The organism is Leisingera aquimarina DSM 24565 (assembly GCF_000473165.1).
Classification (GTDB): Bacteria; Pseudomonadota; Alphaproteobacteria; order Rhodobacterales; family Rhodobacteraceae; genus Leisingera; species Leisingera aquimarina.
Window position 1 is genome coordinate 57,672 of record NZ_AXBE01000014.1, and the last position, 56,530, is coordinate 114,201.

The window sequence follows — 56,530 nt, forward strand, 5'->3', positions numbered from 1 at the left end:
CAGCTTTGCCTCGTCCAGATCAGCGCCGGGGCGCAGCTCCAGCGTCATGATGGCCGCCTTGAGACGGCTGTGCAGCGCTGCCTTGCGGGTCTTGGAGGCGTCTTTCATGGGTCTTTCTCCTGCCGCTGATGCGGGTGGGATTCTTCGGGTCGCGGTCTCTATGGCATAAAAATACATATTGTGTACACAGAAAAAATGTGATGTGTGCAGTTCGCGGGCGCTTTGCGCAGTACAGCAGCTTGCGGCGGACGGGGCAGGGGGCTTAGCCTGACCGGGCTGCAGGGCTGTGATCCACAAGGCGGTCCCGCGCGTTTCTTGTCAGGCGGTCCCACTATGTCCAAAACCCAGCATTTTGCCTTTCTTCTGGTCGAGGAATTCTCGCATCTCGCCTTTTCCTGCGCAGTGGAACCCCTGCGGATCGCCAATCTGGTCAGCGGTCAGGACTTGTTTGACTGGTCATTTGGCTCGGAGAACGGCGAGACCGCGACCTGTTCCAACGGATCGGTGACGCTGGTGCATTACGGGTTTGATGCGATCCCGAAATGCGATCAGCTGTTTGCCCTGTCCGGGATCCACATGCGCAGCCATGTGACCCGGCCGCTGCTGGCCGCCTTGCGTCGTGAACGGGCGCGGGGCACCCGGATCGGCGCCTTGTGTTCCGGCGCCTGGGTGCTGGCCGAGGCCGGGTTCCTCAATGGCATGCAGGCGGCGATCCACTGGGAATACCACGACAGTTTCATGGAAGGCTTTCCCGAGGTGAACCTGGTGCGCAGCGTTTTTGTGGCAGACGAAAAGCACATGACCGCCTCCGGCGGCACCGCCACGGCGGACCTGATGCTGCATCTGATCGAGCGCGATCACGGCTACGACCTGGCCGTCGCGGTGGCGGATCAGATGGTCTATAATGCGGTGCGCAACGCAACAGCCGAGCAGAAGGTTTCGCTGCAATCGCGCAATGGTATGCGCAACCGGCATTTGGCACGGGCAATCCAGATGATGCACGACCATATCAGCGATCCCATCTCGCCGGCGCTGATTGCCGAGGATATCGGCATTTCCACCCGCCAGCTGGAGCGGCTGTTCGGCAAATACCTGAACACCTCGCCCAAGAAATATTCGATGGAAATGCGGCTGGAGCGCGCCCGCAACCTGCTGATCCAGACCGAGGCCTCGGTGACCGAGGTGGCGCTGTCCTGCGGCTTTGACAGCCCGGGTCATTTCTCGCGGGTGTACAAGGCCGCCTTCAGCGTGACGCCGATGCTGCAACGCGGCCGGATCGACTAGGGGCGCCGGAAACCGGCGCGGTTTCCGGCTATGAAAAATCGATTTTTCATGGCCGTTTCCCTTGCAGGGAAACGGCAGGCGCAGGGCGAAATCTTTGCTGGTGTTCAAAGCAGTATTTCCCATATTGAAATGAAGCCCTTTCATCCGAGCCATATGCCAGGAGCCGCAGATGTCCCGCCGCCATTACAACCTGCCGCCGCTCACCACCCTGGCTGCATTTGAGGCCGCTGCCCGGCACCTCAGCTTCAAGAACGCCGCTCAGGAACTGTCCGTCACCCCCGGCGCCGTCAGCCATCAGGTGAAAGCACTGGAAGCGGAACTGCAGGTGCCGCTGTTCCAGCGCAAACACCGCGGCGTGGAGCTGACCCAGGAGGGCGAGGCACTGTTTGATACGCTGGCAACGTCCTTCTCGAAAATCTCGCTTAACCTGAAAACCATCCGCGACCGCCATACCGGCGACACCGTGACTATCGGCTCCACCTCTGCTGTGGCCTCGCTGTGGCTGTCGCCCTCAGTGGTGCGGTTCTGGCGCCGGCATCCGGATGTGAACGTCAATCAGATCGTCAACGACCGGCCGTTGCGCAGCATGCCCGATGTGGATTTCTATATCCGCTACGGGCGCGAACGTGACACAAGGCTGCAGCAGACCGAGCTGTACCGCGATCATCTGGTGCCGGTCGGCAATGCCGGGCTGGCGGAAAATCTGACCGGCTGCCCGCTGGAGGAGCTGGCGCAGCAGCGGCTGCTACATCTGGAATCCGACGACAAAAGCTGGACCACCTGGGCCGATTGGTTTCAGCAGCAGGGCTATGACGGCCCGATTGCACCGGGCGTGCGGGTCAACAACTACTCGGTTGCGCTGCAGGCAGCACAGGACGGGGCCGGGCTGGCGCTGGGGTGGCAGCGGCTGCTGAACCCCCTGCTGACCACGGGTCAGCTGGTGCCGATCGGGCCGCATGTTCTGGCCGCACCGCATGGGTTCCATGTGGTGGGCCGCCCGGATGCGGAAATGTCGGAATCTGCCCGAATGCTTCGCAATTGGGTGATTGACGAGGTCAGTCGAAGCTCAGGTGAATCCAGCTAAGGCCAGCGCGAAGTTTTCTGATATTGAGTGAAACCCCTCTCTGCCTTCAATGGCGCACAACGCGCACATCTTTACCCAGGTTTGGAGAGACCCAGATGAACAAGCATGACTCGCTTGCCCCGGTGATGGCTCCGGTCAACGTGGCCAACGGCCTGCCGAACGCCCATTACATCGACCCCGCCGTCTTTGCCGAAGAGAAACGCTCGGTGCTGTTTGCCAATTGGTCCGGCATCGGTTTTGGCAAGGATGTGCCGGAACCGGGGTATGCTAAGCCGGTGGATTTCCTCGGAATGCCGCTCTTGATCGTGCGCGATACCGACGGCGCCGTTGGCGTGTTCCAGAACACCTGCCGCCACCGCGGCATGATTCTGGTTGAAAAGCCCGGCAAGATCCGCGGTGCCATCCGCTGCCCCTATCACAGCTGGTGCTATGGCTTGAACGGCCGTCTGGTCTCGACCCCGCATGTTGGCGGCCCCGGCAACAACAAGCATGAAGACATCAAGCTGGACGAGCTGGGCCTGGTGCGCATCCGTTCTTACGTCTGGCGCGACGTGATCTTTGCCAATGTCGACGGCAACGCGCCCGAGTTTGAGGACGCTCACGCCGGCCTGCTTGAACGCTGGAAAGAATTCGAAACCCCGGTGCATCACGGCGGCGAAACCTCGGGCTTCCAGCTGGAAGTCAAAACCAACTGGAAGCTGGCGGTCGAAAACTACTGCGAAAGCTATCACCTGCCGTGGGTGCATCCGGGGCTGAACAGCTATTCGCGCCTGGAAGACCATTACAACATCGAGGTGCCAGGGCATTATTCCGGCCAGGGCACCCTGGTTTACCGCCAGATGAAGGGCGAAGATGGCAAGATGTTCCCGGATTTCGAGGGTCTCAGCAGCAAATGGGACGAGGGCGGCGAATATGTGGCCGTCTACCCGAACGTGCTGCTGGGTGTGCAGCGCGACCATGCCTTTGCCATCATCCTTGAGCCGGTCGACACCGAAAACACCGTTGAGCACATCGAGCTCTACTATTCCAAATCCGCCGACGACACGCCGGACCTGGAACAGCTGCGCGACGAGAACGCCAAACTGTGGAAGACCGTGTTCGAGGAAGACGTCTTTGTCGTCGAGGGCATGCAGAAGGGCCGCCACGGTGAGCTGTTCGACGGCGGGCGTTTTTCGCCGGCGATGGACGGGCCGACCCATAACTTCCACGCCTGGGTGGCCGATCAGGTGACCAAAGGTCGCGCGGCATGAGTTCTTTCCTGAACGACGGGCTGGCCAGGAACTTCCTGGCTGGCGAATGGGTCGGAGGCGACGGCGGCAAACGCATGGCCGTCGAAGATCCCGGCAACGGCAGCCATGTGGCGGATTGCGCGCTGGCGGGCGAGGAAACCCTGGCCCGCGCGCTGGAGGCCGCCCGCGCCAGCTTTGACCGCGGCGATCTGGCGGGTATGAAACCTGCCAAACGCGGCCAGCTGATGCAGCGCATCGCGGCTGAAATCCGCACCATCGCCGAAGAGGGCGCCGAGCTGTTGTGCCGCGAAAGCGGCAAGAGCCTCAGCGCCGCCCATGACGAGTTCGAAGAGGCCGCGCAGTATTTCGAATATTACGGCGGCATGGCCGACAAGATCGAAGGTAAGTCGATCCCGCTTGGCCCCGATTATGCTGACTTTACGGTCTATGAGCCGTATGGCGTCTCCGCCCAGATCGTGCCTTGGAACTTCCCTGTGTCGATTGCCGCACGCTCGCTGGCGCCTGCGATGGCGGCGGGCAACTCGGTGATCATCAAGTCGCCGGAACTGGACCCGATGGCGCTGGCGATGCTGGGCGTGGCGCTGGAACGCGCCGATGTCCCCGCGGGGACAGTGTCGATCCTGAACGGCATCGGTGCCGATCTGGGGGCGCGTCTGGTGGAAAGCAGCCAAATCGACCAGATCGTCTTTACCGGCTCGGTGCCGACCGGCCAGGCAATCCTGCGCGCGGCGGCCAGCCCGGTGACGCCTGCGCTGATGGAGCTGGGCGGCAAATCCGCGGCTGTGGCGTTTGAGGACACCAATCTCGACACGCTGATGTCCAGCCTGCAAAGCGGTATCTTCTATAACGCTGGTCAGGTCTGTTCTGCGATGTCGCGGGTGCTTGTGCACCGCTCGATCTATAAGGAAGCAGTGGAGCGCGCCGCCGCGCTGGCAAATGGCCTCAGCGTCGGCCACGGGCTGGAAAACCCGGGCCTGACCCCGGTGATATCGGCGCGCCAGCTGGACGGTATCGAAACCCTGGTGGCCACCGCCCGCCAAAGCGGCGCCCGTGCGGCTTCGGGGGGTGCCCGGCTGGAGCGTGACGGCTATTTCATGGCGCCGACCATCCTTGCAGACGTGGACCCCGCATCCCGCGTCGCGCAGGAAGAAATCTTTGGTCCCGTCACCTGCTTCACGCCCTTCGATACCGAGGCGGAAGCGATTGCCATGGCAAACGGCACCGAGTTCGGGCTGGTGGGTGGCGTCTTCACCCGTGACCTTGCTCGTGCGCACCGCGTCGCCAACCGTCTGCGCGCGGGGCAGGTGTTTGTGAACGAATGGTTCGCGGGCGGCATTTCCACCCCGTTCGGCGGGGTCGGTAAATCCGGTTTCGGCCGCGAGAAGGGGCTGGAGGCGCTTTACAATTACGTTCGCACCAAGAACATCGCGATCTCGCTGAAGGGCTGATGGATGGATCGCGCAGACCTCGACCGCGCCTTGCTGAAGGCGCATGAAGACAAGGACAGCGTGGCGCTGGTGCGACTTTACACGCTGGCCGGTGACAGAGCTGAGGAGGCAGGCAACATCGACGCTGCCTGTTTCTACCTGACCCACGCCTTTGTCTTTGCACTGGAGGGCGGGCTGCCGGAGGCCAAGGAGCTGAACCGGCGGCTGGCGGAGCGTGGCCGGGCGCATCCGCTGGAGCCGTGACACAAGTTTCAGGCGGTTGCCCCCGCGGGGACAGCGGCCTGTTTTGGCCGGCAGGGGAGGGCCGGCCAATCTAATTCCAAAGGGAGTAATAAGAATGATCCCCAGCAAAATGGCGGCGGTCCTGCTGACCGGCCACGGCGGCATCGGCAAACTGGACTACCGCACCGATGTGCCGGTGCCGCAGCCCAAGGCCGGCGAGGTGCTGATCCGCATCGCGGCCGCAGGCATCAACAACACCGACATCAATACCCGCATCGGCTGGTACTCCAAGGCGGTGGATGCGGATACCAATGCGGGCGGCGCCACCGGGTTTGACAGCGTCGATGACGGCGATGCCAGCTGGTCCGGCAAGCCGCTGGAGTTTCCCCGCATCCAGGGAGCGGATGCCTGCGGGCACATCGCGGCGGCGGGGGAGGGGGTTGACCCGTCCCGCATCGGCGAGCGGGTTCTGGTGCGCAACATGCTGCGCTCCTACGTCGACTACCGCCCCTATGAATGCTGGACCTTCGGCAGCGAATGCGACGGCGGCTTTGCCCAATTCGCGGTGGCGCCTGCGCGCGAAACCCATGCGGTGAAATGCGACTGGTCCGATGCGGAGCTGGCCTCGATCCCCTGCGCTTACTCGACGGCGGAGAACATGCTGCACCGGGTTGGTCTGGGTGCCGAAACCGTGCTGATCTCCGGCGCCTCCGGCGGCGTGGGTTCCGCTGCCGTTCAGCTGGCCAAGCGCCGCGGCGCCACCGTGATCGCGCTGTCCTCGTCTGCCAAGGCGGATGAAGTTCTGGCGCTTGGCGCGGACCGTGTCATCGACCGCAACGCCGATCTGTGCGGCGAATTGGGCGAAGGCTCGGTCGACGTGGTGGTCGATCTGGTGGCTGGCCCGCAGTGGCCGGCTTTTCTGGACGTTTTACGGCGCGGCGGGCGCTATGCCACCGCCGGCGCCATCGCCGGGCCGATCAGCGAGATCGACGTGCGCACGCTCTACCTCAAGGACCTGACCTTGATGGGCTGCACCTTTCAGGAGGATGAAGTGTTTGCCAATCTGATTTCCTACATCGAAGCCGGTGAAATCCGTCCGTTGGTCGCCAAGACCTATCCGCTGGCTGAGATCGCCGCCGCGCAGGCGGACTTTCTGAGCAAGAAGCACGCAGGAAAACTGGTGCTGATGATCCCGGAGGTTTCGGCGTGAAGATCAAGAAGATCGAGCTGTACCAGTTGGACCTGCCTTATTCCGGCGGCACCTACACGCTGTCAGGCGGGCGGGAATACCGCAGCTTTGATGCGTCTTTTGTGCGGATCACCACCGACACCGGGCTGGAGGGCTGGGGCGAGAGCACCCCGTTCGGGTCCACCTATATTGCATCGCACGCTTTGGGTGCGCGGGCCGGGATTGCCGAGATCGCGCCCTATCTTCTGGGCCGCGACCCGCGGCAGATGGACCGCATCAACGAAGCGATGGACGAGGCGCTGGTCGGCCACAACCACGCAAAATCCGCAATAGACCTCGCCTGCTGGGACCTGTTCGGCAAATCGGTGAACATGCCGGTGTGCGAACTGCTGGGCGGCTCAACCGGCAAACGCCTGCCGGTGATCTCCTCAATCTATGCAGGCACACCCGAGGATATGCGCGCCCGCGTCGCGCAGCATCGCGAGATGGGCTATCTGGGCCATTCGGTGAAGATCGGCGCCATGGACAGCGAAGGCGGCCCGGCGCTGGACGCCGAGCGCATCCGCGCGTCCTTGGCCGACGGGCAGCCGGGGGAGTTCTTTCTGGTCGATGCCAATGGCGGGCTGACGCCGGAAACCGCGCTCAGGATGCTGCGGATGCTGCCCGAGGGGCTGGATTTCGTGCTGGAGGCGCCCTGCAAGACCTGGCGCGAGACCCTGTCGCTGCGCAAGCGCTGCACGGTGCCGATCATCTTGGATGAGCTGGTGCAGCAGGATGAGGATATTGCGCTGATGCTGGCGGAGGACGTGGCCGACGGCATCGGCCTGAAGATCTCCAAGGCGGGCGGGCTGACCCATGGGCGGCGGCACCGGGACATGTGCCTGGCTGCCGGTGCTACGGTCAGTGTGCAGGATACGGTCGGTTCGGCCGTGGCGTTTTCCGCCATCGCCCATCTGGGTGCGACGGTGCCGGAGCGGTCCTTGCGCTGCATTCTGGACTGCCGCGATATGGTGACGCTGAGAACCGCGGAATTCGACGCGCCGGTCAAGGACGGCGGCGTGCTGGTGCCGGATGCGCCGGGGCTTGGGATCACCGTTGACCGCGATCTGATGGGCGCGCGGGAGGCGGTCTGGGAAGCGTGAGATCAGCGCAAAATCCGCAGGCCTGTCGCGAATCACATGCAGGCTGCCGCAGGCGTTAGCGCCATCACATTGAACTGCCCCGGCAAGCCCTGCTTTGCCGGGGTGTTTTGTCCACAGGCAGGGTGCGCGATTGCCGCTTCCGGGTGGCGCATCTGACGTATTGGCAGGCCAGGGATGCGGCATTCTGGCTTAGAAGCTGCGATCACGGAGGAATCTTCCCGGCAAGCAGGGGGCCGGCCTTGCCATTCGGCGGCAAATTTGATTCGAGTGCGCCCGATCAAACAGGGCCGGACCCGGCTGGTGAAGAGTCAAAAGCGACCGTAACTTGCGTTTTCTTTGTCTCCGCCGCCGGAAACAGATAAGTACCGCCACGGGAATCGGCCTCACAAGGACGTAGCGCAAATATGAAGACATTTAACTTGAGGAAGGGGCTGGATCTGCCGGTGACAGGCGCGCCGGAACAGACCATTCACCCCGGCCCGGGCATCACTTCGGTGGCGGTTCTGGGCCCCGATTATCTGGGCCTGAAACCCCGCATGCTGGTGCAGGAAGGCGAGGAGGTCCAGCGCGGAACTCCGCTGTTCTGCCACAAGGATGCCGAAGACGCGATGATGGTCGCGCCGATGACCGGCAAGGTCGTGGCGATCAACCGAGGTGCGCGCCGGGTTCTGGAAAGCGTGGTGATCGCGGTTTCCGATGCCGAAGACAAAGGTGTCGATTTCTCCGCGACTGGCAATGCTGATACCGCTGAGGGGCTGACAGAGAAGCTCTGCGCTGCGGGCCTCTGGACCGCGTTCCGCACCCGTCCCTATTCCAAAATGCCGGTGCCGGGCTCCAAACCTGCTGCGATCTTTGTGACTGCGATGGACAGCGAGCCGCTGGCCGGTGATGCCGCGTTGATCATTAATGACGCAGGCGAGGCATTTGCGGCAGGTCTGAAGGCGCTGACTCTGCTGACCGAAGGCACTACCTTCCTGTGCCAGAAGGCAGGCGACAGCATTCCGGGCACAGATGTTGCCGGTGTCGAGGCTGCCGCGTTCTCCGGCCCGCATCCCAGCGGTCTGGCCGGCACCCACATCCATTTCCTGCACCCGGTGAAGGGTGACGACGAGCTTTGGACGATTTCCTATCAGGACGTGATTGCGATTGGCCGCCTGCTGCAGACCGGTCATCTGGATCCCTCCACTGTTGTTGCGCTGGCCGGTCCTGCTGCGCGCCAGCCCCGTCTGGTCCGTACCGTTGCGGGCGCCTCCACCGATGAGCTGACCCGCGGCGAGATTGCTGCAGACGGTCCGGTGCGGGTGATTTCAGGCTCGATCTTGTCGGGCCGTCAGGCATCAGGTTCGTTTGCCTATCTGGGCCGCTTTGCCCGCCAGGTCGCCCTGATCGAGGAAGACCGCAAGCAGATCCCGCTGGGCTGGATCCGCCCCATGGGCGGCAAATACGCGGTGCAGCCGGTGCTGGGGTCCGCCCTGTCGCGCAAGCTGTTCGGCCTGACCAGCAACCTCAACGGCGGCCGCCGGGCGATGGTGCCCACCGGCACGTTCGAGCAGTTGATGCCGCAGGACTACCTGCCGACGCAATTGCTGCGCGCGCTGCTGGTGATGGACACCGATACTGCACAGGCGCTGGGTGCGCTGGAGCTGGACGAAGAGGACATGGGCCTCGTCGGCTTTGCCTGCCCGGCCAAGTATGAATACGGGCAAGCGCTGCGCGACTGCCTCGCCAAGATTGAAAAGGAGGGCTGAGCCGGATGGGATTGCGCAGCTTCTTTGACAGGATCGAGCCCCATTTCGAAAAGGGCGGCAAGTACGAAAAGTACTTCCCCGTCTACGAAATGGTAGAGAGCTTCCTTTATACCCCGAAAACCGTGACCACCGCGGCGCCGCATGCGCGTTCATACATCGATATGAAGCGGATCATGACCTATGTGGTGATCGCCACAATCCCCTGCATTCTGTGGGGCATGTGGAACACTGGCTATCAGGCGAACTCGGCGATTGCCGCGCTGGGGGCAGATGCGGCCACCGGCTGGCGGATTGCCATCCTGCAGATGTTCGGCATCTCGCTGGATGCGGCGAACCCGATGGCCAATGTGGCGCATGGGTTCCTGTATTTCCTGCCGATCTATCTGGTGACGCTGATTGCGGGCGGCATTTTCGAGGTGATCTTTGCCACCGTCCGCGGCCACGAGGTGAACGAGGGCTTCCTTGTGACCTCGATGCTGTACACACTGATCATGCCGGCCTCGGCGCCGCTGTGGCAGGTGGCACTGGGCATTATCTTTGGCGTGGTGATCGGCAAGGAAGTCTTTGGCGGCACCGGCAAGAACTTCCTGAACCCGGCACTGACCGGCCGGGCGTTCCTGTATTTCGCCTATCCGGCCAATATGTCGGGCGACAGTGTCTGGACCCCGGTTGACGGTTTTTCCGGCGCGACTGCGCTGGGGGTCTCGGCTGCCGAAGGCGTGCAGGCGCTGGCGGCCAAGGGCATTGAATGGTCGGACGCCTTTTATGGCACCATTCAGGGCAGCTTTGGCGAGACCTCGACGCTGGCCTGCGCCATTGGCCTGGCCTTCCTCTTGTTTACCAAAATTGCCAACTGGCGCCTGATCGCGGGCTGTCTGGGCGGGATGATTGCATTTTCGCTGCTGCTGAACGTGATCGGTTCCGACACCAACCCGATGTTTGCGATGCCCTGGTACTGGCATCTGGTGCTGGGCGGCTATGCCTTTGGTCTGGTGTTCATGGTGACCGAGCCGGTTTCGGCGTCCCACACCAACGCGGGCCGCTACATCTATGGTGCCCTCATCGGCGTGATGGTGGTGCTGATCCGGGTGCTGAACCCGGCCTTCCCCGAAGGCATGATGCTGGCCATCCTGTTCGGCAATGTCTTTGCACCGCTGATCGACTACTTCGTCGTGCAGGCCAACATCAAACGGAGGGCGCGCCGCCATGGCTGATACCCAAAGCAAGGGCCTGATCGGCCGCTTCCTCGCCGCGTCGCCGGATTCGGTTGGCAAGACCGTTTTCATCGCCGTCGCCGTCTGCCTGGTGGCCTCGATGATCGTGTCCACCGCCGCCGTGTCCCTGCGGCCGGTGCAGGAAGCCAACAAGAAGCGCGACAAGCAGCTGAACGTTCTGCAGGTGGCGGGGCTGTACGAGCCGGGCCAGAATGTGGCCGAAGCCTTTGCCGCCTTCGAACCGCAGGTGCTGGACCTGGAAACCGGTGAGTTCACCGACCAGTTCGACGCCGCCAGCTTTGACGATCTGGCGGCCGCGCAGGATCCGGAGCTGAGCCGCGAGCTGGACAATGACCCGGCCGGCATCGGCCGCCAGTCGCGCTACAAGACCGTCTATCTGCTGCGTGAGGAAAACGGCGATGTGGACAAGGTGATCCTGCCGATCCGCGGCTATGGCTTGTGGTCCACCCTCTATGGCTTCATCGCGGTGGAGGAAAACGGCAACGACATCTTTGGCCTGCAATTCTATCAGCACGGCGAAACCCCGGGCCTTGGCGCCGAGGTCGACAACCCGCGCTGGAAAGCCCAGTGGCAGGACAAGAAGCTGCATGATGACAGCGGCGAGCTGCAGATCACCGTTGCCAAAACTCAAGGTCCAGCCGGGCCGGAGCACCATATCGATGCGCTGGCCGGTGCGACGCTGACCTCTGTCGGGGTCGACAATCTGGTGAAGTTCTGGATGGGCGAAGAAGGCTACGGGCCTTTCCTCAAGTCCCTGCAAGCGGGAGAGTTCTGATGTCCCAGACCAAAAGAGAAATGCTGCTCGATCCGCTGGTCGACAACAACCCGATCACGCTGCAGGTGCTGGGCGTCTGTTCGGCGCTGGCGGTGACCTCGTCGCTCCAGGTGGCATTCGTAATGACCTTAGCGGTGACCTTTGTGACCGCGTTCGCGTCGATGTTCATCTCGATCCTGCGCAACCAGATTCCGGGTTCGATCCGGATCATCGTGCAGATGGTGATCATCGCCTCTCTGGTGATCCTGGTGGACCAGGTGCTGAAGGCTTATGCGTTCGAGATTTCGAAAACCCTGTCGGTCTTCGTTGGTCTGATTATCACCAACTGTATCGTGATGGGCCGCGCCGAAGCGTTTGCCATGAAGAACCCGCCGGTCGCGTCCTTTATCGACGGTATCGGCAACGGTCTGGGCTATGGCCTGATCCTGATGCTGGTGGGCGTGATCCGCGAGCTGTTCGGCTCCGGTTCGCTGTTCGGCATCACCATCCTGGAGACCGTGAACAACGGCGGCTGGTATGTGCCGAACGGCCTGCTGCTGCTGCCGCCCTCGGCGTTCTTTGTCATCGGCCTGCTGATCTGGGGTTTCCGCACCTGGAAGCCGAACCAGGTGGAAGAGCGTGAATATAAAATCCAATCCGTGGAGGCGCACTGATGGAAGGGCTGATTTCACTCGCCGTCAAGGCCATCTTTGTTGAGAACCTGGCGCTGTCCTTCTTTCTGGGCATGTGTACTTTCCTCGCGGTGTCGAAAAAGATCTCGACCGCGCTGGGGCTGGGGATTTCGGTGATGGTTGTGCAGGCTATCACCGTGCCGGCAAACAACCTGCTGCTGACCTACTTGTTGAAACCCGGCGCGCTGGCCTGGGCGGGTTTCCCGGATGTGGATCTGACATTCCTTGGTCTGATCTCCTACATCGGGGTGATCGCGGCGATGGTGCAGATCCTGGAGATGATCCTCGATAAGTATTTCCCGCCGCTGTACAACGCGCTGGGGATCTTCCTGCCGCTGATCACAGTGAACTGCGCGATTCTGGGCGGCTCGCTGTTCATGGTAGAACGCGACTACAACTTTGCGGAAGCAACCACCTATGGTCTGTCTTCCGGCTTTGGCTGGGCGCTGGCGATCACTGCAATGGCCGGCGTGCGCGAGAAGCTGAAGTATTCCGACGTGCCGGACGGTCTGCAGGGCCTTGGCATCACCTTTATCACCGCGGGACTGATGGCGATGGCCTTCATGTCCTTCAGCGGCGTCAAACTGTAAGGAGAGCGCGGAAACATGGAAACTTTCACGCTCGGCGTAGCCCTTTTCACGGTGATCGTGCTGGCGCTGGTGACCGTCATCCTGGTCGCCCGTTCCCGCCTGGTCTCGACCGGCAACGTCAACATCACCATCAACGGTGAAAAAACCATCTCGGTGCCTGCGGGCGGCAAGCTGCTGCAAACGCTGGCGGCAGAGAAACTGTTCGTCCCCTCCGCCTGCGGCGGCGGCGGCACCTGTGCCCAGTGCCGGGTGCGGGTGCACTCGGGCGGCGGGTCGATCCTGCCGACCGAGGAAAGCCACATCACCAAGCGCGAAGCGGGCTGCGGCGACCGTCTTTCCTGTCAGGTTGCGGTCAAGCAGGACATGGAAGTTGAAGTCCCCGAGGAAGTCTTCGGCGTCAAGAAATGGCGCTGCAAAGTGCGGTCGAACGACAACGTGGCGACCTTCATCAAGGCGCTGGTTCTGGAACTGCCCGAAGGCGAGGATGTGAACTTCCGCGCCGGCGGCTACATCCAGATCGAGGCGCCCGCGCATCAGCTGGCCTATACCGACTTCGACATCCAGGAAGAGTACCGCGAAGACTGGGACCGTTTCAATCTGTGGCAGTACAAATCGCAAGTGGCTGAACCGGTTGAACGCGCCTACTCAATGGCGAACTACCCGGACGAAAAGGGCATCATCATGCTGAATGTCCGCGTCGCTTCGCCGCCGCCGGGATCCGAGGGTATTCCTGCGGGCATGATGTCGTCCTACATCTTCAACCTGAAGCCGGGGGATGAAGTCACCATCTCGGGTCCGTTTGGCGAGTTCTTTGCCCGCGACACCCAGAAGGAAATGGTGTTCATCGGCGGCGGTGCCGGCATGGCGCCGATGCGTTCGCACATCTTTGACCAGCTGAAGCGCCTGCAGAACCGCGACCGCAAGATCAGCTTCTGGTATGGTGCGCGTTCCAAGAAAGAGATGTTCTTTGTCGAAGACTTCGACAGCCTGGCCGAGGAGTTCGACAACTTCGACTGGCACGTGGCGCTGTCGGATGCTCAGCCTGAGGACGATTGGAAAGGCTACACCGGCTTTATCCATAACGTGCTGTTTGAGGAATACCTCAAGAACCACCCGGCGCCGGAAGACTGCGAATTCTACATGTGCGGCCCGCCGATCATGAACCAGTCGGTGATCAACATGCTGCTGGATCTGGGCGTGGACCGTGAGGACATCATGCTGGACGACTTCGGCGGCTAGGCCGGAAAGCAATCCGAAAAAGAAGCCCCGGATGGAAACATCCGGGGCTTTGCCGTTTTCCGGCGGGCGTGGGGGAGGGGGTGCAATCTGTGCACCCCGGGTACACCTCCTGTGCGCCAGTCAGGTTTCAGTTACTGTGCCTTCAATTCCGTCACGATACGGACATTGATCGGTCCCACGGAAAAACCGCCCACGCCGAATGACAGGTGGTCGAGCGTGGTGGTGGCTTCGAAGGCGGCCCAGTCACCCTGGAAGTATTCGAAAACGCTGCCCGCAGGATGCGCGCCCAGATGGGTCAAGGTCGTTTCCAGCACGACCGGCTGTGTGACGCCGTGAATGGTCAGGTCGCCGCTGACATTGGCGGTGTTTTCGCCGGTGCGCTCGACGCCGGTGCTGACAAAGGTGATTTCCGGATAGGTTTCAACTTCCAGAAAGTTTGCGCTGGACAGATCGTCGTCGAGCGGCCCGAAACCGGTGGAAAGGCTGTCGGTCCTGATGGTGACATTGAGGGCGGCCGCTTCGGGGTTTTCCGGGTCCAGTTCCAGGGTTCCGTCAACCGAAGTGAATTCCCCGCTTTGCACCGAAACCCCGACGTGACTCCAGCTGAAGAAGACCTCGGTGTGGCCCTGGTCGGTCTTGTAGGTCGCTGCAAAGGCGGCGGGTGCGGCCAGCAGTGCGGCGGCGGCAAGCGGTGCAATTTTGATCAACATGACGGTATCCCTGTTTGGATTTGTCCTTGGGGCGGTATTGGATTCCGGGGTTCATTGTTCGCGCTGAACCCCCTATAGATGTTATGGCATCTATTTTACTGCATCCGCATGTGAAAAATCCTGCTGCCTTCTTCGTTCACCAACTCGTGATTTCACATGACGCCAAGTAAACGGGAAACCGCAATCTGGATCCTGCTGAACCGGGCCTACCGGCAGGCGCACCGGGAGATAGAGGCGGAGCTGCGCGCTGCCGGGCTGCCTGGCCTGCGGTGGTATGATGTGCTGTGGGGCATAGAGATGGCCGGGACGGGCGGGGTGCGCGCCTTTGAACTGACCAGAAACCTGTTGTTCGAGCAGTCCAACCTGTCGCGCATTCTGGCGCAGATGGCAAAGCAGGGGCTGGTGCGCGAAACAGTCTATGAACACGACCGGCGTGGCAAGGTGCTGTTTCTGACCAGCGAGGGTGCGGCACTGCGGCGGCAGATGTGGAAGATATACGGCCCCGCGATCAAGCGCCATACAGAGGCGCTGGCCGATGCGGAGGACCTGCAGGTGTTTCTGGATACGCTGCAGAAAGCCGGCGGCGGGCCATTTCCGTGACGCGCCGCCGGTAAAAACCTTAGCCGACGATCATCTGCTTCATGCGCAGGGTTTCATACTCCAGCTCTTGCAGGCGGAAATTCACCACGTCGCCGACAGTGATCATGCCGGTCAGCTTGCCGTCTTTCAGCACCGGCATGTGGCGGAAGCGGCCTTCGCTCATGGTTTTCAGCACGTCATGCAGATAGTCATCCGGTGTGCAGGACTTCACGGCTGTGGTCATCAGCGCCGACACCTCCTGCGGCAGGGTGTGGCCGGGGGTCTCGGCCATCCGCCGCACGATGTCGCGTTCCGACAGGATGCCCTGCAGGTCGCCGTTCTGGTCGGTCACCACCAGCGCGCCGATATGTTTTTCCTTCAGCACATCAACCACATGGCCGATGGTGTCATTGGGGCGCACCGCAAAGATGGCATCGCCCTTGCCCTCCAGCAGCTTGGCCACTGTTGTCTGCGAATGCGACAGGTTTGACTCGGCGGACTGGCTGTATGTGTGCTTGTCCTCCTTGTCGCCCCGCATCGGAGCTTGGTATGAGGTCGGTGCCATTGCGCGGGTCTCCTCCTATCCTGGATCAGGTGATATCCTCATCTTAACGCGGGATTACGATCCGGGAAGAGGCGAAATGACGCGAGCGCTAACATAGGCCGGAAAACAACATGTTCGAGACCCTCTATCTGACCCCTGTCACCGGCGCGCTGACCGTTTTCCTAGTGGTGGTCTGCGGCCATATGTACCGGCAGACCTGGAAGGCCCAGCCGCCGAATGCCCGGCTGCGGGCCTGGCTGTTCGGGGTGCCTGCTGCCATTGGCCTGCTGGCGCTGGCCTTTGTGCCGCTGAAGTTCTGATCCCTGGGGCGCCATATTTGACTCTGGCGCAGAGCGGGGGCATAGCAGCGCCAGTTTTGCCGCCGGAGATTTACTGATGCCCAGAAGGTTCTTGTTTGCCCTGATCCTGCCCGCGGTGCTGGCGGTGTCCGGCTGCTGGTTCGAAAGCGCGCCGGAAGAAGTGCGGCTGTCGGGTGAAACCATGGGCACCACCTACAGTGTGATCGCCATTGGCGAGGATCTGGACCAAGACGCCCTGGCCACCGCGGTGGAGGGCACCCTGGCGGCGGTCAACGCGAAAATGTCGAATTGGGATCCGGCGTCTGAGGTCTCGGCCTTTTCTGCCGCGCGCAGCACCGCGCCGGTGCGTGTGTCGCCGGAGTTTGCCCATGTTCTGGCGGCGGCCAGTGATGTGCATGCCAAAACCGGCGGCAAGTTTGACGTGACCCTGGGGCCGCTGATCGAGCTATGGGGCTTCGGCCCGCGCAAGCCGGAGGATCCGGTGCCGTCGGATGACGCGATCGGCAAAGCGCTGGAAGGCGTCGGCCAGGCGCGACTGCTGACGCTGGATGCCGGGGCCGGCACGCTGAAGAAATCGGTGCCGGAGACTGGCATCAACCTGTCGGCCATCGCCAAGGGATACGGCGTTGATGCGGTGGCGGCGGCGCTGCAGGGCTTCGGTGTTGAAAACTACATGGTGGAGATCGGCGGCGATCTGGTGACCAAGGGTGAAAATGCCAAGGGCGAGGCCTGGCGCATCGGTATCGAGAAACCCGATGCGGCGGCGCAAACGGTGCAGCTGATCGTGCCGGTCAGCAATCTGGGGCTGGCGACCTCGGGCGATTACCGGAATTACTTCGAGCATGAGGGCATGCGCTATTCCCATATCCTCGACCCGGTGGCGGGGCGGCCGGTGACGCATGCCACCACCTCGGTCACGGTGATTGCGGAAAACGCCATGCTGGCGGATGCCTGGGCCACCGCGATGCTGGTTTTGGGCCGCGAAAACGGGCTGAAGCTTGCACAAGAGCATAAACTTGCCGTGTTTTTCATTGATCGGGACGTGCAAGCCGGTGCGGATGCCTATATGACCTCTGCCAGCAGCGCGTTCGAGGCGCTGACCGGAAACTGAAGCCGCCGCCAAGCAATCCTGCGAGGGACCACAACATGAGCACCTTTCTTCTGGCCTTTATCCTGCTGCTGATCGTTACCCTGGGCATGTCGCTGGGGGTCATTCTGATGGGCAAGAAGATCAAGGGCAGCTGCGGCGGGTTGAATGCGATCTCGGGCGCCGACAAATGCGTGGTGTGCTCGAAAGACATCGACCCCGACAGCCCACTGCGCGACAAGCTGCAGTGCAAGCGCGCGCGGCAGATGGTCGAACAGATGCAGCAAGAACAGGCCTGAGACCGCTCGGGGGTCGTCCCGCACTGGACCTGTCCCGCACCGGAACTGAATGCCTGAACTTACTCAGCTTTTGCTGACAAAGCTGCGGTTGCGCTGGCCGGTGTTTGATCCGGTGCCCAACCCTTGCCCAGTGAAATCTGCAGCCCGGCCCAGGCCAGCGCCAGATCACGGCGGGCGGAGATCAGATTCAGCTCATTGTCCCGCAGCGCTTCTTCGGTGTTGAGCAGGTCGAACAGGGTGATTTCGCTGGCCGTGAAGGTTTCGCGCGCCAGATCGGCAACTTTGGTGCCAAGGTTGACGGCGCGGACCTGCGCCGCGGTACGCTGGCGGGCGGCCCGCAGCGAGCTTTGCTGGGACTGGACCTCTTCCACGGCGCCGCGCACGGCAGAGCGGTAATCGTATTCCGTCGCCTTGGCCTCGGCGATCGCCCGTTTGTGGAAGGCACGCAGCACGGGGCGGTTGAACAGCGGGAAATTCAAAGTCGGACCGATGGAGTAGAGATCGGGCACATTGCGGACTGCCTGCACCGAGCCGGTGATTTCCAGAGAGGGGTAGAGTTCCGCCTCGGTCACGCCGATATCCGCTGTGGCACTGCGCAGCTGGGCCTCGGCCAGCAGGATGTCGGGGCGGTTGCGCAGCAGGGTGGCGGGCACGCCCAGTTCCGGTTTGGTGGCCGGGTAGGGCTGGCTGTAGTTGCCCTTCATCATCGCAAAAACCTCGGACGCGTCGCGGTCCAGCAGGGTGGCCAGGGCAAACACCGAGGATTCATAGCTGGCAATAAAGCCGGGCAGGTCCGCCTTGGCACTGGCGACCTGCAATTTGGTGCGTTCGACATCCAGCGCCAGCACGGCGCGGGCTTCTTGCAGTTCAACCACAGTTCCCAGGATCTGTTCGCGCAGACGGATCGTCTTGCGGGTGACAGCTGCGCCGCGCTGGAAAAAGCGGGCCTGGATGTAAGTGCGGGTGATCGCATCCGTGATCGCCAGCCGGGTGGTGGCCATCTGATAGAATTGCGCGTCCCGGTCGGCAACGGCGCGTTCAGAGCGCCGCTCAAACTCACCGAACAAGTCAAAAACGTAGGTTGCGCCAACTTCGGCGATATCCTGGCTGGAGGAATTGTTCTGGGATTCGCGGCGCGAAAAGATCGAGCTGCCTTCCAGATTGCCGCTGACCTGCTGCGGTCGGCCGGTGCCGCGACGCAGGGCCTCGGCGGCTTTCAGGCGTTCGCGGGCGGCCTTGATACCGAGGTTCTGGGCCAGGCCCGCGTCAACCAGCCGGTTCAGCGTGGCATCGTTCAACCCCTGCCACCAGGTTTCAGCCGCGCCTTGGGCGGTCGCATAACTGCGGGATTGGTAATAGGCCGCCGGCACCGCAAAGTCCGGGCGCTGGTAGTCCACGCCAACAACAGTGCAGCTGCACAGGATGGTCCCGGCCAGCAGCACACAACGGGCTGTCCACTTGGATCTGCTCATGACTTGCCTCTAGACGCCCGGTCTTTTTGGTGCGGGCTTTCGAAAATCCTAAACCGGGCAGCGCGGGCCGCGAACAGATTCCTGCGGTTAATGACGTCTTTGTCGGGCACTGATGCGCGCAACCCACAGCCAGAGGGCTGCGGAAAACGATGCCATCTTGCCGTTTTTGCTGTGTCAGCGCGGCGGCATGCCGGGCATTCTCCGGTGTCAGCACGCGCAGCCCGGGAGGGCTGGAAGAGTTTACAGCAGGGCTATCCCTGCGCTTGACGGCGGCAGGGTCCCCGTCCACTGTTTCTGCAACAGCTGGGCTGCGCCCGGTGCCGGCGCATCGGCCCCGCCTGCTTGAACTTCTGACCCGAAATCACCACGCAAATGTGAGCACGCAAAAGTGAGATTGACCTGATGGACCTGCAAAAATTCTATATCGGCGGCGCCTGGGTGACACCGCATTCCACCCGCGAATTCCCGGTTCTGAACCCGGCGACAGAAGAACAGATCGGCACCATTATCCTGGGCGATGAGGTGGATGTGAACACTGCGGTGGCCGCGGCCAAAGCGGCGTTTGAGAGCTTTTCCCGCACTTCGCGCGATGAGCGGATTGCGCTCTTGGAGCGGTTGTTGGAGATCAGCAACGCGCGCCGCGAAGAAATGGCGCAGGCATTGAACGCAGAAATGGGCGCCCCGATTTCCATGGCGCGCGACGCCCAGGCGGATGCAGGCATCGGCCATTTGGAAGGGATTCTTGAGGCACTGAAGACCCAGGAGCTGCGCGAGACCTTGCCCAACGGCGACATTCTGGTGCGCGAACCGATCGGGGTCTGCGGGCTGATCACGCCCTGGAACTGGCCGGTGAACCAGATCGCGCTGAAGGTGCTGCCGGCGCTTGCGACCGGGTCAACCTGCGTGCTGAAGCCGTCGGAGCACACGCCGATGTCGGCGGCGGTCTATGCACAGATGATCCATGACGCGGGCTATCCCGCCGGTGTGTTCAACCTGATCCATGGCGATGGGCCGACCGTTGGTGCCGGCCTGTCGCGGCATCCGGATATCGACATGATGTCCTTCACCGGCTCGACCCGGGCCGGGGTGGCGGTGGCCAAGGATTCCGCGGATACGGTCAAACGGGTGACGCTGGAGCTGGGTGGCAAGTCTCCGAATCTGGTGTTTGCGGATGCCGATCTGCAGGAGAAGGTGACGGCCTCGGTGCTGGAGTGCATGTATAACACCGGCCAAAGCTGCGACGCGCCAACCCGGATGCTGGTGGAGAAGAGCTGCTATGATCAGGTGCTGCAGATCGCTAAGGCGGCAGCTGAAGGGCAGGCGGTTGGTGATCCTGCGCAGGAGGGCGAGCACATCGGTCCGATGTTCGACCGCATCCAGTTCGACCGGGTGCAGGGCATGATCCAAACGGGCATCGACGAAGGCGCCACAGTGCTGGCGGGCGGACTGGGCCGGCCTGAGGGGCTGGACAAGGGCTGGTACGTGCGCCCGACGGTTTTTGCCGATGTGACCAATGAGATGGCGATCGCTCAGCAGGAGATCTTTGGCCCGGTCTTGGTGGTCATCCCCTTCGAGGATGAGGAAGACGCAATCCGCATCGCCAACGATACGCCTTATGGCCTGGCGGCCTATTTGCAGACCGGCGATCCGGAGCGGGCCGAGCGCGTTGCCGCCCGCCTGCGTGCAGGCGCCGTGCATATCAACGGCGGCGGCTTCAACTACGGTTCGCCTTTTGGCGGCTACAAACAGTCCGGCAACGGCCGCGAAGGCGGCATGCTGGGGCTGGAGGACTATCAGGAAGTCAAAACCCTGCACTTCGGCTAAGTCTTTTCCCCTTCCGGCGGAATCTGCTGCCGGGAGGGGAAGGCTGCTGCCTGTGGGGTTTGCGGCGCAATCAGACAATTTTCATGTCGCAATCCGCCAAGCTGTCCGAGGGGTCGCACCGCAGGATACGAGCATGAAGCACACATTCATTCCCAAACGCATGGATCGCCGCGCAACCGGATGCAATCTGGTCGCTGCCTGAAGTCTGTCAGCCCTGACCGGGCGTTCGACGGATCCCTAAAGGCAGACTTTGGAATGAAACATGACAGCCTCAAACACGTTGCGCCTTGCCATTGATATAGGCGGCACATTTACCGACACTGTTCTGGTGGCGGGCGAAGACACGATTCTGGCCTCAACCAAGACCCTGACCACCCATCAGAACCCGGCAGACGGCGCCATGGAAGGTGCCGCGCGGGTGATGGCGCAATCGGGGCGTTCTCTGGGGGAAGTGGCTGGCTTCATCCATGGCACCACGCTGGCCACCAATGCGCTGATCGAGCGGCGCGGGGCAACGGTGGCGACGGTGACCACGGAAGGGTTCCGGGACATTCTGGAAATCGCCTATGAGCGGCGCTATTCGCAGTATGACATCAACCTGGAAAAGCCCGATCTGCTGGTGCCGCGGGAACGCGCGCTGACCATCCGGGAGCGGATGTCGGCGACAGGCGAGGTGCTGATCGGCATGGAGGACAGCACGGTTGAGGCGCTGATCGCGGAGCTGGACTCCTGCGGCGCCGATGCGGTGGCAATCTGCCTGATGCATTCCTACGCCAACTCCGATCATGAACGCTGGCTGCGGGATGTTCTAGCGGTGCGCCGTCCGGGCCTGACGGTCTCGATCTCCTCGGATGTCAGCCCCGAGGCGCGGGAGTTCGACCGGCTCTGCACCACGGTGGCCAACGCCTATATCCAGCCGCTGATGGAGAGCTATCTGGCGCGGTTTGCCGAGCGGTTCGCCGCGGAGGGCGTCACTTGCCCGATCCTGATGATGACTGCCGGCGGCGGCATGTGCACCATCCAGACCGCGGCGCGGTTTCCGATCCGTCTGGTGGAGAGCGGCCCGGCGGGCGGCGCCATTCTGGCCGCGCGCATTGCGGCGCAGGCGGGGCTGGAGGAGGTGCTGTCCTTTGACGTTGGCGGCACCACCGCCAAGCTGTGCTTGATTGATGGCGCCCGCCCGCAGACCTCGCGCCAGTTTGAAATCGCCCGCGCGGCGCGGTTCATCAAAGGGTCCGGCATGCCGGTGCGCATCCCGGTGATCGAGATGATCGAAATCGGTGCCGGCGGCGGCTCCATCGCCGGGGTGGACCGGCTGGGGCGGCTGACCGTGGGGCCGAAGTCGGCTGGATCTGAGCCTGGCCCGGTGGCATTCGGGCGCGGCGGCACGGAACCGACTGTGACTGACAGCGACATTACGCTGGGCTACATCGTGCCCGATACCTTTGCCGAAGGGTTTATTAAGATCGCCCCTGAGGCCTCGAAGGCGGCACTGGCGCGGGTGATTGGTTCCCGGCTGGAGCTGGACGGGGCCGGCGCGGCGGACGGTGTCAGCCGCATCGTGGATGAGAGCATGGCCAGCGCCGGGCGGATGCACGCGGTGGAATCGGGCAAGGATCTGGGCCCGCGCACCATGATTGCCTTTGGCGGCAACGGTCCGCTGCATGCAAGCCGGGTGGCGCGCTCGGCAGGGGTGTCGCGCATCGTGATCCCGCCGAACCCGGGTGTCGGCTCGGCTGTGGGCTTCCTGTTTGCACCGGTCAGTTTTGAGATTGTGCGCTCGCGTTATTCGCTGCTCGAAGCCATGGATATGGGGCAAATCAACAGCTTGTTCTCCCAGATGATCGACGAGGCGAAATCGGTGGTGGCGCAGGGCGCGGGCGACGCCGCGACGGAAGTCCAGCGCACCGCCTTCATGCGCTACAACGGGCAGGGGCATGAGATTGAGATCACCCTGCCGGACCGCGATCTGACGGCAGAGGATCTGGGACCGCTGACCGAAGCGTTTGAAACCGAATACGCCAAGCAGTTCTCGCGCCCGGTGCCGGGCATGAAGATCGAGGTCCTGAACTGGGCGGTGCGGGTGGCAACCCCGGATGCCGGGGCGGCTGCTGTGCCGGAAACCCCGGAGCTGAAGAACATCTGGGCCGAAGGCTTCCGCCCGATCACTTGCGACGTGGACGGGACGGTGAAGCAAGCGGCCTTTGTGCCGCGCGACAGCCTGCAGCCCGGCGACCGCGTCTGCGGCCCGGCGCTGATCACCGAGCCGCAAACCACCACGCTGGTCTCGGCGGATTTCTCTGCCCATGTGGACGCAATTGGTAACCTCGTGCTGATCCAGGATCAGAAACACGACCAGAAAGGAGACGCATGATGGCTGCCGATCTTTCCCCCGCTCGCCTGCAAGTCATGTGGAACCGCCTGCTGGCGGTGGTCGAGGAGCAGGGCCAGACCCTGATCCGTGCGGCCTTCAGCCCCATCGTGCGCGAATGCGGTGATATTTCTGCCGGTATCTTTGACGTGCAGGGCCGGATGCTGGCACAGGCCGTGACCGGCACGCCCGGCCATATCAACACCATGGCCGAAGCGGTGCTGCATCTGCGTGAACGCTTCCCGGTTGCAACGATGAAGCCCGGCGATATCTACATGACCAACGATCCCTGGCTCGCCTCGGGGCATCTGAACGACTTCCTGCTGATGATGCCGGCGTTCAAGGACGGCAAGGTGGTGGGATTCACCTCCTGCACCTCGCATCTGGTTGATCTGGGCGGCCTCGGCATGGGGCCGGAAGGCTCTGACATCTATGACGAGGGGCTCTTGATCCCGCCCTGCAAGCTGGTTGAGGAAGGCGAGCCGAATGCGCTCTTGATGGATATCATCCGCGCCAACAGCCGCGAGCCGATTGCCAATGAGGGCGATATCTACGCGCTGATTGCCTGCTGCGAGGCGGGGGTGACGCGTTTGGTCGACATGATGGAGGAGTTCCGCATCGGTGATCTGGATGCGCTTGGGTCCTACATCATCGCCACCTCCCGCCGCGGCGCGCTGGAGGCCATCGCTGAGGTCCCCGAAGGGGTCTACAAGAACGTCCTGAAAATGGATGGCTACGAGAACGAACTGGAACTGCACGCAACGCTGACCGTCTCCAAGGACGGCATGCATGTGGATTTCAGCGGCACATCGGGCTGTTCCAGCAAGGGCATCAACGTGCCGCTGAACTATGCCACCGCCTATACGGTGTTTGCGCTGCGCTGCATTGTCGGCCCGGATATTCCCAATAATGCCGGGTCTTTGGAGCTGTTCACTGTGGACGGCCCCAAGGGCTGTATCCTGAATGCGCAGCGCCCGGTGCCGGTAGCGATGCGCCACACGCTGGGGCAGGTGACGCCAGACCTGGTTCTGGGCTGCCTGCACCAGGCGCTGCCCGATCAGGTGCCGGCCGAAGGCGCCAGCTGCATGTTCGACCTGCCGATGCGCCACGCGCCCGAGGTGGCCCGCGACGGCGGCCGCGAGTTCGCCATCGAGCCGGTTCACAACGGCGGCACCGGCGCGCGGCCCCATGCGGACGGGCTGTCGGCGACGGCTTACCCGTCGGGAGTCTTTGGCAGCCAGGTGGAGATTACCGAGGCGGTGGCGCCGGTCATCATGTGGCGGCGCGAGCTGCGGCCCGACTCCGGCGGAGCGGGCAAGTACCGCGGCGGGCTGGGCCAGCGGATCGAGATGACGGCCTCCAATGATGCGCCTTTCATCGTGTTCCTGTCGGTGGAGCGGCTGAAGTTCCCGGCCCTTGGCCGTATGGGCGGACAGCCCGGCGCCCTGGGCCGCATCCGCTTGCGCGATGGCGGACAGGACATCCCGGGCAAGGGCGAGCTGCGGGTGGAGGCAGGCGACTACTTGATCTTTGAAACCCCCGGCGGTGGCGGCTTCGGCAACCCGTCCGAACGTGACCCGGACGCCCTGGCACTGGACCTGAAACGCGGGCTGGTGACCGCGGAAGGCGCCAGCGTCTATGGAGGTGCCAATTGATCCGCGCAGTTCCTCATGTAGCTGCCATGGCGCCTTATGCGCTGGCGGATCTCGGCGGCGAGGGGGTCATTTCCCTGGCTCAGAACGAAAGCGCCTTTGCCGCCAGCCCCGCCGCGATAGCTGCAGGCAAGGCAGTGCTGGATCAGATGCCTCTTTACCCTGACCCGGAATGGCCCGATCTGCGCGCCGCGGTGGCCGAGGTGCACGGGTTGGACCCGGCCAAGGTGCTGTGCGGCGCCGGCTCGATGGAGCTGATCGGCTGCCTGATCCGTGCCTTTGCCGGGCCGGGCGACCGGGTCTTGGGCACCGATTACGGCTATGCCTTTGTATCCTCCGCCTCGGCCCAGGTGCAGGTGGATTACGTCAAAGCGCGCGAGCGCGATCTGACGGTGTCGGTGGACGATATCCTTGCCGCAGTGACGTCTGAGACCCGCATCGTCTTTGTCTGCAACCCAGGCAATCCAACCGGCACGCTGGTTCCCAACGGTGAGATCCTGCGTCTGCGCGCAGGCCTGCCTGCGGATGTGCTGCTGGTGGTGGATCAGGCCTATGCCGAGTTTGCCGATGCGGAAAACGACCCTGCCGAAGTCTTCGCGCTGTCAGAGCGCGGCGATACCGTAGTGCTGCGGACCCTGTCCAAGGCCTATGGGCTGGCAGGGGCGCGGGCCGGTTGGGGCTATTTCCCGCCTCAGATCGCCAGTGAGGTGCGTAAACTATTGAACCCCAATAATATATCCATCCCATCACAGGCGATGGCGGCGGCAGCAATGCAAGACCAGGCGCATATGCGCGATACGGTGGCCAAAACTGCCGCGATCCGTGATGGCTTTGCCGCGGGCTGCCGTGCACTGGGGCTGACGGTGCCGCAAAGCCACACCAATTTTGTGCTGATGCGCTTTGCCTCGCCCGTGCAAGCACAGGCGGCGGATACGGCGCTGCGGGCGGAAAAGCTGCTGATGCGCGGCATGGGCGGTTATGGCCTCAGCGATTGCCTGCGCGCCACCATCAGCAGCCAAGACGTGATGGACCGCGCGCTGACGGTTCTGAAAGGAATGTTCACATGACCTATGAGACCCGCACCCGCGCTAAAATCGGCGTGCTGGTGCCTTACTCCAACACCAATCTGGAACCGGATATGATGCTGATGCGCGCACCCGATACCACGGTGCACTTTCAGCGCTTGGGAGGTTATGACGTGGACGAGATCCCGGGTTCCGGCCAGATGGCGGGGCTTGGCGTCTCCGACATCAGCCATGATCTCAGGATGATCTCGGGCGTGCGTCCCGATGTGGTGCTTTACGGTTGCACCTCAGCAACGCTGACCCATGGGCCGGGGTTTGATGAAAAGCTGGCGCAGGACATCGAAGCAGGCTCTGGCGCGCTGTCCTTTACCGCTGCCGGGGCGCTGGTTGATGCGATCAAGGCCCTCGGCGCAACCAAAGTGGGCTTCTCCTCTCCCTACCTGGGCGAGATCAACACGCAAGCAATGGACTTCCTGGCGCAGAACCAGATTGCCACGGTGAAATGCGCCGATGTGGGGCGTGAGCTTGGCAATTACGGCCAGGGCGAGCTGACACCGGAGGAGGTATTTGATCTGGCCTGCCAGGCGGACCACCCGCAGGCGCAGGCCATCGTGCTGAGCTGTACTGACATGCGCGCGGTTGAGGCGGTGGAGCGGATCGAGGCGCATCTGGGCAAACCGGTTGTCACCTCCAACCAGGCGATGATGTTCTGCCTGATGCGGGCGCTTGGCCTGCCGCGTCACGATGCGCTGCCTGGGCGGCTGTTTGACCGGCTCTAAACAGGCGTCTGTTTCATCTTTGCAAAAATACTCCGGGGAGCGCGAGGGGCTGGCCCCTCGCATCCATTCCATCAAGGCTCGCCGGACCCGATTTCCTCGCGCCGTCTGGCCGCATAGGCCTCCAGTTCCTCGCTGATGGCCGGATCCATCGCCGGTTCCTCGTAATCCCGCAGCGCCTGCTGCCAGAGGCCGGTCGCCCGCTGCAGCGCATCCTTGGCGCCGGCCGCTTCCCAGTTCTCGTAGTTCTGCCAGTCCGACAGCATCGGGGTGTAGAACGCGGTTTCATAGCGCGCCATCGTGTGCTCGGCGCCAAAGAAATGGCCGCCGGTGGGCACCGACTGGATGGCGTCAAAGCCCAGTTCGTCGGCGTCGAACTTCATCGGCTTCAGGAATTCGATCATGTTCTGGATGATCTCCACATCCATAATAAATTTCTCATAAGACGCCGTCAGCCCTCCCTCCAGCCAGCCGGCTGCGTGGTAGACAATATTGGCACCGCCAAGCACCGCGCCCCAGCTTGCCATCATGGTCTCATACGCCGCCTGCAGGTCCACCGCATTAGAGGCATTGGCATTTGAGGTCCGGTAAGGGATGCCATAGCGCCGCGCCAGCTGGCCGCCGACGATATTGGCTTTGGCGTTTTCCGGCGTGCCGAATGCAGGCGCGCCGGAGCGCATGTCCACATTGGAGGTGAAGGAGCCGTACATCACCGGCGTGCCGGGATTGACCAGCTGTGTCAGCACCACCCCGAACAGTGCCTCGGCGTTCTGCTGCGCCAATGCAGCGGGCAGGGTCACCGGGGTCATCGCGCCCATCAATGTGAAGGGCGTCACCGTCACCGGCTGGCCGTATTCGGCCATGGCAATCAGCCCGTCGCCCATCGCATCGTCAAACAGCCGCGGCGAGTTGACTGAGATGATGGTGATCACGCCCGGGTCATCCTTCATTTCTTCGGGCGTCTGGCCGCGGCTGATGGCCATCATGTTGATCCCGTCCAGCGCCCTGCCGCGGCCGATGGCGGAGCAGTGGAAGGACAGATCAGAATAGGTCAGGTTGGCCTGATAGGTGTCCAGATGCCGGTTGTTCGCGGGCAGTTCCAGCGGCGCGGTCACCTGGTTGCCGATCAGATGGATGGCGTTGAAGTGATGCGCCAGTTTGATGAAGTTCTGGTAGTCGGTCAGATTGCCCTGCCGCCGCCCATTGATGCAGTCGTGCACGTTGGGCGGGCCGGCCACCAGGCCGAAGGTCACGTTGTTGCCGCCCAGGGTGATTTGCTTGGCGCGGTTGCGCGCGGTCAGGGTGAACTCACGCGGAACCGTTTTCAGCGCCTCTTTGACGATGCTTTCATCCATCCGGATGGTCTGCGTGTCCCGATCCACGATGGCGCCGGCGCCCACGAACAGATCCATGACATTGCCGCCCATCACCCGGATCCCGGCCTCCGACAGGATCCGCATCGACGTGGCGTGCAGCTGGTCCATCTGGTCCGGGTTCAGCAGTTCATACGCCGGGTAGGTGTTTTTCACCTGGGTCCAGGGCAGCTGATCGATGCTGCCGCCGGAACGGGTGGATTTTCCGCGGCGTCCGCCGCTGCGCCTGTCGCGTGCCATATCTGGTGTCTTTCTGATTAAGTCTTCGGGGCGTCGTAGATCAGGCGGCCGAGGTCGGAGAACTTGCTGCCCTCGCGGGTCATGCCCAGCACCGCGTCGCGGATTTCGGCGGCGCGGGATTCACCAAGCGACGGCGAGGCAAACTCCATGAACTTCCGGATGACCTGATCGCGGGAAAGGGGCGCCTCCGGGCCGCCGCGCGCATGCACGTCGCCGCTCTCGATCACCCGGCCGTCTGTCAGAGTGACCACCACATCGGCAACCCGGCACATCGGAAAACGGACCGAGTGGCGGGCGGCCTCGGAAACCGAGATGCGTTCGTGGATCGAGGCAACCAGCGGACCGTTCAGGCCTGCGCCGGAGATATGCTCGACCCCGATCCGGCCATAGGCCGCCTGGATCGCAACCGCAAAGCCCAGCGAATACTGTGCCTGGCTGGTGGTGGAAGGAATGCCCGGGTAGAGGCAGGCGCTTTCGTGGAAGGTGTTGATGTGGATCTTGGCGATCTGTTCATGGGTCAGGGTGTTGTCCAGCATCACCTGGCGCACCGCGTCGATCGGCGCATGGGCCCAGCGGCAGATCGGGTAGGGCTTCACATACTGATGCTCCATCTGCCAGAAGCTGCCAAGGTCCTGCCAATATTCAGCCACCCGGTCCTCTTCGAGGGTGATCGCGGGCGCGCCGGTGAAGCCCTTTTCGGCCAGGATTGCCGAAGACATGCCGACCATCGCGCCCCAGCCGGAGCCGTCGTGCAGCATCGAGGGGTTGGCGATTTCGCGCATCATCTGGCTGCGGGGGCCGTGGTATTCGGCAATCCCCAGCGCCTCGCGCAGCTGGGTGCGCGACAGCCCGCGCATCCGGGCTGCCATTGCGGCAACCCCTAGGGCGTTCCAGGCGCCCGAGGTGTGGTAATCGCTGACAGTATTATGCAGCGACAGCGCGGCGCGGCCCGCCAGCTCATAACCCAGCGTGGTGATCGCCAGCGCTTCGGGGCCGGAGAAATCCGGCACGGTCTCTGCCAGCGCTGCAATTGCCGGGATCACCACCACGCCGATATGGCCCTTGGTCGGGTAATAGCCGTCATGGCCGTCCAGATTGTCGGTGGCGGTGGCCGAGGCATAGGCGGCGCCGGCGACGCTGACCTTGCGGCCGTCGAACATCATCCGTGCGCCCAGGCCCTCCTCGCCGCAGCCATATAGCGCCACCGCGGTTTCGCGGGCGATGCGGCCGGCCTCCATCGGGCCGGCGCCAATGGTGATCCCGAGGGTGTCGAGGAACATCAGCGCCGCGGCTTCACGGGTGGTTTCCGGCAGGTCGCCGGGGCTGAGACCAAAGGTGAAATCGGCGGCACGGTCGAAGGTGGCGGTCATGGCGGGTCTCTCGCTGGGGCAGTTCAGATGCTGTTTCCGCGTCAGAGTAGGGGGTGCAGGTCCAAGTGACACACAAATTAAAGGAGGTCATAGCCGCGGGATATTTCGTGAAAGCTGTGTTAGACGTCGTTTTCGGACCTCGCGAAGACGCGATCCCTTTGGAATTGCGGCCCATTCCAAAGCATGGAAACATAGCCCCAAAACCGCTGCCGGACCCGTGATGAAGAATCTTCCCCACCTGACCTTTCTCCGTTCCTTCGAGGCCGCAGCGCGGTATCTGAGCTTTACTTCGGCGGCGGATGAGCTGAACTGCACCCAGTCGGCGGTGTCGAACCATGTGCGCAGCCTGGAGGAGTTCATTGGCAGGCCGCTGTTTGTGCGCCACCCGCGGTCTTTGTCGCTGACTGATGTGGGGGAGGCTTATTTGCCGTCGGTCCGCCACGCGCTGCAGGAGATTGACAGCGCAACCCAGCTGCTGATTTCGCAAAGCCACAAGCGGGAGGTGGTGATTTCCTGCCCGGTCAGCCTGGCGGAGAAATGGCTGATCGGCGTGATCGAGGATTTCACCAAGGTGCATCCCGATATCGACCTGACCATCCACAGCACCATCTGGGTGGACGTGGAGACCAACGTCTCGGACATCTCGATCACCATCAACCATGTGGATGACGTGATGGGGCCGGCGGTGAAACTGTGGGACGAGAAGCTGGCGCTGGTGTGCTCGCCGGACTACCGGGTTGGCGGCGAGGCGATGTCCCGGCCTGAGCAGCTGGCCGATGCCAAGCTGATCCATATTCTGGGCCGCCCGATCTATTGGGAGAAAATCGCCAAACATTATGGGCTTACGGGGATTGAGCACAAGGGCGGGCTGCAGACCAACTCTTCCAACATGGGTTTGGAATTTGCGGTGCAATCGCTTGGTTGCGTGGTGCTGCCGAAGTCGCTGGTGCGGAGCCATGTGACGAACGGGCGGCTGGTGGAGCCGTTTGATTTCGACCTTGACTGCCCCTGGACCTATTTTGCCACTTTCAAGGACAAGGCGGCGACGCCCTCGGTCAAGCATTTCAAGACCTGGCTGCTGAAGGCCGCGGCGGGGATGGAGCTGTAGCTTTAACGCTGCCTACAGGCGGCATTGAAATTTGGCGGCATTCGCCGTATATACGGGTATATATACATGAGGCCTACCAATGATTGAGACCAAGATCAGGAAAGTCGGAAACTCTGCCGTCATCACGCTGACGACGGAGATGCTGACGATGCTGGACGCCAAGGAAGGCGATACGCTGTTCGTGGTGCGCGGCGATGATGGCAGCCTGCGGGTGATGGCGCATGATCCCTCGGTGGCCGAGGCACTGGCCGCGGCTGAAATCGTGATGGACGAGAACCGAGACCTGCTTCAGGCCCTGGCGTGAGCAGATACAAATGGGTGCCGCTGGCGGCAGTTGTTGTTTTCCATGACCGGCAAATCGCCCGCCATGGCGGAGCGGCGGGGATGCGCGACAAGGCATTGCTGGAGATGGGCTGTGCGCGGGCGATGAACCTGGCGGCTTATTCGGATGCCGGTGTGGCGGAGGTTGCGGCGGCCTATGCATTCGGCATCGCCAAGGCGCATGCCTTTGTCGACGGCAACAAGCGCACCGCCTTTGTGACCGCCGTGACCTTTCTGCGCCTGAACGGCTATCAGTTCCGCCCCGACCCGGTTGAGGGCGTGCGGATGATGGAAGATCTGGCAACCGGTGACGTGGATGAGGCGGCCTTTGCAGAGTGGCTTAGGGCAGGGATGCAGTCAGTCTGATCTTTGATCAATGCCGTAAAAAAGAAAGCCGCCCCGAAGGGCGGCTTTTGGTTTTCTGATCAGGCCCGCAGACGTGCGCCGGAGGGGTCAAAGGCAGCAGCTTCCAGGATCCGTGCCTTGTGCGGTTTGCCAAGGATATAGACCTCGACCTCATCCCCCGGTTTGGCGGTTTCCGGGTTGGCATAGCCCAGAGCCAGGGACTTGCCGACCGAGTAGCCATAAGCACCCGAGGTGACCCGGCCAACCGGCTTGCCATCCGGGGTGAAGATGGGTTCACCGCCCGAGGCGTCGGCGTCGTTCACCGCGTCGATCTCGAACCCGACCAGCATTTCGCGCGGGGCGTTGTCCTTGACCTTAAGATAGGCTTCCTTGTTGAGGAAGTCCTTGTCCAGCTTGACGAGACCGGCGAGGCCCACTTCCTGCGGCCAGTATTCCTGGCTGTACTCACGGCCCCAGGAGCCATAGCCCTTTTCGATCCGCAGGGAGCCAAGCGCACGGCCGCCGACCGGGCCGCCATCGAGCTCTGCGGAAGCTGCAAGAAGGGCGGCGTAGAGCTTGACCTGATCTTCCTCGGCGCAGTGCAGTTCCCAGCCCAGATCGCCGGTGAAGGACACCCGGATCGCCAGGCATTCCACGCCGGCCACCTCGATAGTGCGCGAGCGCATGAAGCGGAAGTTTTCGTTCGACAGATCCGCATTGGTCATCCGCTGCAGCATGTCGCGCGATTTCGGACCGGCCACGTTGAAGCCCGCGATGCGGTTGGTGGCGACCTCAAACGTGGTGCCTTCCGGCAGCTCGACCATGTTGAAAAAGCGCTGGTGATAGCGTTCCGCCATGCCGGAGCCGACCATCATGTATTCATCGTCTGCCACCTTGGTGATGGTGAAGTCGCCGGCCACGCCGCCGCGGACCGAAATCAGCGGCGTCAGGCAGGAACGGCCCACCTCGGTTGGGACCTTGTTGGCAACCAGCTTGTCCAGCCAGTCAAACGCGCCGGGGCCCTTGATCACGTAGTTGGCGAAGTTCGAGATGTCGATCACACCGACGTTCTCGCGCAGCATGCTGACCTCGCGGCCCACGGGCTCCCACCAGTTCTGGCGGGTGAAGCTGTTGGTATCCATGGTGCCGGGGGTGCCGGAGAACCACAGCGGATGCTCCCAGCCACAGTTGAGGCCAAAGACGCAGCCCATTTCCTTTTGCAGCTCATAGACCGGGCGCACGCGGGCCGGGCGGCCGGCGCTGCGTTCCTCGTTCGGGAAATGGATGGCAAAGCGGTGCGCGTACTGGTCCTCGACGCGGGCCTTGGTGAATTTTTTGTCGGCCCAGTCGCCGAAACGGGCCAGATCCCAGGCGAACATGTCGTACTGCGGCTCGCCCTCGATCATCCACTGGGCTGCCAAGAGGCCAAGGCCGCCGGACTGCGAGAAGCCGGGAATGATGCCGGTGCAGCAGAAGTAGTTCTTCAGCTCCGGCACCGGGCCCCAGATGGCGTTGGAATCCGGCGACCAGATCATCGGGCCGTTGATCACCCGCTTGACGCCTGCGGTCTCGGCGCAGGGCACGCGTTCGGTGGCGCGGATCACGTTCTCCATGATCCGGTCCAGATCGTCGGGGAACAGTTCGTGGGCGAAGTCCAAGGGCGTGCCGTTTTCGGCCCAGAAGCGCATGTCCTTCTCATAGGCGCCGATCAGGAAGCCGTTGCCCTCCTGCCGGAAATAATATTCGCCGTCGCGGTCAGCAATCGAGGGCAGGCGGCGGCCCAGATTGGCAACTTCGTCGATGGACTCAGTGACGAAATACTGGTGTTCGGTCGGCTGCAGGGGCAGGGTAAGGCCCGCCATCGCCGCCACCTCGCGGCCCCAGAGACCGCCTGCGTTCACCACCCATTGGGTGTGGATGTCGCCCTTTTCGGTCTTCACGATCCAAGTGCCGTCGGGCTGCTGTTCGGTGCCGGTCACCGGGCAGAAGCGTTCGATCTGGGCGCCCATGGCACGGGCACCGGCGGCATAGGCCATGGTCACGCCCGAGGGGTCCACATTGCCGCCATCGGGTTCGAACATGATGCAGCGGATGTCGTCGAACTGCGCCAGCGGGTGCAGTTCCTTGGCCTGTTCGCGGCTCACTTCGTGGAAGTTCAGGCCATAGTATTTCGCCTTGGCCTCCTGCAGGCGCAGCTGGTGCTCACGCTCCTCGGTTTTGGCAAGATACAGCGAGCCCGGCTGGAACACGCCGCAGCCCTGGCCGGTTTCCTTCTCCAGCTCCTTGTACAGGTTCATGGTGTAGTGCTGGACGCGGGTGACGTTGTTGTTGTCGTGCAGCCCGTGGATGTTGGCCGCTGCGTGCCAGGTGGAGCCAGCGGTCAGTTCATCGCGCTCCAGCAGCACCACGTCGGTCCAGCCGAGTTTCGCCAGATGGTAGAGGATCGAGCAGCCGACCAGTCCGCCGCCGATAACAACTGCCTGTGCATGGGTTTTCATGCGTCATGTTCCCTTGCCTGCGTGCCAGATGCAGCACGCCCTGCAGGCAAGGGTGTGCCGCCAATTCCTTTGCGCGACACTAGCTGGCAGGGGATGGGATGACCCGTGAAGAATTCAGACCCAATGGCCCAGAATTCGATGGGTCATTGGAAGGAGGCAATGCAGCTAGAGAAGGTCAGACAAACACGGTTATTTCTAAGTCACGGTAGTTTGCAGGTATGGTGTCTTCGCCATAGGCGAAACACTCCAGCGTGAACTCTCCGTTTTCCAGGAAAGCAACGAAACCTGTTAGAAGATCGCCGTACGTCCCGTTGACGATCGGTTTGTCGAAAACAACCCTTTCGATGGGTAAGTCAATCGAACTTAATGTAATGGAGTAGCCGTGTTCGCCCAAACATAGGTCCGCTACACTGGCACACGAACACAACGTCTCAACATGCTGTTCCGGAACGGTGTCCTTGGCAAGCAGCCTAGTGGCACGCGTCTCAAATTCTTTTAAAGTATTCAAAACTTGGACATCCCCTCCAAACCTGACCACAAGGCCACACGGAGATAGTGATGTCAAAACAAGCTCTTTCCGACTAAGCAACAAATTCTATACACACCGTCGAAGAGCAAGTGAGCCGGGTGCTTTGCTTTTTGCAAAACACCCGGCCATTGGTTACCCAGTGATCTCTTTCATCACCCCGAGAAACTTCGCCACTTCGCTGACGCTGTTGTAATGGCACATGGAGACCCGCACGCAAGAATCCATACCCAAGGGCGTCAGGATATTGCCGGAGTAATGATCCGCCTTTCGCAGATGTGTGCGGATGCCCTCTTCGTTCAGGCGTTTCACCACATCCACCGAGGGCACTCCCGCAACGGCCAGCGAAACCAGCCCTTCGCGCGCCGGGTTGTCTGTACCGCCCAGGATAGTGACGCCTTCCATCTCCGCCAGGCCAGGCAGGTTGCCAGTGCCGTGGATCATTGCATCGGTCAGCGCTTTTTCATGAGCGTGAATTGCTTTGCCCGCGGCCACGAATTTCGCGCGCCGGTCCGTGGCATCGCTCACCGCGCCGCCGAGCCACTTCAGGTAATCGGCCACATCGGACAGCGTGGCATAACTGCCGGTGTCGCGGGTGCCCATTTCCCAGTTGTCCTCCGGCCCGTCGATCAGCGCGTTATGCGGAAGCCCGGTCAGCCGGTCCGAGATCCATGCAAGGCCATAGCCGTGACGCGAGAACATCTTGTAGGGCGAAATCACATAGCCATCGACGCCGTAGGCTGTCAGGTCAATCCGCCCGTGGGCAGCGTGCTGGATACCGTCGACGATGATCAGGCATTCCGGTGCAACCTCGCGGATGGCAGCTGCGCAGGCGGCCACGTCAACACCCATGCCGGTGACGGGGGAGGTGTGGACGATGGTGGCGACCACCGTGTCCGGGGTAACTGCGCCGGCATAGGCATCGGCGGTGAGGGTGCCGCTGGCGTTGTCATGCGGGACCAGAACATGGTTCTGACGCGCGACCCCGGCCCAGCGGGCGCAGGCCGAGCGGGTGGCGGGGTGCTCCAGCGTTGAGCCCAGCACGGTGCCGCCTTCGGCTGATCCTAGGCAGGCGTTCATGATCAGGCGGAACAACAGCTCTGTGCCGCTTTCGCCGGCAAAGAACTGGCCGCCCGGCGCATTCATGAAGACGCGCATGTCGTCCTTGGCCTTGGCAATCACCCGCACCAGTTCATGACTGCCGGGGTTGTCGCGGCCCTGGTTATCGGGGATGGCGGCGTATTGGGCCGAGGTGTCCACCACCGATTTCAGGGTCAGCGCGCCGCCGGCGTTTTCAAAGAAGATGCGGCTGCCCTGCTGCGGGCAGGTATCGACCTGGGCAAAGCGGTCGCGGATTTGGGTAAGAATGGCGTCGGTGATCTGGGGCATGGCAAGTCCAAGCGGGAAAAGAGTTCGTTTTGCCGCAACAGTAGGGCGGTTGCCGGGCTGGAGCATGCAAAAAATTCCGGGGCTGAGGGTTGGAAATCTCTGTGCGAATTCGCCCGGCATCACACCGGGCAGCACCCGTTCGCCCGCATGAGCGGGCGCGCCTCTCGCCGCCTCAGGTGATGAAGCCCGAAAACGGCGCGCGCAGCGCAGCCCGGTGCACCATCTCCGACAGCGTTATGATGTCAAACACCGGCCGGTTCAGCGCGGCCTGCAACGCATGGGCATAAGGCGGCAGGTCGGTGCATTCCAGCACGATCGGGCCGATTTCCGGATTGCGGGCAATCATGCCTTTGGCGGCTGCCAGCAGTTCCGCCTCGACCTTGGCCAGATCCATGGCCGTGCGCTCGTTGCGCAGGATCACGGTCGAGAACTCCTCGGCATCGTCCAGCCCCTGCACCACTATCGGCGTGTTCTCAGCACCGACGCCCTGCAGATGCGCCTCGGTCAGGCTGCCGGCCGAGGCGGTGATCACCCCCACCGTCCGGCCCGTCATCTGATGCGCCAGCGGCACCTGGATCAGCGAGGAGACAAACACCGGCACATTCACTGCCGCGGCAATCTCGCGCTGGAAAATAGCCAGAAACCCGCAGGAGCCGGTGATCGCGCGCACGCCCTTGGCCTCCAGCCGTTTGGCCGCCTCGATCAGCCGGTCTTTCATTTCGCCGGTGGGGTTGGCCAGCAGTTTCGGCACGGTGATGCCGTCCAGCATCTCGTAAAGCGTGGTGAACTGCAGGCTGGAGGGGTTCTTGATGTGGCCTGGGGGTTTGGGGAAATAGCTCTCCAGCGCCAGCACGCCGATAGAGACGCCGCAGATATTCTGCCCGCCGGGGTGGATGGTCATGTCGTGATCCTTTCGTACCGCCGTGCGCGAAACGGCGCGAGGTCTTCGTTCACCGGTGTGCTGCTCACGATATCCGCCACCAGCCGCCCGGTTTTGGGCGCCATCATCAGCCCGTAATGGCTGTGACCGAAGGCGGCGATCAGGTCCGGAAAGCCCTCGACCTCGCCAATGCAGGGCAGGCTGTCGGGCAGGCTGGGGCGCTGGCCGGACCAGGTGTTCATGTCGTCCGCCTGCAGGTCAGGCAGCAGTGCCTTGGCCAATTGCACCAGCCCGTCGAGGCGTTTTTGGTTTAACGGCTGATCAAGGCCCGCAAACTCGGCAGTACCCGCCACCCGCAGCCCTTCCTCCATCGAGGAGGCCACGAATTTCATGTCCATATCCATGATCGAGTTGTTGAGCGCGACGCCCGGTTTACGGAACGACACGTGATAGCCGCGCTCGGATTCCATCGGGATCTTGATCCCCAGCGGTTTCAGCAGCTCGCCCGACCAGACGCCCATCGCCAGCACCAGCTTCGGCGTCCAGTCTTGGCCCGCGTCGGTGGTATAGGTCCAGCCGCCGGTTTGTGCAGGCAAGATACCCCGCACGGTTTGCTGCAGTATTTTGCCGCCCATGGACTGGAATTTCTCTGCCAGCACAGTGCCGATCCGTCCGGGAGAGGTTGCCCGCGCCTGCCCCTTGATCAGGACCGCGGCTTGAAACTCCGGCGTCAGCGCCGGTTCCAGCGCGCGCAGTTCAGTCACGCCGATGCGCTCCAGATCCGCGCCGCGCGCGCGGCGCATCTGGTAGTCGACCGAGTCCGGATCGGCAGCCTCGGCATTGCGGAAGGCATGGACGTAATAGCTGTCCTGCACCAGATCCTCGTGGCCTGTACCGGCCAGGTGCAAGCGGTACATCTCTACGCAGTTGCGGTTCAGCGTGTCCATCGCGTCAGAGATCTGCTGTATCCGCCCGGCGCGCCCTTCCGACAGGAACCGCAGGCCCCAGGGCGCGACCTTGGGCAGATAGCCCGGCTTCACCGTCACCGGCCCCAGCGGGTCCAGCAGCCAGCCGGGCACCTTCTTCCACAGGCCCGGCATCGATTGCGGCACCACCGACCAAGGGGAGATGATGCCGGCATTGCCGTAAGACGTCGCCTGCCCCGGTGCATCGCGGTCAATGAGCCGGACCCTGAGGCCCCGCTCGGCCAACGACAGGGCCGAGCAGATGCCGACGATCCCGGCACCCAGGACCGTTACATCGGGGGAGGCGGGGCCGCTCATTGCGCGGCCTCGGCCTGCAGCTTGCGCTGCTGGCCCAGCTGCTGCATCAGCACCGGCGCCATTACCACGAGGGCTGCGATGTCGGAACCGCCCGAGGGCGCCACCAGCAGCAGGCCGCCAATCGCCATCAGCAACCGCCAGATTCCACCAAGCGGTGCCAGGAAATAGGCCGACACCGCAGTGGCGATGCCAAACACACCCGCCGCGCAGGTCACGGTCACCTGAGTAAAGCTCAGCAGTGTGAAATGCTCCGGCAGCACAATCAGCATGGTGGGCGCGTAGACAAACACCATCGGCACCATCAGTTTGCCCAGACCCAGGGTGAAGGCGTTCAGCCCGGTGCGGAACGGGTTCGATCCCGCAATCCCCGCCGCCGCATAAGCCGAGGCGCAGACCGGTGGGGTGATCTCGGAGATCACACCATAATAAAGCACGAACATATGGGTGGCGAGCGGCGGCACGCCCAGCTGGCTGAGGGCCGGCGTCGCAACCGCCACCAGCATGATATAGAGCGCGGTGGTCGGCAGGCCTGCTCCCATCAGGATACAGGCCATGGCGATCAGCACCAGCGACAGGAACTGCTGGATCGACGGCTGGCTGAACGCCTCGATGGTGGTCCAGTCCAGCAGCGGCGCAATTGCCGTGGCCATATCCGCCGCACCGCCGGTGACCATGAAGCCAAGCCGGAAGCCGACGCCGGTAGTGTTGATCACACCAACCACGATGCCCACCGCAGCCGAGGCCGCGCCCACTGCCAGCGCGTATTGCACACCAACATGGAAGCTGTCGAACAGGTCGCGGAAGCTTTGCCGTTCATTGCGGTGCATGCACCCGATCAGCGTCAGCGCGGCCAGCATACCCGCCATCACCGGCGTATAGCCCTCGCCGGAGTAAGGTGAGGCCTTCCAGAATATGAACCCGAGCAAGGCCAGCGGCACCAGCAGGGTTGCGGGTTTGTCAAAAGCGCAGAAGCCGACGACGACACACAAGCTAAGGCCGATAAAGGCCGCCATATTCGGCGAATAGCCTGAGAACAGCACCAGGAGCAGAGCAATCAGCGGCACGATGGTGTACCAGCCGTCCTTCCACACTGCCAGGAATTTGGGCAGCTGCTCCTTTGGGTAGGCATTGAGGCCCAGTTTCTTGGCTGTGAAATGCACGATCGAGATCACCCCGATATAGTGCATCATCGCCGGCACAATCGCCGCAATCACGATGGTGGTATAAGGCACCTCCAGATACTCGGCCATCAGGAAGGATGCCGCGCCCATGATCGGCGGGGTGATCTGCCCGCCTGCCGAAGCCGCGGCCTCAACCCCGCCTGCGAAATGGCCGGGGTAGCCCATTTTCTTCATGTTGGGGATGGTCAGCGATCCGGTGGAAACCGTGTTGGCAATCGAAGACCCGGAAATCGTGCCGAAAAAGGCTGAGGAAACAACCGACACTTTGGCCGGGCCGCCGGTATAGCGGCCGGCCATGATCATCGCGTTGTCGACAAAGAACTGCCCCAGCCCCATCCGCTGCGCCACCACGCCAAACAGCACAAAGTGGAACACAACGGTGGAAACCACCCACAGCGTCACGCCAAATATGCCTTCGGAGGGGAAATACATGTTGTTGACGAACTGCTGCCAGTTGACGCCCGGATGCTTGAGGATCTGCGCGGGCATATAGGGGCCGAACAGCGCATAGATCATGAACACCAGGATAATCAGCGGCAGCACGAATCCGATGGTGCGGCGCGCGATTTCCAGCACCGTCAGGATCAGCACCGAGCCAAAGAATACATCCAGGCTGGACGGGTTGCCCTGCCGCAGCGCCTGCTCGGCAATGTCGAACCCAAACATGTCAAAGCCGCGCCAGCTGACCCACAGGAACAGCGCCGCCGCCATGCTGAGGCCGGTCAGCGCCCAGTCATACAGCGGCACATTGCCGGGGCGCAGCGCGCTGGCACCGCGCCATTCCAGATTGCGGGCGGATTTGATCAGCGGAAAGCCGACAAAGATGAACAGGAACAGGCCCGCTAGGTGAATACCCATATGCACATGGTCTACCGGCGTGCCGAACCCGGCCGTCCACAGGTGATACAGGGCAAAGGCGATGCTGGCCCAATAGATAAAACCCGTCAGCCTGGGTCCGTTGTCGCGCGTGTTCAGAGCGGAGTCATACTGCTTCTCCAGCTCTTCCAGCGCTTTGTTGTCAAGATGAGTGTCCAGGGACATCGGGGTTTCCAGTCTAGAAGGGTCAACGGGCGTACCTATGCGTCCGCGCCTATGCAGGCTGCAGGCGGGCAGGGGCACCGGGAAACAAAAGGCGGCAGCAAGGCGGACCCTGCTGCCGCAGTTCAGGGGGAAGAGTTACTTCAGCAGGCCGATTTCGCGGTAGAACCGCTCAGCACCCGGATGCAGGGGAACACCAATGCCCTCAACGCCTTCCAGCGCGGTTTCCAGGGTGATCGCCTTTCCCTTGGGGTGGCCGTTGTCCAAGAGCTTGCGGGCGGTATCGGACCACATCGCCTTGGTGATGCCATAGATCAGCTCTTCATCCATATTGGCATTGGTGACCAGCATGCCGGAGACGGCCACGGTGTTCACATCATAGTCCACACCCGGATAGGTGCCTGCCGGAATGGTCGAGGGGATGTAGTAAGGCACAGTGGTGTTGGCCTGTTTGATCTCTTCCGCCGACCAGTTGTGCAGCTCCATCCCCTTGGTGTTATCCAGCTGGATCATCGCCGCAACCGGTGTGCCGGCTGCATAGAAATAGGCGTCCAGCTGACCGTCTGCGATGCGCTCGGCGGATTGGGCGTTGTTCAGCTCGGCCTCATCCATGTTGTCGCGGTTGACGCCGTGGTCGCCCAGGATCAGCTCCACTGCGATCTGGGTGCCGGATCCTGCCTGGGCGATGCCGACGCGTTTGCCCTTCAGTTCCGCCAGGCTCTCCAGCTTGTGGCCCTCGGGCAGCACCAGATGCAGGTCTTCCGGGTACAGGTTGGCGATCACCCGCAGGTCTGGCTTGGCGTTGCCTTCGAACTTGCCCTTGCCGTGATAGGCAAAATGCAGGGTTGCGGCGCCGGACAGGCCTGCTTCCATCTGGCCGTTCTGGATGGCGTTCACATTATGGGCCGAGGCGTTGGTGGATTGCGCCATCGCCACCAGACCGGGCACGCCGCAATTGCCGCCTTCGTCACAGGCACGCGAGCCGGGCGGGTTGGAAATCGCATTGGCGATGATGCCGCCGATCGGAAAATAAGTGCCGCCCGCGCCGCCGGTGCCGATGCGGAAAAAGGTCATATCCTGCGCCACAGCAGCGCCGGTCAGCATGGTGCAGGCCAAGGCGGCCCCGGTCAGTTTCTTGAAAATACCCATTGTCTCTTCCCTTGATTATTGACCGCAGCTTGGCTGCTGCAGCTTTCTCCTCCGATCTTTGCATCATGGAAAAGGAAATGCATAAGTACAAATTTAAAATTATACGGTATGTATAGACTGAATTTATGGGGCTTGACATGAACTCTCATCAGCTTGCGGTTTTTCATGAGGTCATGAAGACCGGATCGGTCAGCCAGGCTGCGCGCAATCTGCACCGCACCCAGCCCGCAATCAGCGCTGCCATCAAGACGCTGGAGGAAGAGCTGGGCCTGACCCTGTTCCTGCGCGAGGGCCGCCGCCTGGTGCCGGTGCCCGAGGCGCAGTACCTGATGGAAGAAGCAACCGAGATCCTGTCGCGGATGGAAACCGCGCAGCAGAATCTGGCCAATATGCGCGACCGGGTGCAGGGTTCGATCCGGATCGTGGCGATGCCAGGGCCCTCGACCTACTTGCTGCCTGAATTCATCAGCCGCTTTGTTGCCGCCAAGCCTGAGGTGAGGGTGACGCTGGCGACGCGTTCCTCGCCGCAGGTGCGCAGCCTGGTGGCGGCCGGCAGTTTTGACATCGGCTTTTGCGACATGAGCCGGTTCCGCGGCGACCGCAAGCTGTACATGGCTGAGGAACTGCCCAGCAATTGCTTGTGCGCGGTGCCGGCCGGCCACCCGCTGGCGGACCGCGAAGCCATCACCGCCGCAGATCTGAACGGGGTGGCAATGGGCGCGCTGCAGCCGGATCACAACACCTATCAGGCCACCTCGCAGGCGTTTCAGCAGGCGGGGGCCGAATTCAACCTGCGCTATGACGCGCAGTATTTCCTGCCGCTGTTCCACTTTATCGCCGCCGGCCAGGCCTGTGCCATTGTCGATGTCCTCAGCGCCGAAAGCTACCGCCGCAGCAACGCGGGCGAGGAGCGGATCCGCTTCCTGCCGTTTGAGCCGCAGATCCCCTTTGGCTATTCCGTCCTGACCCCCAGCGAACGGCCCCTGTCCCAGCTGGCCGCCAGTTTTGCCGAGGCCTGGCGGGAGCATGTCACTGAAATTCTTTCGGAAGCTGCCGGGTAGCCGGATTTTGGGAAGATCCGGGGTGCCGCCCCAACTGCGGCGATGGAGTTTGCGGCAGGCCTGCGCCCGCCCGGTTTTCCACTTAGGGAGTACCTTCGGCGCAGCCCCTGCCGCGCCCCCGTCCACCGGCGGGACGGGCACTTGGCACAATGATCCAGCCGTTTCAAAGCAATCTCAAATTCGGTCTTCACATCTATCTACAGAATTGTATACAATTTGGAGTACGAATCCCGGGCCCCGGCCCGGCAGTATCCACGACCGCAAAAGAGGGCCTCCCATGACGAACACGATGACCAATACGCTGAACGGGGCCGAGGCGATGGTTCGCTCTTTGGAGTCGCATGGCGTCACCCATATCTTTGGCCTCTGCGGCGACACCACGCTGCCCTTCTATGATGCGATGAACCGGTTGGACCATGGCATCACCCATATCCTGACCCGCGATGAGCGCAGCGCGGCCTATATGGCGGACGGTTTCTCCCGCGTGACCGGCCGGGTGGGAGTGTGCGAGGGGCCTTCCGGCGGCGGCGCCACCTATATCCTGCCGGGGCTGATCGAAGCCAACGAAAGCTCCTATGCGGTGCTGGCGATCACGACCGACATTTCCGTGGGGTCCTACGGGAAGTACCCGCTGACTGAAGTCAATCAGGAGGTCCTGATGGCGCCGCTGACCAAGTTCAACACGGTGATCAAACGCGCCGACCACATCCCGCGCATGGTGCGCCAGGCATTCCGGGCGATGACCACCGGCCGCTCCGGCTCGGCGCATCTCGGCCTGCCCTATGACATCCAGTATGACGCCGTGCCGTCGGATGACGTCTGGGGCGACCCCAAGCATCAAAGCTACCCCTCCTACCGCGCAGCCCCCGAACCGGGCGCAGCCGAGGCGGCCGTCGAGGCCATTCTCACTGCCAAATCGCCGCTGATCGTCTGCGGCGGCGGTGTGGTCATCGCCGGCGCGATGGAGGAGCTGAGCACGCTGGCCTCCCGCCTGGATATTGCTGTCGGCACCTCGATCTCCGGCAAAGGCTCGCTGGCCGACACCCATCCGCAGTCGCTGGGCGTGGTCGGCTCCAACGGCGGCACCGATGAGACCTGGGAGATGATGGAGGGCGCCGATCTGGTGGTCTTCATGGGCTGCCGGGCCGGCTCCACCACCACCTCGCGCTGGGAAGCGCCGAAGCCCGGCCAGCGGATCGTGCATTTCGACAACGACCCGATGACCATCGGCGCCAACTACCCGACCGAGGTCGGCGTGGTGGCAGACCTGAAACTGGCGCTGCAGGCGGTGAACGCCTGCCTCGACAGCCGCGAGGGCGACATGCCGTCCTTCGGCGGTGCTGCCAAAGTGGCCGACATCAAGCAGCGCAAGTTCGCCAAGTTCGAAGAGCTGGCAAACAGCAAGACCGAACAGGTGCTTCCCGAGCAGATCATTCACGCGTTGAACCGGAACCTGCCCGATGACGCCATCGTGGTCTCGGACCCCGGCACCAGCTGCCCCTATTACAACGCCTATTCGCAGCAGAAACACCCGGGCCGCCAGTATATCACCAACCGCGCGCATGGGGCGCTGGGGTATTCCTTGTCGGCTTCTCTGGGCGCCTGGTTCGGGCGTCCCGGAGCCAAGGTTGTGGGCATGATGGGCGACGGCTCCTTCAACTTCACCTGCGGCGAGCTGGAGACCGTGGTGCGCTGTAACGCGCCGATCACCTATGTGGTGTTCTCCAACGCGAACTTCGGCTGGATCAAGGCGAGCCAGCGGGATGATTGCGGCAAGCGCTACTACAATGTCGACTTCAACCGCACCAACCACGCGGCGGTGGCGGAGGCATTCGGCGTCAAAACCTGGCGGGTCGAGAAGCCGGAGGATCTGGATCAGGCGATCAAGGAGGCCTTTGACCACGACGGCCCAACCCTGATCGACGTGGTCTGCCAGGCGCTGGAAGAAGCCGCCGCGCCGGTCCGCCGCTGGATGGGGTGATCTGTTTTTTTGAGTTGCACCGCCCGGCCGAAAGGCCGGGCCGCGCCGACCCGCCCCCATGGGGCGGTGCGATTGCGCCACCCCGCGGGTCTCTGCGCCCCTTAGCGCTTCCATTAAGGCTTTGCCGATTTTCATTCTGTCCTTCGCTCGTTATCAATTCTGAAAACCCATAGTTTTCAGGAAAGGCGCCAGCCGATGGACAATCCCTCCGCCCCCAGATCCGGAGCCATGCTGCACCTGCGCGGCAACACGCTGTCCGAGGGCGACCCGGTGGCGCTTCCGCTGACGCAAAGCTCGATGTACCACCTGCCGGGCGACTGGAGCGGCGGCCCCAGCTATGGCCGGGTGGACAATGCCACCTGGGAGCATCTGGAGCATGTGCTGGCCTACCTGGAGGACGCGCCGGTGCTGGCCTTCCCCTCTGGCATGGCCGCCATCTCGGCGTCGCTGTTTGCCACGGTCAAGGCAGGCTCGCGCATTCTGATCCCGTCTGACGGCTACTACGTGACCCGGCGCCTCAGCGAGCGGTTTTTGCAGAACCTTGGCGTCGAGGTCGAGCAGCGGCCCACCACCGGTTTTGCCGAGGGCGGATTCGACGGTTTTGATGTTGTTTTTGCGGAGACCCCCTCGAACCCCGGTCTGGACCTTTGCGATCTGCGCGCGATTGCGGAGGCTGTCCATGCCGCGGATGGTCTGCTGATCGTCGACAACACCACCATGACCCCGCTGGGACAGCGGCCGCTGGAGCTGGGCGCGGATGTGGTTGTGGCCTCTGACACCAAGGCGCCGGGCGGGCATTCGGATGTGCTGATGGGGCATCTGGCCACCCGCAACGAGGATATCCTGCAAGCCGCGCGCGAGTGGCGCCAGTTCGGCGGTGGCATACCCGGCCCGCAGGAGGCCTGGCTGGCGCACCGGGGGCTGGAGACTTTGGACGTGCGCTTTGACCGGATGTGCAGCACAGCGGAGGTGCTGGCCGAACGGCTGGCGGCGCATCCTTTGGTACAGGAAATCCGGTTTCCCGGTTTGGCTTCTGATCCCTCGCACGGCCTCGCCAAGCAGCAGATGTCCCGGTTCGGGTTTCTGATCTCGATCACCTTGGACAGCGCGGTGCAGGCGGATGCCTTCATCAACACCTGCCCGCTGATCCGGGCTGCGACGTCGTTTGGCGGGGTGCACACCTCTGCCGAACGCCGCGCCCGCTGGGGCGATGCGGTGGCGCCAGGGTTTGTGCGGATCTCGGTTGGAACCGAACCGGCCGAGGAGCTGTGGAGCGCCATGGCCGCAGCGCTGGAGATGCTTGGCGGCTAGCAGGCCAGACAACAAGACAAGCTGTCCCCGCGGGGACAGCTAGGTGATACCCCCGCAGGCCGGAGAGCCAGTCAGGCCATCTGCGGCACCCGGATGCGGTGCTGGTGCATCTTCCGGTAATGCGGCAGCATCCGTCGGTGGACCCGGCGCACGCGCTCCGGGGTGTTCTCGATCTCCACATATTTGCGCGCCTGGCGGGTGAGGCCGGTGGATTTTGCAAGGTTGGCGTGGAAAGACCCGCCGTCCCACCAGCTGTGCGCGGACGGATCACCCCCGGGCTCCCAGGTTAACGCTTCCTTAATGAATGGAATACCAACTGCCTCGCAGAAGGCCTGGGTCATCTCCTCGGGGTTCTCCAGCAGATCGTCGCTGTCGACCACCGTCGGCGGGGTGCCGTTGAGAGCGGTTAGCAGATCAAACAGCGCGCGCTGTTCGGGGAAGCCGACCTCCAGCTCATCGAAATCGGGCCATTTGTTGTACATCGAGGTGATGGTCTTGGCCGGGTCGCGGATCAGGAAAGCATGGGTAAAGTGCGACAGGAACTCTGGGTCCCACATGTGGTTGATATAGTGGGGGAAATCCTTGAGGAATACAGGGCTTTTTTTGGCCCGCGCCTTGATGTCTTCCCAGACGCTTTCCAGGGTGAGGCCGGGGGTGGTTTTCTCGCCTTCTGTGTAACGCGGCCACAGGGGGTCTTCGCCCTGGTACCAAGCCTCGCCGAAGGGTTCGTGCAGGCAGTCCAGGTCGCCGCGCTGGCGCATCATCCATTCGAACGCGGTGGAGGTAGAGCGGGGCACGGCCCACAATGCGACAATCTTATGCATTTCGGGTATCCTTAGAGCGAGGAGAGCAGGGCGCCCTGCCGGGAGTCAGGGCTGTTTTCGGGTGTCAGGCCCAGGGTCTTGAAAACCCGCCAATAGAGCGCGATGTCATGGCCGACGACGGGTTTGCCGAGGCGTGCCTCCAGTTCAGCGGCGTAATGCACCGGGCGCTGCGCGATACCGTCGGAGGCGCGGCGGTAGTTGCTCATGCCGTTGATAAGGTAGGCGTCGGCCTGCGGTGCCTGTTCGGCGGTGTAGTCGAAGGATTTCCAGATCAGATCCTCGTCGAAGCACCAGATGCAATTGTCGACATCCTCCTGGGTTTCGAACCAGCCTTGATCGTGGAAATTCCCCGCCCAGACCACATCGAACCCGGCTTCTTTCAGAAACCCGACCGTGCCCTGATACCAGCTGTCCGGGTGATAGCAGGCGTTCAGGGCGACCTTCTCGACGTTGCGGTCACGCAGGGCCTCGACCATGGCGTAGCCGGCCATGTGAAAGGGGGTCTCGTACTTGTCGCTTAGCATTTCGCAGTGCTGGCGGATGCCCTCGACACCCATGCCAGAGGCATGCACCCAGTTCGACCCCACCTGGCCGCAGACGTCGGCGCCATTGTTGGCCATGCACTCGACGAATTCCTCCAACAGGCCGAAATTCTTCTGCCGCTGGCCCAGTTGGTGGGCGTAATCCGGCACATGCAGCATCCGCCCATGCACCCCGACCGAGCGCGGCGCCATGCGTAGAAAATCCGACGGCGCGGCGTCAAAGTCATACGGCGGGGCGGTGAAGCCGACCTGATGCGGGAACAGCTTGTTCTTCGGATTGGCCCAATGGGCGGGTTTTTCATAGTCCGGCATTGCGGCTCTCCCTGTTTGCGCTTGGGGGAGAACCTGGGGCAGGAGGGGCGGCTGTGTCTATTGCTTTCGCGTGCGTCAAGACATAACCATTTTGATATGGTGATGCGAAAATATAACCTGCCCTCGGTCAGCGCGTTGGCTGCGTTTGAAGCGGTGGCGCGGCTGCAGGGGTTTGCGCGGGCGGCGGAGGAGCTGAACACCTCGCAGCCGGCAATCAGCCGCCATATCCGCAATCTGGAGCTGCGGCTGGGGGCGCCCTTGTTCGATCGCAGCGGTTCGCAGATCCGGCTGACACGTAAGGGCGAGGGGTTTTATGCCGCGGTAGTCCAGTCCCTGGACGGGCTGCAGCGGGCAGCCGGGGAGTTTGTGAAGCCGGAGACCGGGGTGACGATCACCTGTTCCTATTCGGTGTCGCATCTGTTGCTTCTGCCGCGCCACAGCGCGCTGCGGGCAGCCTTGGGAGCAGAGACAGAGCTGCGGTTTGTCACCGCCGAATACAATTTGACCGGTGCAGCGATTGATACCGGTGCAGATATCGTCTTTGAATACTCGCAGATCCTGCCGGAGCGTGAGCATGTGGTGGTCTGCAAGGAAGAAGTGAAACCGGTCGGAACGCCGGAAATCATCGCACAGACGTCCTTTGCGTTGAAAAACGGCGGCACTCCGCCCGGATTGCTGAGCTTGCGGCAGGAGAACTTCGGCTGGCTGCGCTGGCATGACTGGCAGGAGGGGCGCGGCATCATACGTGCCTGGCCGCAGGCGGAGAGCTTTGACAATTACGTCTTTCTGCTGGAGGCCGCAGCGCAAGGGCGGGGGCTGGCGCTGGGGTGGCGGGGTTTTGCGGACCCTTACTTGGAGCGGGGCCAGCTGACGGAATTGCCGGGGGCGTGGTTCAGCCGGGACACCTGCCTTTATGCCCGGCTGACCCGCTTTGGCGCGCAAAATCCGGCGGCCCGCAAGTGCTTGGCCTTGCTGGAGGATATCCGGCAGTTGCGGGATTTCAGGTCAGCGACTGATAAAGCGACGTGACCCAATTACTGACCGCCTTTACTTCCTCCCGCTGCGTGGCGCGGTCGTTGATCACCATATAGTGTGAGCGGCGTTTTGGCAGCTTATAGGCAGTGGGCGCGGTCACCAGCCCCTGCTCGATATACTGCCGGGCAAAGCTTTCCAGCACCATCGTCACCCCGTGGCCGGCCGCCACCGTCTGCAGCGCCAGCAGTGAGGAATCGGCCTTGAGCCAGTCGGTGGTGACCTGCAGCGTCAGCCCGTGCAGGTCGGCCAGCCGGCCCCAGTCGGTTTCCGAGCCGATGATCTGCACCACATCGGCGCGGGCGAGATCCTCGATCGACGGGTTGCCGCCAATCGCAGCGGCATAGGCCGGGCCGCAGACGGGAATGGCGTTTTCGTGGCCCAGGTGCAGAATCTGCGCCTCCTGCCAGTCGCCGGAGCCATAGCGGATGTCGATGTCCAGCGCCTCTTCGTCAAAGCGGCTGGACCAGACCGTGGTGGAAAGCTGCACAAAGATATCCGGGTGTTCGGCCTGGAACCTGGCCAATTGCGGCGCAATCACCAGTGCGGCGCAGGAGATCGTCGCGCGCAAGCGCACCACCCGCTTGCGTTTCTTGCTGAACAGCCCGGTGGTGGCGCGCTGCATGTCGTCAAAGGATTTGCGGATCGGCTGGGCATAGGCCTGACCGGTATCCGTGAGCGCGACGCCGCGGGGCAGGCGTTTGAAGAGCTGGGTGTTCAGGTGTTTTTCCAGCAGCCGGATCTGCTGGCTGATGGCGGCGGGGGTGAGGCCCAGCTCCTCGGCGGCAGCGGAGAAACTGCTGAGCCGCGCGGCGGCCTCGAAGGCTTTGAGCCAGGTGACATGGGGCAGGTCAGTCATGCATATCTTTAAGCACAGTTTGCCCTTAGGGGTAAAACCCATTGTTTGAATTAACTATGCGCTGGTGTGCAAGCTGGGGAGATCAAGGGACTCGGGCTTGCCATGGCACAAACATATGACTTCATTATCGTTGGGGCCGGTTCGGCGGGCTGTGTGCTGGCAGACAAGCTGACGGCAAATGGCCGCTACAAGGTGCTGCTGATCGAGGCGGGCGGCACAGACCGGCGGTTTTGGGTTAAGATACCAGTGGGTTACGGGTTCACCTTCTCGGATCCCGAGGTGAACTGGCGCTATTCGGCGGCGCCGGATCCGGGGCTGAACGGGCGCGAGGCCTATTGGCCGCGGGGCAAGGTTCTGGGTGGTTCGAGCTCGATCAACGCGATGGCCTATGTGCGCGGCCTGCCGCATGATTTTGATGATTGGGAGGCGGCGGGCGCCACCGGCTGGGGCTGGGAAAATGTCCGCCGCAGCTATCAGGCGCTGGAAACCAACGACGAATGGCACGAGGGCCGCTGCCGGCTGAGGGGCAGCGGGCCGGTGCGGGTCACAGACCTCAGCGCGCGGATGCACCCCTTTGCCCGGAACTTTCTGGCCGGTGCGCAAGAGATGGGCTGGCCGTTTCTGCAGGATATGAACGCGCGCGCTGAAGCCGGAGCCAATACGCTGCCGGGCGAGGGCATGGGGTATGTGCGCAGCACGGTGAAGGATGGGCGGCGCTGGTCCTCGGCGGATGCGTTTTTGCGGCCTGCTTTGAGGCGCGGCAATCTGACGGTGGTCAGCGGAGCGCTGGTGGAGAAGGTGCTGACATCCGGCGGGCGCGCGACCGGGGTTGCCTACCGGGTGAAAGGGCAGCCGGAAGTGGCGCAGGCGGGGCGGGAAGTCATCCTGAGTGCGGGTGCGGTGAATTCTCCGCAACTGCTGCAGCTGTCGGGGATCGGGCCGGCGGCGCTGTTGCAGCGGCACGGGATCGCGGTGAAACATGATCTGCCGCAGGTGGGGCAGGGGCTGCAGGACCATCTGGCGGTGTCGCATTTCTTTTGGGCCAATACGGCAACTTTGAACGACCGGCTGGGCAGTTTTGCCGGGCAGATGAAAGCGGGTTTACAGTATGTGATGACCCACAAGGGACCCTTAAGCGTGCCGGTGAACCAGTGCAGCGGCTTTGTCCGCACCAAGGGTGCGGCGCTGCCGGATGTGCAGGTCTACTGCAACCCGGCGTCTTACTCGACACGCGCCAACGGCAAGCCGCAGATCGACAAGGGCAATGGGTTCCTGCTGTGCGTGCAGCCAAGCCGGCCGACCAGCCGGGGGCAGATCACGATCCAATCCGCCGACCCGGCGCAGGCGCCGCGGATCGAGCCGAACTCGCTGTCAACGGACGAGGACAAGGCGACCGCGGTGCGTGCCAGTCATCTGCTGCAAGCTCTGGTGCAAGCCCCGGCCATCCAGGCGGTGACGCGGGAGCGGCGGGTGCCGGATATTCTGGAGATGGATGACGCGGCGTTGCTTGAGAATTTCCGGGAACGCTCCGGCAGCGTGTTCCATGCGACCTGCACCTGCCGGATGGGCAGGGATGCCGCCGGCTCAGTGCTGGATGCGCGGCTGCGGGTGCATGGGGTGGCGGGGCTGCGGGTGATTGATGCCTCATCGTTTCCGAATGTGACCTCGGGAAACACCAATGCGCCGACCATGATGCTGGCGGCGCGCGGCGCTGAGCTGGTGCTGGAAGACAATAAAAAAAGCCCCTTGGCGGCTGAATGACAGGGAAATCCGTGATGAAACTCGACAAGATCGAAACCTTTGTGTTCGGCAATCCGCCGCCGCGCCATGGCGGGCGCTATTTCATCTTTGTGCGCCTGACCACGGCTTGTGGCATCACCGGGGTTGGGGAGATTTATAACGCCACCTTTGGACCAGACCTGTGCTGTGCGATGGCCAAGGAGATGTTTGCCCGCCAGTTCGCAGGCTGCGATCCGCATCATATCGAGAAGCTGTGGCGCAAATCCTATGGCGCTGGCTACACGCTTCGGCCCGATGTGACGGTGATGGGCGTGCTCAGCGGTCTGGAGATGGCCTGTTGGGATATCATCGGCAAGGCGGCGGGCAAACCGGTCTATGAGCTGATGGGCGGCCAGGTGCATGAGCGGCTGCGCAGCTATACCTATCTCTACCCGCCGGAAGGGGATGTGTATCCGGATCCGGAGGCGCCGAATGTCTATAACGATCCGGATATCGCCGCCGAGGTTGCTTTGCAGCGGGTGAACCAGGGTTTCACCGCGGTGAAATTCGATCCTGCCGGGCCTTATACGATCTATGACGGGCATCAGCCGCGGATGGAGGATCTGGAGCGCAGCGAGATGTTCGTCAAACGCATCCGCGAGACGGTCGGCACCCGTGCGGACCTGTTGTTCGGCACCCACGGGCAGTTCACCGTCTCTGGTGCCAAGCGGATGGCGCGGCGGCTGGAACCCTATGAACCCTTGTGGTTCGAGGAGCCGGTCCCGCCGGAAAACCCCGCCGATATGGCCGAAGTGGCGCGGTTTACCTCGGTGCCGGTTTCGACCGGTGAACGGCTGTGCACCAAGCATGAATTCGCGCGGGTGCTGGAGGCTGGTGCGGCCTCGATCCTGCAGATGGACCTGGGGCGCGTTGGCGGTCTGCTGGAGGCCAAGAAAATCGCCAGCATGGCCGAAACACGGCAGGCGCAGATCGCACCGCATCTGTATTGCGGGCCAGTGGTGGCGGCAGCAAACATCCAGATCGCAACCTGCAGCCCCAACTTCCTGATTCTGGAGTCGATCGGCACCTTTGAGGGACCTTACATGTCCTGCCTTAAATCCTCGATCACCTGGGAAGAGGGCTATGTGATCCCGTCGGCCGAGCCAGGGCTGGGCGTTGAACTGGATGACGCGGCGATTGCCGCCAGCCCCTGCACCGGCAGCGAGCTGCATCTGGAGCTGGCGCAGGAGCCGGTGGTTCAGTAGCGGCTGCAAGCGCCTCCGCTACGCCGGGGGCGCCGTTGACTTGCGGGGACCAGGGACGACGGCTATCCGGCGGCGGCCGGGACCGGCCGGATGGTCCTGCGCCAGCCGGGCAGCGGCGGCGTTGCCGCACCCAATGGCGGGCGAGGCATAACCCGAGCTTTGTACGGCCGGTGGTTTCCACGCGTGCGGCCGCATTTGGCACCCGCCGCAAGCTCTTGCGGCGGGAGTATCCGCCTCACCGCTGGCCGGAGGGACCAGCGGCGTAGAGGCAGAGCAGGTCATTGGCGATGGTGGCCGCAGCGATGGCGGTGATCTCAGAGATGTCATAGGCCGGGGCGACCTCGACCACATCCATGCCGGCCACGTCTATGCCTGCCAGCCCGCGGATGATCTCCTGCGCCTGATATGGCGTGAGCCCGCCAATCACCGGCGTGCCGGTTCCGGGGGCCAAGGCAGGCTCAAGCGCGTCGATGTCGAAGGTCACATAGGTCTTGTGATCTCCGACGATGGAGCGGATTTTCCCGGCCACCGCCTCGGGGCCTGTTTTCTGCACCTCGATGGCATCGATGATATTCATGCCCATCGGATCGGGATTGTGGGTGCGGATACCGACCTGGACCGAGCGGGCGGGATCCACCAGCCCTTCGCGGATGGCGTGCCACAGCATGGTGCCGTGATCGATGCGGCCTTCCTCGTCCGCCCAGGTGTCGGAATGGGCGTCGAACTGGATCAGGCTGAGGGGCCCGTGTTTCTCCGCATGCGCCTTCAGCAGCGGATAGGTGATAAAGTGGTCGCCGCCGATGGACAGCAGCGCGGTATCGGTGGCCAGCACATCGCGGGCGGCCTGGGCGATCTGGCCCGGCACCTTGTGCGGATAGCCATAGTCGAATTCGCAGTCGCCATAGTCGACAACCCGCAGCGCCTCGTAAGGATCCGCCTCCCAGGGCCAGGGTTTCGACCAGGCGATATGGCTGGAGCCGGAGCGCACGGCGCGGGGCCCCAGCCGGGTGCCGGAGCGGCTGGAGACCGAGAGGTCAAAGGGCACGCCCATCACTGCCACATCCGCGCCGCTCAGGTCGCGGGTATAGCGGCGGCGCATGAAGCTGAGCGCGCCGGCATAGCTGGCCTCGGCAATCACGCCGCGGTCATCGCTGCGGGTAAAGGCCAAGTCGCCCTGTACGGGGTTCACGCTGGAGGTTTCGGTCATCTGGGGCTCCGTTGGATTGAAATTCCGGTCGGCCCCAGTTTGAAATCCGCACTTATGCCAGTAAACTTGGCGAAGAGCATATATCGTTAGGTATAGATTTGAACGCTGAGCCCCCCCATCCTCCGTTAGCCGCCGGCTGGGTGACCGCCCTGGCTGCTTTGGCAGAAACACTTGGCACCGACCGCTTTCCCGGTGCGCTGCGGCAAATCCTGTCGCAGTGCTGCAGCTTTGATTCGATGATCATCTCACGCTACGAAGGCGCACTGCCGCCTGTGTCGCTGTATCAGGATCTGGATGAGCTGCAGGCGGCGATCACAGTGGAGTTCTATGCCAGCGGCCCCTATCTGCTGGACCCGCTGTATCAGGCCTGCCGCAACGGCTGTACTCCGGGGGCCTACCGGCTGATGGATCTGGCACCAGAGGCGTTCTACCGGTCGGAATATTACCGCGCCTTCTACCGCAAGATCAGTATCAGCGACGAAATCGGCGTGCTGGTACAGGACGGGGCAGAGCGCTGGGTCATCGTCTCGCTGGCCCGTTTTGCCCGCCGGCAGCGGTTTGAGGCGGCGGATACCGCGCGGCTGAATGCGGTGTTCCAGGTGATCTCCGCCGCGGTCCGGCGGCAATGGGGGCTGGCAGAGACGGCAGCAGAAGGTTTCCAGAAGCCGGATTGGGAGGACCGGATGCAGACCTTTGGCACCGGCGTCCTCAGCCCGCGGGAACGGGAGGTGGTGCAACTGGTTTTGCAGGGGCATTCGACGCCTTCGGCCGCCGCGTACCTTGGGATTGCTGAAGGCACCGTCAAAGTCCACCGGCATCACGCCTATTCCAAACTGGGAATTGCGTCGCAGGCTGAGCTGTTCTCTATGGCCACCCGGCATCTGGCTGGGGCAGGTTAGCTTCAGGCGCAGGCCGATGGCCTTCTGCAGCTTTGCCGGAACTGACTGCTGCGTGCCAATGATGGCAGCAGTATCCGGGGATGGGCAACGGAACAATCCAATCTCAATTCAGATTTATCCGCATGGGAAACGGTCAATTCAACGAGTTATTTCTTTCATATACACAAGATACTCTGACTATATATGATAATACGGTCATTATCCCTGCTTTTTGTTGATTATTTCCACACCATCGCGAAAACTGCTATCAAGCCGGGAATCGAAACGCGCAGCTGAGCGAGCGGCTGGAAGTCTAACAGAACGAAGTCGTTGCCGGCTCTCTGGAACCGAAATTCCGCCGGCTGAACCGGGACTGAAGATCATGGGAGTGGAACCTGAAACGATGCTGACGACACAGGATTACGCCGATCACGCCGTTCGGATTGCCGAAATCGCGGGGGATGCTGCCCGCGGCTATTTCCGCGGCCAGCTCGGGGTTGAATTCAAGGCGGATGAAAGCCCTGTTACCCAGGCCGACAAAGGGATCGAGGACAAGGTGCGCGCCTACTTGAAGCAGCATTTCCCCGGCCACGGCATCTTTGGCGAGGAACATGGGTTTGACGGTGCGGACCGCAACGATGTCTGGATCATAGATCCGATCGACGGCACCCGGTCGTTTCTGTCGGGACATCCGCTGTTCGGCTTTCTGCTGGGGTATTTGAAGGGCGGCGTCCCTCTGGCCGGGGTGATCGGTATGCCTGCCCTGGGGGAGACCTTTCTGGGCGTGCGCGGGGCAGGCGCCACGCTGAACGGCGCCCCGATCCGCGTGTCGGACCAGACCCGGCTGGATCAGTCGATCCTGTTCGTCAACGAGGGCGACAAGATCCACCGCGACTATCCGCAATTGTTCGAGCGGCTGATGCAGGCCGGCCAGACCCGCCGCTTTGCCTATGATTGTTATCCGCACGCGCTGCTGGCGGCAGGCCATGCGGATGCGGTCATCGACTATGACCTGCAGCCCTATGATTATCTGCCAGTGTCCGCGGTCATCGAAGCCGCAGGCGGGGTGATCACCGATTGGGACGGTCAGCCGCTGGGGTTGAAGTCCGACGGCCGGGTGATTTCGGCCGCAACGCCGGAACTGCACGGTGAAATGCTGGCGCTCATCAAGGGGTAACCCGGTGGCGGCCTTGTGAGCGGGCCGCGTGCCTCTGCACCGGTCAAGCGGCCGAAGCGTTGCTTAGAACAGGACGCTGCCCGGTGTTTCCGGAAGATCCGTCTGAGCCGGAGCCTCCAGGTAGTTGCGCACGGTGGGATCGATCCGCGGGCTGCGGACCGGGTAAACACCGCAGGCGGCAATCGCCTCGCGCGCCGAGACCCGCTCATCCAGGCGCTTCCAGATCGCCCGCGCCGAATAGGGGCGCGGAAACGGCCGCCAGGCCACACCCATGGTCATGCCGCGCAAGTATTTCAGTTGCTGGCGGTGGGCGGAAAACAGGATGGTCTGCGCCACGCTGCCCTCGCGGGCGCGCTCATGCTCGGTGATGAACAGCCGGTTGCCGCGCAAGGTGACCATGCCTTCGTACCGCGAAATCTGCCGGATGCTTTGCTCGGGGTCATGGGCGATCTCCAGGTTGCGGGACAGAATATACCCGTCCTGCTCAATAAACCGGGTCAGCGAGCAGAAGATCCCTTCGCCCCAGGACGGGGTGCGGAAATAGGCGTGGTAGAAACCCAGATAACGTTTGAGATTGCGCTGCTGGCCTCGGAACGGCGACAGGAACCGGTCTGCCGGGATGTGCTGCACCGGGCCTGCGGCCTCCTCCAGCCGGGCTTCGAATTCAGAGTTCGCGGTGAACAGCTGCGCCTCCGGGATCGAGAAATACCGGGCGATCCGGCGCAGGTTATGGGCGGCGGGCAGGCTGCTGCCATTGAGGTAGCGGTTGAATTGCTGGCGGTTGATGCCGATCTCGCGGCAGATCTGCGCGATGCTGCCATGCTCGGCGCAAAGCGAGCGCAGATTTTCTGAAAAACTCTCCGGCAAAGCCCAGTATCCTTCGCTAATTGACGCTAATTTGGCTCTCAAAGCGTCAGTTCGCGCATGTTTGCACAGTTTCGTATCTGAAGAAACCGGGTTTTCTAGAAGGACAGTAACCCAGTCAGAGACCGAAATGCCCGCAGCAAGCACCCTTCATCACTGGATCCCGATGCCGGATGGACGCCGGCTTGCGGCACGCCTGTGGATGCCGGAGGGCACCGGGCCGTTTCCCGCAATCCTTGAATACTTGCCGTACCGCAAACG

The 56,530-nt window shown here is 62.7% G+C and carries 52 protein-coding genes (2 of these 52 only partly in view); 34 read left to right on the plus strand and 18 right to left on the minus strand.

Annotation, left to right across the window (positions count from 1 at the left end; translation table 11 throughout):
* Positions 1-108, minus strand: the 5' portion of a protein-coding gene (locus AQUI_RS0103190; protein WP_027256207.1) for a GntR family transcriptional regulator. The gene continues 603 nt to the left of window position 1, outside the view; only the first 108 of its 711 coding nucleotides appear in the window; it begins with the start codon at positions 106-108; its stop codon lies beyond the left edge, outside the window.
* Positions 109-333: 225 nt separating this feature from the next.
* Between AQUI_RS0103190 and AQUI_RS0103195 the strand changes: the two genes are divergently transcribed.
* From AQUI_RS0103195 to nqrF, 13 genes are all read left to right on the plus strand, one after another.
* Entirely contained in the window at positions 334-1,284 is a 951-nt protein-coding gene (locus tag AQUI_RS0103195) for a GlxA family transcriptional regulator (RefSeq protein WP_027256208.1), read from the plus strand.
* Between the two features lie 169 nt (positions 1,285-1,453).
* Positions 1,454-2,368: a LysR substrate-binding domain-containing protein gene (locus AQUI_RS0103200; protein ID WP_027256209.1), complete on the plus strand. Its 915-nt coding sequence runs from the start codon at positions 1,454-1,456 to the stop codon at positions 2,366-2,368.
* Between the two features lie 95 nt (positions 2,369-2,463).
* Positions 2,464-3,618, plus strand: a complete 1,155-nt coding sequence (locus AQUI_RS0103205; protein ID WP_027256210.1) for an aromatic ring-hydroxylating oxygenase subunit alpha — start codon at positions 2,464-2,466, stop codon at positions 3,616-3,618.
* On the plus strand, positions 3,615-5,066 hold the full coding sequence (locus AQUI_RS0103210) for an aldehyde dehydrogenase family protein (RefSeq protein ID WP_027256211.1): 1,452 nt from the start codon (positions 3,615-3,617) through the stop codon (positions 5,064-5,066). Before AQUI_RS0103205 ends, AQUI_RS0103210 begins: the two co-directional genes overlap by 4 nt.
* A 3-nt stretch (positions 5,067-5,069) precedes the next feature.
* A complete protein-coding gene (locus AQUI_RS0103215) occupies positions 5,070-5,309 on the plus strand; it encodes a hypothetical protein (protein WP_027256212.1) in 240 nt (79 codons plus the stop codon).
* A 94-nt stretch (positions 5,310-5,403) separates the two neighbouring features.
* Positions 5,404-6,498, plus strand: a complete 1,095-nt coding sequence (locus AQUI_RS0103220) for an alcohol dehydrogenase family protein (protein ID WP_035919752.1) — start codon at positions 5,404-5,406, stop codon at positions 6,496-6,498.
* Positions 6,495-7,619, plus strand: a complete 1,125-nt coding sequence (locus AQUI_RS0103225) for a mandelate racemase/muconate lactonizing enzyme family protein (protein ID WP_027256214.1) — start codon at positions 6,495-6,497, stop codon at positions 7,617-7,619. The genes AQUI_RS0103220 and AQUI_RS0103225 overlap by 4 nt, the downstream gene beginning before the upstream one ends.
* 404 nt (positions 7,620-8,023) lie before the next feature.
* Positions 8,024-9,367, plus strand: coding sequence for a Na(+)-translocating NADH-quinone reductase subunit A (locus AQUI_RS0103230; protein WP_027256215.1), 1,344 nt, complete (start codon positions 8,024-8,026; stop codon positions 9,365-9,367).
* A 5-nt stretch (positions 9,368-9,372) separates the two neighbouring features.
* Positions 9,373-10,581 carry an NADH:ubiquinone reductase (Na(+)-transporting) subunit B gene (locus AQUI_RS0103235; RefSeq protein ID WP_027256216.1) on the plus strand — a complete coding sequence of 403 codons (1,209 nt, stop codon included), beginning with the start codon at positions 9,373-9,375 and terminating at the stop codon, positions 10,579-10,581.
* On the plus strand, positions 10,574-11,377 hold the full coding sequence (locus tag AQUI_RS0103240; RefSeq protein ID WP_027256217.1) for a Na(+)-translocating NADH-quinone reductase subunit C: 804 nt from the start codon (positions 10,574-10,576) through the stop codon (positions 11,375-11,377). Before AQUI_RS0103235 ends, AQUI_RS0103240 begins: the two co-directional genes overlap by 8 nt.
* Positions 11,377-12,030 (plus strand): NADH:ubiquinone reductase (Na(+)-transporting) subunit D, encoded by a 654-nt coding sequence (locus tag AQUI_RS0103245; protein ID WP_027256218.1) that lies wholly within the window; start codon positions 11,377-11,379, stop codon positions 12,028-12,030. Before AQUI_RS0103240 ends, AQUI_RS0103245 begins: the two co-directional genes overlap by 1 nt.
* Positions 12,030-12,638: an NADH:ubiquinone reductase (Na(+)-transporting) subunit E gene (gene nqrE / locus AQUI_RS0103250; protein ID WP_027256219.1), complete on the plus strand. Its 609-nt coding sequence runs from the start codon at positions 12,030-12,032 to the stop codon at positions 12,636-12,638. Before AQUI_RS0103245 ends, nqrE begins: the two co-directional genes overlap by 1 nt.
* Before the next feature lie 15 nt (positions 12,639-12,653).
* Positions 12,654-13,877: an NADH:ubiquinone reductase (Na(+)-transporting) subunit F gene (nqrF, locus tag AQUI_RS0103255; protein ID WP_027256220.1), complete on the plus strand. Its 1,224-nt coding sequence runs from the start codon at positions 12,654-12,656 to the stop codon at positions 13,875-13,877.
* Positions 13,878-14,008: 131 nt separating this feature from the next.
* On the opposite strand, the gene AQUI_RS0103260 is transcribed toward nqrF, so the two are convergent.
* Complete coding sequence (locus AQUI_RS0103260; protein WP_027256221.1) at positions 14,009-14,587, minus strand: YceI family protein; 579 nt, start codon at positions 14,585-14,587, stop codon at positions 14,009-14,011.
* 156 nt (positions 14,588-14,743) lie between these two features.
* On the opposite strand from AQUI_RS0103260, the gene AQUI_RS27110 reads away from it, so the two are divergent.
* Positions 14,744-15,187, plus strand: coding sequence for a MarR family winged helix-turn-helix transcriptional regulator (locus AQUI_RS27110; RefSeq protein WP_035919756.1), 444 nt, complete (start codon positions 14,744-14,746; stop codon positions 15,185-15,187).
* Between the two features lie 19 nt (positions 15,188-15,206).
* Here the strand turns inward: AQUI_RS27110 and AQUI_RS0103270 are convergent, their stop codons facing one another.
* Positions 15,207-15,731, minus strand: a complete 525-nt coding sequence (locus AQUI_RS0103270; protein ID WP_027256222.1) for a CBS domain-containing protein — start codon at positions 15,729-15,731, stop codon at positions 15,207-15,209.
* 110 nt (positions 15,732-15,841) lie between these two features.
* Here AQUI_RS0103270 and AQUI_RS0103275 point away from each other — a divergent pair, with 110 nt between their 5' ends.
* The 3 genes from AQUI_RS0103275 (at position 15,842) to nqrM (ending at position 17,416) form a co-directional block, all read left to right on the plus strand.
* Positions 15,842-16,030 carry a hypothetical protein gene (locus AQUI_RS0103275; protein ID WP_027256223.1) on the plus strand — a complete coding sequence of 63 codons (189 nt, stop codon included), beginning with the start codon at positions 15,842-15,844 and terminating at the stop codon, positions 16,028-16,030.
* Positions 16,031-16,106: 76 nt separating this feature from the next.
* On the plus strand, positions 16,107-17,141 hold the full coding sequence (locus AQUI_RS0103280; protein WP_027256224.1) for an FAD:protein FMN transferase: 1,035 nt from the start codon (positions 16,107-16,109) through the stop codon (positions 17,139-17,141).
* A 35-nt stretch (positions 17,142-17,176) separates the two neighbouring features.
* The gene (nqrM, locus tag AQUI_RS0103285; RefSeq protein ID WP_024092707.1) at positions 17,177-17,416 is read left to right on the plus strand and encodes a (Na+)-NQR maturation NqrM; all 240 of its coding nucleotides are present in this window, start codon (positions 17,177-17,179) and stop codon (positions 17,414-17,416) included.
* A 59-nt stretch (positions 17,417-17,475) separates the two neighbouring features.
* Here the strand turns inward: nqrM and AQUI_RS0103290 are convergent, their stop codons facing one another.
* Complete coding sequence (locus AQUI_RS0103290; protein ID WP_027256225.1) at positions 17,476-18,888, minus strand: efflux transporter outer membrane subunit; 1,413 nt, start codon at positions 18,886-18,888, stop codon at positions 17,476-17,478.
* Between the two features lie 402 nt (positions 18,889-19,290).
* Between AQUI_RS0103290 and AQUI_RS0103295 the strand changes: the two genes are divergently transcribed.
* From AQUI_RS0103295 to AQUI_RS0103315, 5 genes are all read left to right on the plus strand, one after another.
* Positions 19,291-20,712: an aldehyde dehydrogenase family protein gene (locus AQUI_RS0103295; protein WP_035919758.1), complete on the plus strand. Its 1,422-nt coding sequence runs from the start codon at positions 19,291-19,293 to the stop codon at positions 20,710-20,712.
* A gap of 262 nt (positions 20,713-20,974) precedes the next feature.
* A complete protein-coding gene (locus AQUI_RS0103300) occupies positions 20,975-23,086 on the plus strand; it encodes a hydantoinase/oxoprolinase family protein (protein ID WP_027256227.1) in 2,112 nt (703 codons plus the stop codon).
* The gene (locus tag AQUI_RS0103305; RefSeq protein WP_211235992.1) at positions 23,086-24,738 is read left to right on the plus strand and encodes a hydantoinase B/oxoprolinase family protein; all 1,653 of its coding nucleotides are present in this window, start codon (positions 23,086-23,088) and stop codon (positions 24,736-24,738) included. Before AQUI_RS0103300 ends, AQUI_RS0103305 begins: the two co-directional genes overlap by 1 nt.
* Positions 24,735-25,802 carry a pyridoxal phosphate-dependent aminotransferase gene (locus tag AQUI_RS0103310; protein ID WP_027256229.1) on the plus strand — a complete coding sequence of 356 codons (1,068 nt, stop codon included), beginning with the start codon at positions 24,735-24,737 and terminating at the stop codon, positions 25,800-25,802. Before AQUI_RS0103305 ends, AQUI_RS0103310 begins: the two co-directional genes overlap by 4 nt.
* On the plus strand, positions 25,799-26,539 hold the full coding sequence (locus AQUI_RS0103315; protein WP_027256230.1) for a maleate cis-trans isomerase family protein: 741 nt from the start codon (positions 25,799-25,801) through the stop codon (positions 26,537-26,539). The genes AQUI_RS0103310 and AQUI_RS0103315 overlap by 4 nt, the downstream gene beginning before the upstream one ends.
* A gap of 71 nt (positions 26,540-26,610) precedes the next feature.
* Here AQUI_RS0103315 and AQUI_RS0103320 read toward each other — a convergent pair whose 3' ends face one another.
* Complete coding sequence (locus tag AQUI_RS0103320; RefSeq protein ID WP_027256231.1) at positions 26,611-28,149, minus strand: trimethylamine methyltransferase family protein; 1,539 nt, start codon at positions 28,147-28,149, stop codon at positions 26,611-26,613.
* A gap of 17 nt (positions 28,150-28,166) precedes the next feature.
* The gene (locus AQUI_RS0103325) at positions 28,167-29,519 is read right to left on the minus strand and encodes an MmgE/PrpD family protein (RefSeq protein WP_027256232.1); all 1,353 of its coding nucleotides are present in this window, start codon (positions 29,517-29,519) and stop codon (positions 28,167-28,169) included.
* 220 nt (positions 29,520-29,739) lie between these two features.
* Between AQUI_RS0103325 and AQUI_RS0103330 the strand changes: the two genes are divergently transcribed.
* From AQUI_RS0103330 to AQUI_RS0103340, 3 genes are all read left to right on the plus strand, one after another.
* Entirely contained in the window at positions 29,740-30,627 is an 888-nt protein-coding gene (locus tag AQUI_RS0103330; RefSeq protein ID WP_027256233.1) for a LysR substrate-binding domain-containing protein, read from the plus strand.
* 79 nt (positions 30,628-30,706) lie between these two features.
* Positions 30,707-30,931, plus strand: coding sequence for an AbrB/MazE/SpoVT family DNA-binding domain-containing protein (locus AQUI_RS0103335; protein WP_024092785.1), 225 nt, complete (start codon positions 30,707-30,709; stop codon positions 30,929-30,931).
* Positions 30,928-31,314, plus strand: a complete 387-nt coding sequence (locus AQUI_RS0103340; RefSeq protein ID WP_027256234.1) for a type II toxin-antitoxin system death-on-curing family toxin — start codon at positions 30,928-30,930, stop codon at positions 31,312-31,314. The genes AQUI_RS0103335 and AQUI_RS0103340 overlap by 4 nt, the downstream gene beginning before the upstream one ends.
* A gap of 59 nt (positions 31,315-31,373) precedes the next feature.
* On the opposite strand, the gene AQUI_RS0103345 is transcribed toward AQUI_RS0103340, so the two are convergent.
* The 7 genes from AQUI_RS0103345 to AQUI_RS0103375 all read right to left on the minus strand — a co-directional run bounded on the left by AQUI_RS0103345 (position 31,374) and on the right by AQUI_RS0103375 (position 41,237).
* Positions 31,374-33,791 (minus strand): GcvT family protein, encoded by a 2,418-nt coding sequence (locus AQUI_RS0103345; protein ID WP_027256235.1) that lies wholly within the window; start codon positions 33,789-33,791, stop codon positions 31,374-31,376.
* Positions 33,792-33,966: 175 nt separating this feature from the next.
* The gene (locus AQUI_RS0103350; RefSeq protein WP_156916766.1) at positions 33,967-34,356 is read right to left on the minus strand and encodes a hypothetical protein; all 390 of its coding nucleotides are present in this window, start codon (positions 34,354-34,356) and stop codon (positions 33,967-33,969) included.
* A 96-nt stretch (positions 34,357-34,452) separates the two neighbouring features.
* Positions 34,453-35,706 carry an aminotransferase class V-fold PLP-dependent enzyme gene (locus AQUI_RS0103355; protein WP_027256237.1) on the minus strand — a complete coding sequence of 418 codons (1,254 nt, stop codon included), beginning with the start codon at positions 35,704-35,706 and terminating at the stop codon, positions 34,453-34,455.
* Between the two features lie 172 nt (positions 35,707-35,878).
* A complete protein-coding gene (locus AQUI_RS0103360) occupies positions 35,879-36,607 on the minus strand; it encodes an aspartate/glutamate racemase family protein (RefSeq protein ID WP_027256238.1) in 729 nt (242 codons plus the stop codon).
* Positions 36,604-37,869, minus strand: a complete 1,266-nt coding sequence (locus AQUI_RS0103365; RefSeq protein ID WP_027256239.1) for an NAD(P)/FAD-dependent oxidoreductase — start codon at positions 37,867-37,869, stop codon at positions 36,604-36,606. The genes AQUI_RS0103360 and AQUI_RS0103365 overlap by 4 nt, the downstream gene beginning before the upstream one ends.
* Complete coding sequence (locus AQUI_RS0103370) at positions 37,866-40,091, minus strand: TRAP transporter permease (protein ID WP_027256240.1); 2,226 nt, start codon at positions 40,089-40,091, stop codon at positions 37,866-37,868. The genes AQUI_RS0103365 and AQUI_RS0103370 overlap by 4 nt, the downstream gene beginning before the upstream one ends.
* A gap of 135 nt (positions 40,092-40,226) precedes the next feature.
* Positions 40,227-41,237 carry a TAXI family TRAP transporter solute-binding subunit gene (locus AQUI_RS0103375; protein WP_027256241.1) on the minus strand — a complete coding sequence of 337 codons (1,011 nt, stop codon included), beginning with the start codon at positions 41,235-41,237 and terminating at the stop codon, positions 40,227-40,229.
* 137 nt (positions 41,238-41,374) lie between these two features.
* Here AQUI_RS0103375 and AQUI_RS0103380 point away from each other — a divergent pair, with 137 nt between their 5' ends.
* The 3 genes from AQUI_RS0103380 to AQUI_RS0103390 all read left to right on the plus strand — a co-directional run bounded on the left by AQUI_RS0103380 (position 41,375) and on the right by AQUI_RS0103390 (position 45,590).
* A complete protein-coding gene (locus AQUI_RS0103380) occupies positions 41,375-42,298 on the plus strand; it encodes a LysR family transcriptional regulator (RefSeq protein WP_027256242.1) in 924 nt (307 codons plus the stop codon).
* A gap of 289 nt (positions 42,299-42,587) precedes the next feature.
* Positions 42,588-44,279: a thiamine pyrophosphate-binding protein gene (locus AQUI_RS0103385; RefSeq protein WP_027256243.1), complete on the plus strand. Its 1,692-nt coding sequence runs from the start codon at positions 42,588-42,590 to the stop codon at positions 44,277-44,279.
* A gap of 195 nt (positions 44,280-44,474) precedes the next feature.
* A complete protein-coding gene (locus tag AQUI_RS0103390; protein ID WP_027256244.1) occupies positions 44,475-45,590 on the plus strand; it encodes a cystathionine gamma-lyase in 1,116 nt (371 codons plus the stop codon).
* 71 nt (positions 45,591-45,661) lie between these two features.
* On the opposite strand, the gene AQUI_RS0103395 is transcribed toward AQUI_RS0103390, so the two are convergent.
* Together AQUI_RS0103395 and AQUI_RS0103400 are read right to left on the minus strand one after the other, a co-directional pair.
* Positions 45,662-46,414, minus strand: coding sequence for a sulfotransferase-like domain-containing protein (locus tag AQUI_RS0103395; protein WP_027256245.1), 753 nt, complete (start codon positions 46,412-46,414; stop codon positions 45,662-45,664).
* 11 nt (positions 46,415-46,425) lie between these two features.
* Positions 46,426-47,268, minus strand: a complete 843-nt coding sequence (locus AQUI_RS0103400; protein WP_027256246.1) for an aspartate racemase/maleate isomerase family protein — start codon at positions 47,266-47,268, stop codon at positions 46,426-46,428.
* 102 nt (positions 47,269-47,370) lie between these two features.
* Between AQUI_RS0103400 and AQUI_RS0103405 the strand changes: the two genes are divergently transcribed.
* On the plus strand, positions 47,371-48,297 hold the full coding sequence (locus AQUI_RS0103405) for a LysR family transcriptional regulator (protein ID WP_169730754.1): 927 nt from the start codon (positions 47,371-47,373) through the stop codon (positions 48,295-48,297).
* On the opposite strand, the gene AQUI_RS0103410 is transcribed toward AQUI_RS0103405, so the two are convergent.
* Positions 48,269-49,159 (minus strand): LysR substrate-binding domain-containing protein, encoded by an 891-nt coding sequence (locus AQUI_RS0103410; protein WP_027256248.1) that lies wholly within the window; start codon positions 49,157-49,159, stop codon positions 48,269-48,271. The two genes, AQUI_RS0103405 and AQUI_RS0103410, sit on opposite strands and share 29 nt — an antisense overlap.
* Positions 49,160-49,261: 102 nt before the next feature.
* On the opposite strand from AQUI_RS0103410, the gene AQUI_RS0103415 reads away from it, so the two are divergent.
* Positions 49,262-50,920 carry a GMC family oxidoreductase gene (locus AQUI_RS0103415; protein WP_027256249.1) on the plus strand — a complete coding sequence of 553 codons (1,659 nt, stop codon included), beginning with the start codon at positions 49,262-49,264 and terminating at the stop codon, positions 50,918-50,920.
* A gap of 14 nt (positions 50,921-50,934) precedes the next feature.
* Complete coding sequence (locus AQUI_RS0103420; protein ID WP_027256250.1) at positions 50,935-52,143, plus strand: mandelate racemase/muconate lactonizing enzyme family protein; 1,209 nt, start codon at positions 50,935-50,937, stop codon at positions 52,141-52,143.
* Positions 52,144-52,378: 235 nt separating this feature from the next.
* Here AQUI_RS0103420 and speB read toward each other — a convergent pair whose 3' ends face one another.
* Positions 52,379-53,350, minus strand: a complete 972-nt coding sequence (gene speB / locus AQUI_RS0103425; protein ID WP_027256251.1) for an agmatinase — start codon at positions 53,348-53,350, stop codon at positions 52,379-52,381.
* A 140-nt stretch (positions 53,351-53,490) separates the two neighbouring features.
* Between speB and AQUI_RS0103430 the strand changes: the two genes are divergently transcribed.
* Positions 53,491-54,249 carry a helix-turn-helix transcriptional regulator gene (locus AQUI_RS0103430; RefSeq protein WP_245596855.1) on the plus strand — a complete coding sequence of 253 codons (759 nt, stop codon included), beginning with the start codon at positions 53,491-53,493 and terminating at the stop codon, positions 54,247-54,249.
* 361 nt (positions 54,250-54,610) lie between these two features.
* Positions 54,611-55,405: an inositol monophosphatase family protein gene (locus tag AQUI_RS0103435; protein WP_245596856.1), complete on the plus strand. Its 795-nt coding sequence runs from the start codon at positions 54,611-54,613 to the stop codon at positions 55,403-55,405.
* A gap of 63 nt (positions 55,406-55,468) precedes the next feature.
* Here AQUI_RS0103435 and AQUI_RS0103440 read toward each other — a convergent pair whose 3' ends face one another.
* Entirely contained in the window at positions 55,469-56,272 is an 804-nt protein-coding gene (locus AQUI_RS0103440; protein ID WP_027256254.1) for a helix-turn-helix transcriptional regulator, read from the minus strand.
* 127 nt (positions 56,273-56,399) lie between these two features.
* Between AQUI_RS0103440 and AQUI_RS0103445 the strand changes: the two genes are divergently transcribed.
* Positions 56,400-56,530: the start of a CocE/NonD family hydrolase gene (locus tag AQUI_RS0103445; RefSeq protein WP_027256255.1), read on the plus strand. It continues 1,849 nt past the right edge of the window; 131 of the gene's 1,980 nt are visible here — the first part of the coding sequence; it begins with the start codon at positions 56,400-56,402; its stop codon lies beyond the right edge, outside the window.

Excerpts from the sequence above, each read along its gene's own strand:
- AQUI_RS0103195 (WP_027256208.1), top strand. The coding sequence starts at position 334 with ATGTCCAAAACCCAGCATTTTGCCTTTCTTCTGGTCGAGGAATTCTCG.
- AQUI_RS0103200 (WP_027256209.1), top strand. The coding sequence starts at position 1,454 with ATGTCCCGCCGCCATTACAACCTGCCGCCGCTCACCACCCTGGCTGCA.
- AQUI_RS0103205 (WP_027256210.1), top strand. The coding sequence starts at position 2,464 with ATGAACAAGCATGACTCGCTTGCCCCGGTGATGGCTCCGGTCAACGTG.
- AQUI_RS0103210 (WP_027256211.1), top strand. The coding sequence starts at position 3,615 with ATGAGTTCTTTCCTGAACGACGGGCTGGCCAGGAACTTCCTGGCTGGC.
- AQUI_RS0103215 (WP_027256212.1), top strand. The coding sequence starts at position 5,070 with ATGGATCGCGCAGACCTCGACCGCGCCTTGCTGAAGGCGCATGAAGAC.
- AQUI_RS0103220 (WP_035919752.1), top strand. The coding sequence starts at position 5,404 with ATGATCCCCAGCAAAATGGCGGCGGTCCTGCTGACCGGCCACGGCGGC.
- AQUI_RS0103230 (WP_027256215.1), top strand. The coding sequence starts at position 8,024 with ATGAAGACATTTAACTTGAGGAAGGGGCTGGATCTGCCGGTGACAGGC.
- AQUI_RS0103235 (WP_027256216.1), top strand. The coding sequence starts at position 9,373 with ATGGGATTGCGCAGCTTCTTTGACAGGATCGAGCCCCATTTCGAAAAG.
- AQUI_RS0103240 (WP_027256217.1), top strand. The coding sequence starts at position 10,574 with ATGGCTGATACCCAAAGCAAGGGCCTGATCGGCCGCTTCCTCGCCGCG.
- AQUI_RS0103245 (WP_027256218.1), top strand. The coding sequence starts at position 11,377 with ATGTCCCAGACCAAAAGAGAAATGCTGCTCGATCCGCTGGTCGACAAC.
- nqrE (WP_027256219.1), top strand. The coding sequence starts at position 12,030 with ATGGAAGGGCTGATTTCACTCGCCGTCAAGGCCATCTTTGTTGAGAAC.
- nqrF (WP_027256220.1), top strand. The coding sequence starts at position 12,654 with ATGGAAACTTTCACGCTCGGCGTAGCCCTTTTCACGGTGATCGTGCTG.
- AQUI_RS0103260 (WP_027256221.1), bottom strand. The coding sequence starts at position 14,587 with ATGTTGATCAAAATTGCACCGCTTGCCGCCGCCGCACTGCTGGCCGCA.
- AQUI_RS27110 (WP_035919756.1), top strand. The coding sequence starts at position 14,744 with ATGACGCCAAGTAAACGGGAAACCGCAATCTGGATCCTGCTGAACCGG.
- AQUI_RS0103270 (WP_027256222.1), bottom strand. The coding sequence starts at position 15,731 with ATGGCACCGACCTCATACCAAGCTCCGATGCGGGGCGACAAGGAGGAC.
- AQUI_RS0103275 (WP_027256223.1), top strand. The coding sequence starts at position 15,842 with ATGTTCGAGACCCTCTATCTGACCCCTGTCACCGGCGCGCTGACCGTT.
- AQUI_RS0103280 (WP_027256224.1), top strand. The coding sequence starts at position 16,107 with ATGCCCAGAAGGTTCTTGTTTGCCCTGATCCTGCCCGCGGTGCTGGCG.
- nqrM (WP_024092707.1), top strand. The coding sequence starts at position 17,177 with ATGAGCACCTTTCTTCTGGCCTTTATCCTGCTGCTGATCGTTACCCTG.
- AQUI_RS0103290 (WP_027256225.1), bottom strand. The coding sequence starts at position 18,888 with ATGAGCAGATCCAAGTGGACAGCCCGTTGTGTGCTGCTGGCCGGGACC.
- AQUI_RS0103295 (WP_035919758.1), top strand. The coding sequence starts at position 19,291 with ATGGACCTGCAAAAATTCTATATCGGCGGCGCCTGGGTGACACCGCAT.
- AQUI_RS0103300 (WP_027256227.1), top strand. The coding sequence starts at position 20,975 with ATGACAGCCTCAAACACGTTGCGCCTTGCCATTGATATAGGCGGCACA.
- AQUI_RS0103305 (WP_211235992.1), top strand. The coding sequence starts at position 23,086 with ATGGCTGCCGATCTTTCCCCCGCTCGCCTGCAAGTCATGTGGAACCGC.
- AQUI_RS0103315 (WP_027256230.1), top strand. The coding sequence starts at position 25,799 with ATGACCTATGAGACCCGCACCCGCGCTAAAATCGGCGTGCTGGTGCCT.
- AQUI_RS0103320 (WP_027256231.1), bottom strand. The coding sequence starts at position 28,149 with ATGGCACGCGACAGGCGCAGCGGCGGACGCCGCGGAAAATCCACCCGT.
- AQUI_RS0103325 (WP_027256232.1), bottom strand. The coding sequence starts at position 29,519 with ATGACCGCCACCTTCGACCGTGCCGCCGATTTCACCTTTGGTCTCAGC.
- AQUI_RS0103330 (WP_027256233.1), top strand. The coding sequence starts at position 29,740 with ATGAAGAATCTTCCCCACCTGACCTTTCTCCGTTCCTTCGAGGCCGCA.
- AQUI_RS0103335 (WP_024092785.1), top strand. The coding sequence starts at position 30,707 with ATGATTGAGACCAAGATCAGGAAAGTCGGAAACTCTGCCGTCATCACG.
- AQUI_RS0103345 (WP_027256235.1), bottom strand. The coding sequence starts at position 33,791 with ATGAAAACCCATGCACAGGCAGTTGTTATCGGCGGCGGACTGGTCGGC.
- AQUI_RS0103355 (WP_027256237.1), bottom strand. The coding sequence starts at position 35,706 with ATGCCCCAGATCACCGACGCCATTCTTACCCAAATCCGCGACCGCTTT.
- AQUI_RS0103360 (WP_027256238.1), bottom strand. The coding sequence starts at position 36,607 with ATGACCATCCACCCCGGCGGGCAGAATATCTGCGGCGTCTCTATCGGC.
- AQUI_RS0103365 (WP_027256239.1), bottom strand. The coding sequence starts at position 37,869 with ATGAGCGGCCCCGCCTCCCCCGATGTAACGGTCCTGGGTGCCGGGATC.
- AQUI_RS0103370 (WP_027256240.1), bottom strand. The coding sequence starts at position 40,091 with ATGTCCCTGGACACTCATCTTGACAACAAAGCGCTGGAAGAGCTGGAG.
- AQUI_RS0103375 (WP_027256241.1), bottom strand. The coding sequence starts at position 41,237 with ATGGGTATTTTCAAGAAACTGACCGGGGCCGCCTTGGCCTGCACCATG.
- AQUI_RS0103380 (WP_027256242.1), top strand. The coding sequence starts at position 41,375 with ATGAACTCTCATCAGCTTGCGGTTTTTCATGAGGTCATGAAGACCGGA.
- AQUI_RS0103385 (WP_027256243.1), top strand. The coding sequence starts at position 42,588 with ATGACCAATACGCTGAACGGGGCCGAGGCGATGGTTCGCTCTTTGGAG.
- AQUI_RS0103390 (WP_027256244.1), top strand. The coding sequence starts at position 44,475 with ATGGACAATCCCTCCGCCCCCAGATCCGGAGCCATGCTGCACCTGCGC.
- AQUI_RS0103395 (WP_027256245.1), bottom strand. The coding sequence starts at position 46,414 with ATGCATAAGATTGTCGCATTGTGGGCCGTGCCCCGCTCTACCTCCACC.
- AQUI_RS0103400 (WP_027256246.1), bottom strand. The coding sequence starts at position 47,268 with ATGCCGGACTATGAAAAACCCGCCCATTGGGCCAATCCGAAGAACAAG.
- AQUI_RS0103405 (WP_169730754.1), top strand. The coding sequence starts at position 47,371 with ATGCGAAAATATAACCTGCCCTCGGTCAGCGCGTTGGCTGCGTTTGAA.
- AQUI_RS0103410 (WP_027256248.1), bottom strand. The coding sequence starts at position 49,159 with ATGACTGACCTGCCCCATGTCACCTGGCTCAAAGCCTTCGAGGCCGCC.
- AQUI_RS0103415 (WP_027256249.1), top strand. The coding sequence starts at position 49,262 with ATGGCACAAACATATGACTTCATTATCGTTGGGGCCGGTTCGGCGGGC.
- AQUI_RS0103420 (WP_027256250.1), top strand. The coding sequence starts at position 50,935 with ATGAAACTCGACAAGATCGAAACCTTTGTGTTCGGCAATCCGCCGCCG.
- speB (WP_027256251.1), bottom strand. The coding sequence starts at position 53,350 with ATGACCGAAACCTCCAGCGTGAACCCCGTACAGGGCGACTTGGCCTTT.
- AQUI_RS0103435 (WP_245596856.1), top strand. The coding sequence starts at position 54,611 with ATGGGAGTGGAACCTGAAACGATGCTGACGACACAGGATTACGCCGAT.